General features: G+C 59.9%; 43 protein-coding genes (2 of these 43 running past the window's edge). 19 read left to right on the top strand and 24 right to left on the bottom strand.

All coding sequences use genetic code 11. From position 1 onward, the window contains the following. The 3 genes from AC193Q_RS14585 to AC193Q_RS14575 form a co-directional block, all read right to left on the bottom strand. On the bottom strand, positions 1-356 hold the beginning of the coding sequence (locus AC193Q_RS14585; RefSeq protein WP_121187051.1) for a peptidoglycan DD-metalloendopeptidase family protein. It extends 469 nt beyond the left edge of the window; the window shows 356 of its 825 coding nt (coding positions 1-356); it begins with the start codon at positions 354-356; its stop codon lies beyond the left edge, outside the window. 3 nt (positions 357-359) lie between these two features. Beyond that, the gene (xseA, locus tag AC193Q_RS14580; RefSeq protein ID WP_121187049.1) at positions 360-1739 is read right to left on the bottom strand and encodes an exodeoxyribonuclease VII large subunit; all 1380 of its coding nucleotides are present in this window, start codon (positions 1737-1739) and stop codon (positions 360-362) included. Between the two features lie 130 nt (positions 1740-1869). Next, the gene (locus AC193Q_RS14575; protein ID WP_121187047.1) at positions 1870-2757 is read right to left on the bottom strand and encodes a LysR substrate-binding domain-containing protein; all 888 of its coding nucleotides are present in this window, start codon (positions 2755-2757) and stop codon (positions 1870-1872) included. 100 nt (positions 2758-2857) lie between these two features. Here AC193Q_RS14575 and AC193Q_RS14570 point away from each other — a divergent pair, with 100 nt between their 5' ends. From AC193Q_RS14570 to guaA, 4 genes are all read left to right on the top strand, one after another. Then, a complete protein-coding gene (locus tag AC193Q_RS14570) occupies positions 2858-3625 on the top strand; it encodes a sulfite exporter TauE/SafE family protein (RefSeq protein ID WP_121187045.1) in 768 nt (255 codons plus the stop codon). Positions 3626-3788: 163 nt separating this feature from the next. Further along, positions 3789-4337 (top strand): hypothetical protein, encoded by a 549-nt coding sequence (locus AC193Q_RS14565; protein WP_041071848.1) that lies wholly within the window; start codon positions 3789-3791, stop codon positions 4335-4337. Positions 4338-4532: 195 nt separating this feature from the next. Further along, complete coding sequence (gene guaB / locus AC193Q_RS14560) at positions 4533-6002, top strand: IMP dehydrogenase (protein ID WP_041071849.1); 1470 nt, start codon at positions 4533-4535, stop codon at positions 6000-6002. Positions 6003-6102: 100 nt separating this feature from the next. Next, positions 6103-7680, top strand: a complete 1578-nt coding sequence (gene guaA / locus AC193Q_RS14555) for a glutamine-hydrolyzing GMP synthase (RefSeq protein WP_047296326.1) — start codon at positions 6103-6105, stop codon at positions 7678-7680. Positions 7681-7753: 73 nt separating this feature from the next. On the opposite strand, the gene AC193Q_RS14550 is transcribed toward guaA, so the two are convergent. Continuing rightward, a complete protein-coding gene (locus AC193Q_RS14550; protein WP_121187043.1) occupies positions 7754-9142 on the bottom strand; it encodes a hypothetical protein in 1389 nt (462 codons plus the stop codon). 288 nt (positions 9143-9430) lie between these two features. Here AC193Q_RS14550 and AC193Q_RS14545 point away from each other — a divergent pair, with 288 nt between their 5' ends. Further along, positions 9431-10807 carry a multicopper oxidase family protein gene (locus AC193Q_RS14545; RefSeq protein WP_121187041.1) on the top strand — a complete coding sequence of 459 codons (1377 nt, stop codon included), beginning with the start codon at positions 9431-9433 and terminating at the stop codon, positions 10805-10807. Next, a complete protein-coding gene (tadA, locus tag AC193Q_RS14540; protein WP_047296319.1) occupies positions 10807-11304 on the top strand; it encodes a tRNA adenosine(34) deaminase TadA in 498 nt (165 codons plus the stop codon). Before AC193Q_RS14545 ends, tadA begins: the two co-directional genes overlap by 1 nt. Positions 11305-11438: 134 nt before the next feature. On the opposite strand, the gene cmoB is transcribed toward tadA, so the two are convergent. The 9 genes from cmoB to AC193Q_RS14495 form a co-directional block, all read right to left on the bottom strand. After that, positions 11439-12395: a tRNA 5-methoxyuridine(34)/uridine 5-oxyacetic acid(34) synthase CmoB gene (cmoB, locus tag AC193Q_RS14535; RefSeq protein WP_121187039.1), complete on the bottom strand. Its 957-nt coding sequence runs from the start codon at positions 12393-12395 to the stop codon at positions 11439-11441. Further along, entirely contained in the window at positions 12392-13099 is a 708-nt protein-coding gene (gene cmoA, locus AC193Q_RS14530; protein WP_219737930.1) for a carboxy-S-adenosyl-L-methionine synthase CmoA, read from the bottom strand. Before cmoA ends, cmoB begins: the two co-directional genes overlap by 4 nt. Positions 13100-13343: 244 nt before the next feature. Continuing rightward, complete coding sequence (locus AC193Q_RS14525; RefSeq protein ID WP_183082864.1) at positions 13344-13979, bottom strand: lysoplasmalogenase; 636 nt, start codon at positions 13977-13979, stop codon at positions 13344-13346. Between the two features lie 2 nt (positions 13980-13981). After that, entirely contained in the window at positions 13982-14374 is a 393-nt protein-coding gene (locus AC193Q_RS14520) for a protease inhibitor I42 family protein (protein ID WP_047296311.1), read from the bottom strand. 215 nt (positions 14375-14589) lie between these two features. Continuing rightward, positions 14590-17007, bottom strand: a complete 2418-nt coding sequence (gene lon, locus AC193Q_RS14515) for an endopeptidase La (protein WP_121187035.1) — start codon at positions 17005-17007, stop codon at positions 14590-14592. Between the two features lie 753 nt (positions 17008-17760). Continuing rightward, a complete protein-coding gene (locus AC193Q_RS14510) occupies positions 17761-18132 on the bottom strand; it encodes a DUF6124 family protein (protein WP_121187031.1) in 372 nt (123 codons plus the stop codon). A 668-nt stretch (positions 18133-18800) separates the two neighbouring features. Then, on the bottom strand, positions 18801-19685 hold the full coding sequence (locus AC193Q_RS14505) for a hypothetical protein (RefSeq protein ID WP_121187029.1): 885 nt from the start codon (positions 19683-19685) through the stop codon (positions 18801-18803). A gap of 362 nt (positions 19686-20047) precedes the next feature. Further along, positions 20048-22459 carry a glucose/quinate/shikimate family membrane-bound PQQ-dependent dehydrogenase gene (locus tag AC193Q_RS14500; protein ID WP_121187027.1) on the bottom strand — a complete coding sequence of 804 codons (2412 nt, stop codon included), beginning with the start codon at positions 22457-22459 and terminating at the stop codon, positions 20048-20050. Between the two features lie 222 nt (positions 22460-22681). Further along, positions 22682-24043, bottom strand: a complete 1362-nt coding sequence (locus AC193Q_RS14495; RefSeq protein ID WP_095668387.1) for a carbohydrate porin — start codon at positions 24041-24043, stop codon at positions 22682-22684. Positions 24044-24342: 299 nt separating this feature from the next. On the opposite strand from AC193Q_RS14495, the gene AC193Q_RS14490 reads away from it, so the two are divergent. Both AC193Q_RS14490 and AC193Q_RS14485 read left to right on the top strand, forming a co-directional pair. Continuing rightward, positions 24343-24573 (top strand): VF530 family protein, encoded by a 231-nt coding sequence (locus AC193Q_RS14490; protein ID WP_041068262.1) that lies wholly within the window; start codon positions 24343-24345, stop codon positions 24571-24573. A gap of 1 nt (position 24574) precedes the next feature. Continuing rightward, positions 24575-25213, top strand: coding sequence for a Pr6Pr family membrane protein (locus tag AC193Q_RS14485; RefSeq protein WP_121187025.1), 639 nt, complete (start codon positions 24575-24577; stop codon positions 25211-25213). Positions 25214-25312: 99 nt separating this feature from the next. Here the strand turns inward: AC193Q_RS14485 and AC193Q_RS14480 are convergent, their stop codons facing one another. Continuing rightward, positions 25313-26098: a siderophore-interacting protein gene (locus AC193Q_RS14480; protein ID WP_047296282.1), complete on the bottom strand. Its 786-nt coding sequence runs from the start codon at positions 26096-26098 to the stop codon at positions 25313-25315. Beyond that, positions 26095-26676 carry a PadR family transcriptional regulator gene (locus tag AC193Q_RS14475; protein WP_047296280.1) on the bottom strand — a complete coding sequence of 194 codons (582 nt, stop codon included), beginning with the start codon at positions 26674-26676 and terminating at the stop codon, positions 26095-26097. Before AC193Q_RS14475 ends, AC193Q_RS14480 begins: the two co-directional genes overlap by 4 nt. 516 nt (positions 26677-27192) lie before the next feature. Between AC193Q_RS14475 and AC193Q_RS14470 the strand changes: the two genes are divergently transcribed. The 5 genes from AC193Q_RS14470 (at position 27193) to AC193Q_RS14450 (ending at position 32936) form a co-directional block, all read left to right on the top strand. After that, on the top strand, positions 27193-27669 hold the full coding sequence (locus AC193Q_RS14470; protein ID WP_174376817.1) for a CS1 type fimbrial major subunit: 477 nt from the start codon (positions 27193-27195) through the stop codon (positions 27667-27669). A gap of 120 nt (positions 27670-27789) precedes the next feature. After that, entirely contained in the window at positions 27790-30312 is a 2523-nt protein-coding gene (locus AC193Q_RS14465) for a CS1-pili formation C-terminal domain-containing protein (RefSeq protein ID WP_121187023.1), read from the top strand. Continuing rightward, positions 30313-31578 (top strand): hypothetical protein, encoded by a 1266-nt coding sequence (locus tag AC193Q_RS14460; protein ID WP_095668390.1) that lies wholly within the window; start codon positions 30313-30315, stop codon positions 31576-31578. 59 nt (positions 31579-31637) lie between these two features. After that, positions 31638-32381, top strand: coding sequence for a pilus assembly protein (locus AC193Q_RS14455; protein ID WP_047296274.1), 744 nt, complete (start codon positions 31638-31640; stop codon positions 32379-32381). Between the two features lie 60 nt (positions 32382-32441). Beyond that, a complete protein-coding gene (locus AC193Q_RS14450; protein ID WP_047296272.1) occupies positions 32442-32936 on the top strand; it encodes a CS1 type fimbrial major subunit in 495 nt (164 codons plus the stop codon). A gap of 117 nt (positions 32937-33053) precedes the next feature. Here AC193Q_RS14450 and AC193Q_RS14445 read toward each other — a convergent pair whose 3' ends face one another. The 3 genes from AC193Q_RS14445 to AC193Q_RS14435 all read right to left on the bottom strand — a co-directional run bounded on the left by AC193Q_RS14445 (position 33054) and on the right by AC193Q_RS14435 (position 41707). Then, a complete protein-coding gene (locus AC193Q_RS14445) occupies positions 33054-37742 on the bottom strand; it encodes a dermonecrotic toxin domain-containing protein (RefSeq protein WP_121187018.1) in 4689 nt (1562 codons plus the stop codon). A gap of 156 nt (positions 37743-37898) precedes the next feature. Next, positions 37899-41012, bottom strand: a complete 3114-nt coding sequence (locus tag AC193Q_RS14440) for a transglycosylase domain-containing protein (RefSeq protein WP_121187016.1) — start codon at positions 41010-41012, stop codon at positions 37899-37901. Positions 41013-41254: 242 nt separating this feature from the next. Continuing rightward, positions 41255-41707 (bottom strand): REP-associated tyrosine transposase, encoded by a 453-nt coding sequence (locus AC193Q_RS14435; RefSeq protein ID WP_121187014.1) that lies wholly within the window; start codon positions 41705-41707, stop codon positions 41255-41257. Between the two features lie 548 nt (positions 41708-42255). Between AC193Q_RS14435 and AC193Q_RS14430 the strand changes: the two genes are divergently transcribed. The 4 genes from AC193Q_RS14430 (at position 42256) to AC193Q_RS14415 (ending at position 47470) form a co-directional block, all read left to right on the top strand. Then, the gene (locus tag AC193Q_RS14430) at positions 42256-43674 is read left to right on the top strand and encodes an amino acid permease (protein WP_095668395.1); all 1419 of its coding nucleotides are present in this window, start codon (positions 42256-42258) and stop codon (positions 43672-43674) included. A gap of 197 nt (positions 43675-43871) precedes the next feature. Then, positions 43872-45359 (top strand): glucosyltransferase domain-containing protein, encoded by a 1488-nt coding sequence (locus tag AC193Q_RS14425; protein ID WP_483878564.1) that lies wholly within the window; start codon positions 43872-43874, stop codon positions 45357-45359. Positions 45360-45473: 114 nt separating this feature from the next. Then, positions 45474-45836 (top strand): GtrA family protein, encoded by a 363-nt coding sequence (locus tag AC193Q_RS14420; RefSeq protein ID WP_095668397.1) that lies wholly within the window; start codon positions 45474-45476, stop codon positions 45834-45836. Then, positions 45833-47470, top strand: coding sequence for a glycosyltransferase family 39 protein (locus AC193Q_RS14415; RefSeq protein ID WP_121187010.1), 1638 nt, complete (start codon positions 45833-45835; stop codon positions 47468-47470). Before AC193Q_RS14420 ends, AC193Q_RS14415 begins: the two co-directional genes overlap by 4 nt. Here AC193Q_RS14415 and AC193Q_RS14410 read toward each other — a convergent pair. Beyond that, positions 47391-49010, bottom strand: coding sequence for an FMN-binding glutamate synthase family protein (locus AC193Q_RS14410; protein WP_047296256.1), 1620 nt, complete (start codon positions 49008-49010; stop codon positions 47391-47393). The genes AC193Q_RS14415 and AC193Q_RS14410 overlap by 80 nt on opposite strands. Before the next feature lie 241 nt (positions 49011-49251). Beyond that, positions 49252-50052: a helix-turn-helix transcriptional regulator gene (locus AC193Q_RS14405; protein WP_047296254.1), complete on the bottom strand. Its 801-nt coding sequence runs from the start codon at positions 50050-50052 to the stop codon at positions 49252-49254. A gap of 124 nt (positions 50053-50176) precedes the next feature. On the opposite strand from AC193Q_RS14405, the gene AC193Q_RS14400 reads away from it, so the two are divergent. Together AC193Q_RS14400 and AC193Q_RS14395 are read left to right on the top strand one after the other, a co-directional pair. Further along, positions 50177-50998: a carbon-nitrogen hydrolase family protein gene (locus AC193Q_RS14400; RefSeq protein WP_121187008.1), complete on the top strand. Its 822-nt coding sequence runs from the start codon at positions 50177-50179 to the stop codon at positions 50996-50998. A gap of 207 nt (positions 50999-51205) precedes the next feature. Beyond that, a complete protein-coding gene (locus tag AC193Q_RS14395) occupies positions 51206-52531 on the top strand; it encodes an APC family permease (protein WP_483878563.1) in 1326 nt (441 codons plus the stop codon). A 6-nt stretch (positions 52532-52537) separates the two neighbouring features. Here the strand turns inward: AC193Q_RS14395 and AC193Q_RS14390 are convergent, their stop codons facing one another. The 4 genes in view from AC193Q_RS14390 to AC193Q_RS14375 are tightly spaced (at most 43 nt apart) and all read right to left on the bottom strand, a layout consistent with a single transcriptional unit that may run on beyond the window. Continuing rightward, complete coding sequence (locus tag AC193Q_RS14390) at positions 52538-53941, bottom strand: ATP-binding protein (protein ID WP_121187005.1); 1404 nt, start codon at positions 53939-53941, stop codon at positions 52538-52540. Beyond that, positions 53938-55752 carry a DAHL domain-containing protein gene (locus AC193Q_RS14385; protein WP_121187003.1) on the bottom strand — a complete coding sequence of 605 codons (1815 nt, stop codon included), beginning with the start codon at positions 55750-55752 and terminating at the stop codon, positions 53938-53940. The genes AC193Q_RS14390 and AC193Q_RS14385 overlap by 4 nt, the downstream gene beginning before the upstream one ends. Continuing rightward, positions 55749-56702, bottom strand: a complete 954-nt coding sequence (locus AC193Q_RS14380; protein ID WP_121187001.1) for a cytochrome c peroxidase — start codon at positions 56700-56702, stop codon at positions 55749-55751. Before AC193Q_RS14380 ends, AC193Q_RS14385 begins: the two co-directional genes overlap by 4 nt. Positions 56703-56745: 43 nt before the next feature. Next, positions 56746-57671, bottom strand: partial view of a GGDEF and EAL domain-containing protein gene (locus tag AC193Q_RS14375; protein WP_121186999.1) — the end only. The gene runs 946 nt beyond the window's last position; only the last 926 of its 1872 coding nucleotides appear in the window; the start codon falls outside the window, past its right edge; it ends in the stop codon at positions 56746-56748.

Here is a 57671-nt window from a genome sequence, read left to right as displayed (position 1 = left end):
AGGTTGGCCGGATTCGGATTGACCTGCTGAGTGTTCTTCAGGGTGATGTGCTGTTCCGGGTATTTCTTGTTGCCGACCGTAAACGGCAGATTGCGCCCGCCACTGCTGATCTGCTGGCTGCCGGGTTTGACCGTCAGCGGCACGCCGACAATCGCCAGCCAGTTGTTCTGTTCTTTCACCACCAGCACCGGTTTGCCTTGATAGGTGGCTTTCGGCGCCTGCGCGGCGCTGCCCAGATCAACCACCGCCACGCCGCCCGGCACCGGTTTGTTCAGCAGGCGGGTGATGTAGCTGTCAGCGTGGGCGTTGAAGGCGGTCAGGCACAGCAGCAATAACGGAGCGAAAAAACGCGGCATGGATCAGTCCAGTAAAGAGAGGGTGACAGGCGTCAGGTGATTGTCCTCGACGCGCACTTGCAGTTCGCCTTCGCCCAGTCTGGCTTTCAGACGCTGGCCGGTGTGGGTTTGCGCGGCGTTGCGAATCGCGTGGCCGCGTTCATCCAGCAGAATGCTGTAGCCACGGCCCAGAGTCGCCAGCGGACTGACCACGTGCAGCGTCTGCATCTGACTGTGCAGTTGCAGGCGACGGTTTTTCAGACCTTCGCGCATGGCTCGCGGCAGGCGTTCGGCGAGGCTGTCGAGGCGCTGGCGCAGCATTGCCAGTTGGCGTCCCGGGTGTTGCCCGGCGAGGCGGGTTTCCAGACGGATCAGGCGTTCGCGGCGAGTATTGAGCTGGCGCTCGAAGGCGCGGCGCATGCGCATGTCCAGGTCATCCAGGCGTTGCGCTTGCTGACGCAGACGTTCGCCGGGATGACGCAAGCGACGGGCCATGCCTTCAAGGCGCAGACGATCGCGCATCAAACGGTCGCGCATGCGCATCACCAGGCGTCGGTGCAGGCTTTCCACCTGACGGATCAGGTGACTCGAATCCGGGGCCAGCAGCTCGGCGGCAGCGGAGGGCGTTGGAGCGCGCACGTCGGCCACGAAGTCACTGATCGACACGTCGGTTTCATGCCCGACGGCGCTGACAATCGGCGTCACGCAGGCATCGACCGCGCGGGCCACGGCTTCTTCGTTGAAGCACCAGAGGTCTTCCAGCGAACCGCCGCCACGGGCGAGGATCAGCGCGTCGAAACCACGGGCATCGGCCAGTTTCAGCGCGCGGACGATTTGCGCGGTGGCTTCGCGGCCCTGCACGGCAGTCGGGATCAACGTCAGTTGCACCTGCGGCGCCCGGCGGCGGAATACGCTGATGATGTCGCGAATCACCGCGCCGGTCGGCGAACTGATGATGCCGATGCGTTGCGGATGAGCCGGCAGCGGCACTTTGCGTTCAGCACTGAACAGGCCTTCGGCGCTGAGCTTTTCCTTCAGCGCATCGAAGGCCAGGCGCAGCGCGCCGTCACCGGCCGGCTCCACGGTGTCGAGAATCAGCTGATAGTCGCCACGGCCTTCGAACAGCGAGACCTTGCCGCGCACCTTCACGGCCAAACCGTCCTTCAGTGCCTGACGCACCCGCGCCGCGTTATTGCGAAACAGCGCGCAACGCACCTGCGCACCGCTGTCCTTGAGGGTGAAGTACACGTGGCCGGACGCCGGGCGGGCAAGGTTGGAGATTTCGCCTTCGACCCAAATGTTGCTGAACACGTCTTCGAGCAACACCCGCGCGCGGCCGTTGAGCTGGCTGACGGTCAGGACTTCACGGTCCAGGCCAAGTCTTGCAAAGGGATCTTTAATCATGGGCCGCAGTTTAAAGCTAATTTCCGACGCAATACACGAATCCCTGTAGGAGCTGCCGAAGGCTGCGATCTTTTGATCTTTTTTGGAGGGCAAGATCGAAAGATCGCAGCCTCGTTTCACTCGTCAGCTCCTACAGGGGATTTGTGAAGGTCTGGATGAAGCGTTGGACCAGCGGCGCAGGGTTCTGGCGATAGGCGAGGGCGACGGTGCTTTGGCAATCGGGATCGCTCAGCGGCAGAAATCGTACGCCGCCGGGGGCGATGTCCTGCATTGATTCGGGTAGCAGGGCGATGCCGAATCCAGCCTGGATCAACTGCAACTGCGTCGTCTTGCGTGACATCACCCGCGCCGCTTTGGGAAAAAAGCCCTGACGCATGCACAGGTCGGCACATAGATAACTGAGTCCGCCACGTTGCGGATGCGGGATCGAGATAAACGGCTCGTCTTTCAGTTGCGCCAGTTCGACAGCGGGTGAGTCAGCCAATCGATGTTCATTCGGTACCGCCAATAGCAGGCGTTCGGTGAATAAAGACAGCATGTGAATGCCCTCACGCTGACGCAACACCGGCAAGCGCAACAAACCAATGTCCAGACGTCCTTCAGCGAGTTCCTCAAGTTGCGCCTCGGATGACAGCTTGCCGATGTCCAGCGACACGCCATTCTGCTGATCGAGATAAGTGCTGATCCGACGTAATAAATGTCCGCTGATCGACACGGTGCTGGAATGACTCAAACGCAGCGTGCCCAATTGTCCGTTACCGACTTCGGTTGCCATTGCGCTGGCTTTGCTCAGCTCATTGAGCAGGTTTCTCGCCCGTGGCAGAAACGCCTCGCCCGCCGCGGTGAGTCTTGGCTGACGCGCGGTGCGTTCGAACAGCGGCGTTTGCAGGCGGCTTTCCATGTCCTTGATTTGCCGGCTCAGCGCCGATTGCGCAACGAACAAGCGTTCAGCCGCTGCACTGAAGCTGCCACAGTCGGCGATTTCCACGAAGTAGCGCAGTTGACGGGTTGAAAGCACCAGGTATGCCTTTTCGAGATGGGTGAGCGACTTTGATCATATTAGTCGCAAGGCTCGGCGCTGGCTAAAGTCATCTCAGGCTTATAAAGGAAGTGGATAGATGAGTGTGGTTGGGTTGTTGAGCGAATGGACATGGGGCACAGGCGGCTGGGTGGTGATCGGTTTGGGGATCGCGCTGGCCTATATCGTGTTCGGGATTGCCGGGTTCGGTACGGCGCTGGTCGCGGGGCCGATTCTGATTCTGTTCATGCCGTTGTCGAAAATCGTGCCGCTGCTGGTGCTGCTGGATTTTGTCGCGGCGTTCGGCAATCTGCTGCCCTCGCGCCGGGACGTGGCCAAGCCCGAATTGTTGCGGCTGCTGCCGTGCATGGCGGTGGGGTGCACGTTGGGGGTGATTTTCCTGCTCAACCTCAAATCCGATCTGTTGTTGCTGTTGATGGGGTTGTTCATCAGCACTTATGCGGTTTACAGCCTGTGGGTGAAAACCCGGCCGACGCAGTTGTCTGCCGCATGGGCGTTGCCGATGGGCACGGTAGGCGGCCTGTTTGGTGCGCTGTTTGGCAGTGGCGGCTTTCTATATGCGATCTATCTCAACAGCCGCCTGCCCAAGGACGCAGCGCGGGCCACGCAAAGTGCGCTGATCAGTTGCAGCACTGTGGTGCGTTTGAGCCTGTTTGCCCTCGCCGGGGTGTATGCCGAACTACCCTTGTTGATGTTGGCGGTCTGTCTGTTGCCGGCCATGGCGCTGGGCCTGTGGATCGGGCGGCGCTTGACCATGCGCTTGTCGCGTGAAGCGTTTGTACGATTGGTGACCTGGCTGGTGCTGGCCAGCGGGATTGCGTTGATCGGGCGCTATTTCAGTACTTGACCGGATTTCGTCAGGGATTAAGCTGCCGGCCTTTAGGGCCCCTTCGCAGGCAAGCCCGCTCCCACAGGTTTCTCGAGCGCACAGAGGATTTGTGATCGACAGAGAACCCTGTGGGAGCGGGCTTGCCCGCGAAGGCGTCAGAAGCCATACCGCAGGACTTTCCATGAATTCGCAAAGCATCATCGTCCCGAAAATCTCCACCCTGCCGGTTCACGAACCCCGGGCCCGGGCGATTCTGCGCTGGCTGGTACGCAAGAATATTGTCAAGGAAGAGCTGAGCACCTGCGGACGCACCGGCAATCGCATGGCGTACGCGATTGCCGACGGCGCACGTGCGGTGGTGCTGCACCCCGAGGCATTGCCTTTTGGCGAGCCGATCAATGGTCTGGAGATCATCGTCAAACGCTGCATCTACACGCCGGCCAAAGGCTTTCTCGAGGAGGCCGGTTGCGCCGAATGCCGCCGCGAAGTCGGCGAAGCGCTGTTCGAAAGCCTCGAAGACTGGTTTCCAGGCCGCACCGACAACTTCACCTGCCCGGAATGCGGGCATGAAGACGACATCAACGGCTTTCTGTACTTGCAGGAATGCGCGTTTTCCAACCTGGGGTTCATCTTCAATAACTGGCTGGAAGCGGGGTTCAAGCAGAGCTTTATCGATGAGTTCGCCGATTGGCTCGATCAACCTGTCAGTTGGGTAAAAGTCGAACTTTGAACGTGCAGGAGCTGCCGCAGGCTGCGATCTTTTGACGTTGTTTTTTACAGCCAAGATCAAAAGATCGCAGCCTGCGGCAGCTCCTACAGAAAACAGCAGGCCCCGTACATCAATTAAGCTGAGTTTTACATTGAACAGCAGGGGGTGTCTGACTATAATGGCGCGCTTCCATTTTCCCGCTCGGGAGCCCCCGCGATGCTGCGTATCAGCCAAGAAGCTCTGACATTCGACGACATTCTCCTAGTGCCCGGTTATTCCGAGGTGCTTCCTAACGAAGTCAGTCTCAAGACCCGCCTTACCCGTGGCATCGAGCTGAATATTCCTCTGGTTTCTGCCGCCATGGACACCGTCACTGAAGCCCGTCTGGCAATCGCCATGGCTCAGGAAGGTGGTATCGGTATCATCCACAAGAACATGACCATCGAGCAGCAAGCTGCCGAAGTGCGCAAGGTCAAGAAGTTCGAAGCCGGCGTCGTGAAAGATCCGATCACCATCGAGGCTGATGCCACGGTGCGTGACCTGTTCGAACTGACCCGTCTGCACAACATTTCCGGCGTTCCGGTGCTGCACGATGGCGACCTGGTCGGCATCGTCACTTCCCGTGACGTACGCTTCGAAACCCGTCTGGAAGCCACCGTCCGCGAAGTGATGACGCCTAAAGAGCGTCTGGTCACCGTGCGTGAAGGCGCCGACAAGAACGAAGTCCGCGAGCTGCTGCACAAGCACCGCCTGGAAAAAGTCCTGATCGTCGATGACAAGTTTGCCCTCAAAGGCATGATGACCGTCAAAGACATCGAAAAAGCCAAGGCTTACCCGCTGGCCAGCAAGGACGATCAAGGTCGTCTGCGCGTGGGCGCTGCCGTCGGTACCGGTAAAGACACCGGTGACCGCGTTGCTGCGCTGGTCAACGCCGGTGTGGACGTGGTGGTAGTCGACACCGCGCACGGTCACTCCAAGGGCGTGATCGACCGCGTTCGCTGGGTCAAAGAGAATTTCCCCGAAGTGCAGGTGATCGGCGGCAACATCGCCACCGGCGCAGCCGCCAAGGCCCTGGCCGAAGCGGGCGCCGATGCGGTCAAGGTCGGTATCGGCCCTGGCTCGATCTGCACCACCCGTATCGTCGCCGGTGTCGGCGTACCGCAAATCAGTGCCATCGCCAACGTCGCCGCTGCCCTTGAAGGCACAGGCGTGCCGTTGATCGCCGACGGCGGCATCCGCTTCTCTGGTGACCTGTCCAAGGCCATCGTCGCTGGTGCGTCCTGCGTGATGATGGGTTCGATGTTTGCCGGTACTGAAGAAGCGCCGGGCGAGATCGAACTGTTCCAGGGCCGTTCGTACAAGGCGTATCGCGGCATGGGTTCGCTGGGCGCCATGTCCCAGGCGCAAGGTTCTTCCGACCGTTACTTCCAGGACTCCTCGGCAGGCGCCGAGAAGCTCGTTCCGGAAGGGATCGAAGGCCGCGTGCCGTACAAAGGTACCCTGACGGCGATCATCCACCAGTTGATGGGCGGTCTGCGTTCCTCGATGGGTTACACCGGCAGCGCCAACATCGAAGAAATGCGCACCAAGCCTGAGTTTGTGCGGATCACCGGTGCCGGCATGGCCGAATCCCACGTTCACGACGTGCAGATCACCAAAGAAGCGCCAAACTACCGCGTAGGTTGAGGCTTCAAGCAAATCATCAAGCAACCGGGGCTGTTTTATTCAGCCCCGAGTTGTTTCTGAATCACGACTGTTTCTGAATTACTTAAGACGAGACTGAATCATGGCCCTCGACATTCACGCTCACCGCATCCTGATCCTCGACTTCGGTTCGCAATACACCCAACTGATCGCCCGCCGCGTGCGCGAGATCGGCGTGTACTGCGAGCTGCACCCGTTCGACATGGACGAAGATGCGATCCGCGAATTCGCGCCTAAAGGCGTCATCCTCGCCGGCGGCCCCGAGTCCGTACACGAAGCCAACAGCCCGCGCTGCCCACAGGCGGTGTTTGACCTGGGCGTGCCGGTCTTCGGTATCTGCTACGGCATGCAGACCATGGCCGAGCAACTGGGCGGCAAGGTTGAAGGTTCCGAACTGCGTGAGTTCGGTTACGCCCGCGTTGACGTGGTCGGCAAGAGCCGCCTGCTCGACGGCATCGAAGACCACATCGACGCCGACGGCCTGTTCGGCCTTGACGTGTGGATGAGCCACGGTGACAAGGTCACCAAGATGCCGGAAGACTTCCACATCCTGGCCAGCACCCCGAGCTGCCCGATCGCTGGCATGTTCAACGACGAGCGCGCTTACTACGGCGTGCAGTTCCACCCGGAAGTGACCCACACCAAGCAGGGCGGCCGTATCCTGTCGCGCTTCGTGCTCGATATCTGCGGCTGTGAAGCCCTGTGGACGCCGTCGAAGATCGCTGAAGACGCCATCGCCAACATCCGCGCACAAGTCGGCACCGACAACGTGCTGCTGGGCCTGTCCGGCGGTGTTGACTCCTCGGTAGTTGCGGCGCTGCTGCACAAAGCCATCGGCGACCAGTTGACCTGCGTGTTCGTCGACAACGGCCTGCTGCGTCTGCACGAAGGCGAGCAAGTGATGGCCATGTTCGCCGAGAACATGGGCGTCAAGGTGATCCGCGCCAACGCTGAAGAGCAGTTCCTCAGCAACCTGGCCGGCGAATCCGATCCAGAGAAGAAGCGCAAGATCATCGGCCGTACCTTCATCGACGTGTTCGATGCCGAATCCTGCAAGCTGGACAACATCAAGTACCTGGCGCAGGGCACCATCTACCCGGACGTGATCGAGTCGGCTGGCGCGAAAAGCGGCAAGGCGCACGTGATCAAGTCGCACCACAACGTGGGCGGCCTGCCGGAAGAGATGAACCTGAAACTGGTCGAGCCACTGCGCGAACTGTTCAAGGACGAAGTCCGTCGTCTGGGCCTGGAACTGGGCCTGCCGTACGACATGGTCTACCGTCACCCGTTCCCGGGCCCGGGGCTGGGCGTACGCATCCTCGGTGAAGTGAAGAAGGAATACGCCGATCTGCTGCGTCGTGCCGACCACATCTTCATCGAAGAACTGCGCAAGGCCGACTGGTACCACAAGGTCAGCCAGGCCTTCGTGGTGTTCCAGCCAGTGAAATCGGTTGGCGTGGTCGGCGATGGCCGTCGTTACGCCTGGGTCGTGGCCCTGCGTGCCGTGGAAACCATCGACTTCATGACCGCACGTTGGGCACACCTGCCTTACGAACTGCTGGAAACCGTCTCCGGCCGCATCATCAATGAAATCGAAGGCATTTCGCGCGTTACCTACGACGTGTCGAGCAAGCCGCCGGCGACGATTGAGTGGGAATGATCCTGCGGGTCGTTTCGTGGTGAACAAAAAAGGCGCTTAGGCGCCTTTTTTGTTGGGTGAGTGACTAGCGCGTTTATTGGAAATCCAAATTTTCGTCGTATTGATGCACGCTGCAAATTTTTAGGATGTTTTTCCGTGCGTCTGTCAGGTCTTTAAACGCATTTGCTCGCCTTTTATAACTCGAGTTGTTAGAGCGCATAGAAAGTGTGATATCTAACTTTCTTAATGTTTGGTTCAGGTGCTCATAGTTGTCTTTATCTGCGCGCACAAAAAATGTTGCAGTTTGTATTGTTGTGGCGTTTTTCGAAGTTCCGCTCGATTCCAGAAACTTTCGTGCGTAATTGATTGAGTTTAGTAGCGAGTTGAGGCGAAGCTCCATTGGACCAGGCCAATTGTTCGTGGCTGCTACCATCTTCGATATTTCTGTTTCCAATTTGTAGAGGTCGTCGAGAGGAAGGTCGCGATTGAATGGTCGGCGGGTGAACAGTGATCTGCCTATTATCATGTGATAGCAAGCTATAATTAAGTATGCTGTTAAAACTGTAAAAAATAAAAAATATAAGACCAGCCACTCGGTTTTTATCATGTTGTTTTCTTTGTTTTCAAAAAGGCTTGCGGGATTCCTTGCTTGTGCTGGCGCGCTTTGATCGTGTGGTTCAACCAACTCTTGTCCAGGAGCGCTTGTATTGGCGTTGGGCTGTTGTATTGGTTCAGATTGGAGGGCGGATATTGCTGAATGCACTTTATCGGTAGTCGTGCCTTCTTTTTGCGACTCAGGTTGCTTTAGCATCCAAATCGCTAAACAAGAAGCGACTAGGAGGAGGAATACACCGACCGCAAACCAAGAGCTTTTGTAGGTCGTCGAGCGTTTAGCAGCAACGTAAATAAAATACGCTCCTCCTGCGGCTGTCAATATCGATACCAACATGAATATGGCCAGCAGTACAGGATGATGAGTGGTTAATTTTGTTTTGAATAAGTCTTTGAAACTTAAACTAAAACTTTCAGGTGCGTTTGCTGAAGTTGTCTCGGGAAGCGGTGCCTCTGTAGAAAGGGACTGAGGAGACACTGTCGGAGATGATCCCGGATGGAAACTTTGTGAGGTATGAACGTAGGTACCTTGAGGCATATTAATGGTGATAACCGGGGAACACACATGCGTAATGATTTGCATCTCAGGCTCGGCGGCAGATTCTCGTTTTGGCGCGGGCTTGGAGGTTGGCTTCTTTTTCTGAGGTGGAACAGGGCATGTGTTTTTTTTATCGGGCGACCCGATCATGTCGGAATTGACGAATGTGCCATCGCCGCCAAACGAGTCAGTATTTGAATAGTCTTGAGGCGTCACCGGTGCACTTGTGCTCAGTTCGAAACTAAACTCATCAGCCGTCGCAGCGGCGTCGAACAGCAATGGGCTACCAAGGATCGCCAGTGTGGCGATCACTATCAATTGACTGACTTTCAAGACGTCCCTCTCTTTTCATTCGTCAGAACGCGCGATTCACGCGATCAATATCCATTAACCCACGGTGACTGGCACGGTTAAGCATCTTGGCACGCAGGTCGCGCAGTCTAACCTTGTTGCATACGATTTTCATGAAGGAAGTGGCACCATAGTGGCACCTTGAGCGCGCTTTGGTGCAATGCCGGCCGTGCGACAACACTTCACTTAATCTTTCTCAATTGCAGGTGTATCGTATTCGCCCTTTACGGGTCTGCGGGCCCGCCGCAGATACGTGAGGTAGTTGAGTTCATGTCCTTTACCCGTCGCCAAATCCTCGGTGGCCTGGCCGGTCTTGTTGTCGTTGGTGTCGGAGCGGGAGGCGCGTCGCGTTACTGGCTGGGCAAGATGGCCGACGCCGAGGCGGGGCATGACTATGAGCTGATCGCGGCGCCGCTGGACGTTGAGCTGGTGCCGGGGCACAAGACTGAGGCGTGGGCGTTCGGCCCGTCGGCGCCGGGCACCGAGTTGCGCGTGCGTCAGGGCGAGTGGCTGCGGGTGCGTTTCATCAACCACCTGCCGGTGGCGACCACCATTCACTGGCACGGCATCCGTTTGCCGCTGGAGATGGACGGTGTGCCGTACGTCTCGCAATTGCCGGTGCTGCCCGGTGAATACTTCGATTACAAATTCCGCGTGCCGGATGCCGGCAGCTACTGGTATCACCCGCATGTCAGCAGCAGCGAAGAGCTGGGGCGCGGGCTGGTCGGGCCGTTGATCGTCGAAGAGCGCGAGCCGACCGGTTTCAAGTACGAAAAAACCCTGAGCCTGAAGAACTGGCACATCGACGAGCAAGGCAATTTCGTCGAATTCAGCATCCCCCGGGAAGCGGCGCGTGGCGGTACGGCGGGACGCTTGTCGACCATCAACGGCGTGCCAACGCCGGTGATCGAGTTGCCGGCCGGGCAGATCACCCGGGTGCGCTTGCTCAACCTCGACAACACCCTGACGTATCGCATCAACATTCCCGGCGTCGAAGCGCAGATCTATGCGCTGGATGGCAACCCGATCGAGCCGCGGCCGCTGGGCAAGGAATACTGGCTGGGGCCGGGCATGCGTATCTGCCTGGCGATCAAGGCGCCGCCGGCCGGTGAAGAATTGTCGCTGCGCAACGGCCCGGTTCGCCTCGGAACTTTACGTTCGGTGGCCAACAATGACGCGCCGACCGACTGGCCGAAGACACTTCCGGCCAACCCGGTGGCCGAGCCGGATCTGGCGAATGCCGAGAAACTCAACTTCAATTTCGAATGGGTCGGTTCGGTGTCGGTGAATGTCGACAACGGCAAGCCGCCGAGCCTGTGGCAGATCAACGGCAAGGCCTGGGACATCACGGACAAGACCTGCGCCGAACGGCCGATTGCCAGCCTGAAGCTGGGCCAGAGTTACATCTTCGAACTGAAGAACATGACCCAGTATCAGCACCCGATTCACCTGCACGGCATGAGCTTCAAGGTGATTGCGTCGAACCGGCACAAAATCACTCCGTACTTCACCGACACTTATCTGCTGGGCAAGAACGAGCGTGCGCAAGTGGCGCTGGTGGCGGATAACCCGGGGGTGTGGATGTTCCATTGCCACGTGATCGACCACATGGAAACCGGCCTGATGGCCGCCATCGAGGTGAAGTGATGCGTCAGATTCGCCCCGCCGCGATCATCGACCGCAGCCGTGACCGCGATTTCATGCGCGAAGCCCTGGAACTCGCCGCCCAAGGCGCCGCCCTCGGCGAAGTGCCGGTGGGTGCGGTGCTGGTGCAGGACGGTGAAATCATCGGTCGTGGCTACAACTGCCCGATCACCACCAGCGACCCGAGTGCCCACGCGGAAATGGTCGCGATCCGCGCCGCCGCCCAGGCCGTCAGCAACTATCGCCTGCCGGGCAGCACGCTGTACGTGACGCTGGAACCGTGCAGCATGTGCGCCGGGTTGATCGTGCATTCGCGGGTTGCTCGTGTGGTGTATGGCGCACTGGAGCCCAAGGCCGGGATTGTGCAGAGTCAGGGGCAGTTCTTCACCCAGGGCTTTTTGAATCACCGGGTGCTGTATGAAGGCGGGGTGCTGGCGGAGGAGTGTGGGGCGGTGTTGACCGAATTCTTCAGGGCGCGGCGGGCAAAACCCGCTGACTGAAGAACAACATCAAACCCTGTGGGAGCTGGCTTGCCAGCGATGGCGTCGGCACATCAAGCATTGATGTCGACTGATCCACCGTTATCGCTGGCAAGCCAGCTCCCACAATTTTTTGCAGTGTCTGGAAGGGATCGTTACTTCTTCGCGACAATCACCGCCCGCATCGGTGCCGGCAAGCCTTCGATGGTCTTGCTGTGATCCTCGGGATCGAGGAAGTCGCTCAGCGACTGGTACTTCATCCACTCTGTGCCGCGCTGTTCTTCAACCGTCGTGGTGCTGACGTCCACGCAGCGAATGTCGGTGAAGCCTGCCCGGCGCAGCCACAACTCCAGCGCCGGCACCGACGGCAGGAACCACACGTTGCGCATCTGTGCGTAGCGATCTTCCGGCACCAGCACCTGATGCTTGTCGCCTTCAACCACCAGCGTTTCCAGCACCAGTTCACCGCCCTTGACCAGGCAATCCTTCAGCGCCAGCAAATGCTCGATCGGCGAACGACGGTGGTAGAACACGCCCATGGAAAACACCGTGTCGAAGCCTTCCAGGTTCGGCGGCAGGTCTTCGAACGGAAACGGCAGGTGCCAGGCATTCGGTTCCGACAAGTAGCGTTGCACGGCCTGGAACTGGCAGAAGAACAACCAGTTCGGGTCGACGCCGATCACGCTGTCGGCGCCGGCGCCAAGCATGCGCCACATGTAATAGCCGTTGCCGCAACCGACGTCGAGGATGCGTTTGCCTTTCAGGTCCAGATGCGGGGCGACCCGCGACCACTTCCAGTCCGAGCGCCATTCGGTGTCGACGTGCACGCCGAACAGATCGAACGGCCCCTTGCGCCACGGCGACAGGCCCATCAGCGCGGTGCGCATCTGCGCGCGGGTTTCGTCGTCGCAGTCAGTGTCGAGTTTCAGGCCGTTGAGCAGATCGACTTCAGTCGGCTCAAGTTTCGGCAACGCGTCCAGCGCACTCTGCCAGCGCTCCAGATCGCCGTGACCTTTCTCCATTTTCTTGTCGAGTTGCACTTGCAGGGTGTTGGCCCAATCGGCCAGAGGTGTGCCGGCCAAACGGCGGGCGAGAGGGGACAGATCAATCATGGCAAGGCAATCAACGAGGCAAAGTTAAGACACTGGAACCACGGCACGACTTTCGAGAACCCGGCGGCCAGCAGGCGTTCGCGGTGTTCTTCGAGGCTGTCGGGCTTCATGACGTTTTCGATGGCGCTGCGCTTCTGGGCAATTTCCAGTTCGCTGTAGCCGTTGGCACGTTTGAACGCGACATGCAGGTCGGTCAGCAGCGCGTGTTCTTCGGCATCGTTGAAGCGCAGTTTTTCCGACAGAATCAACGCGCCGCCGGGCAGCAGCGATTGACGGATGCGCGACAGCAACGCGGTACGCTGCTCGGGCGCAATGAATTGAAGGGTGAAGTTCAGCGCCACCACCGAAGCCGGTTTGAATTCGAGGGCGAGAATGTCGCCTTCGATCACCTCGACCGGCAGCAATTCCTGGAACATCGAATCCTGACCATTGAGGTATTCGCGGCAACGCTCGACCATCGCTGCCGAGTTATCCACCGCGATCACCCGGCAACCGTCGGTGCGCACGTGACGGCGCAGCGCTTGAGTGACGGCGCCGAGCGAAGCGCCGAGGTCGTAAAGCACGCTGTTCGGTTGGGCGAATTGCGCCGCGAGCACGCCGAGGTTTTCGACGATGGTCGGGTAACCCGGCACCGAGCGCTTGATCATGTCCGGGAACACCCGCACCACGTCCTCGTTGAAGGCGAAGTCAGGCACCTGGGCCATCGGCTGGGCGAAAATGCGATCGGGTTCTTTGCTCACGGCGGTTCCGGCGGTGTCGATGAAAAGGCCGGCATTTTAGCCAAAGTGGCGCTGGGATGCTTGGGTTGTCCGACGTGGCGAGGGGATTTATCCCCGATGGGCTGCGAAGCAGCCCCAAAACCTGTGGCTGCGGTCTGTCTGACATAACTCAATGACACTTTCGGGGCCGCTGCGCAGCCCATCGGGGATAAATCCCCTCACTACAAAATTAGCGGTGTTTCACGGAAAACGCCGAAGCGGCGATCCCCCACTGCCCCAGCCAGTAACTGAGGATGATCACGTACGGCGCCGCGTGGAATGGCGATACGAAACGATCAATACCAATCACACTGTCCGAAAACACGAACGCCAGCGCACCCGCCGCCGCCAGCAGTGCCGAGCGCTTGGGCACGTCGGTGCCGAGGCGGGCGAGGGCGCGCCAGAGCATGGCGCTGATCGCGGTGCCATAGACGACCACCGGCACCAGCAATGGCCCAAGACCGCTGGAAATCAGCATCCCCAGCAGCACTGCGCCCACGCCGAGCGCCAGCACCAGTGGCAGCAGCGCCAGCCGTTTGCAATCGCTGAGGTAAGCCTTGAGGTACGCCAGATGCGCCACCAGAAACGCACCCAGGCCAAACACAAACAGATCCCCCGGCCACGCCAGCAACACGTCACCGAGCACAGAAAGAATCAGCCCGAGACTGATCCAGCGCCGATAGTCGCTGGGTGGCGCATCGTGCAGCCAGCCGAGCAGCGCCAGCACCGGCAACGGTTTGACCAACAGGCACAGCAGCGCCGCATGGGTGCTGACGCCGTAGAGAAATGTCGCCGCGCCCATCAGCGCCAGAATCAGCCAGCCCACGATCAGTTCACCGAAATCGCGCAGTCGAAGGTTTCTGCCGGTTCAACTTCTGGTTCCCAAGGTTGCTGCGAGGTCAGGCGCAGGCGTCCGGTGCCGGTGGCGAAGGCCTGAAAGCGCCAGGTGGAGAATCCGCCCGCGCCGACCATCCCCGAGTCTTTCGGACTGCTGTAGACCTCGGGGCTGAGCGCGCGCAGCACACCACCGGCCGAGTCCTGAATCGCCCAACGGTAACCGGTGGTGGGATTGCTCGGCAGCATCACAGTCAGGTGTTGTCCGTTGGTGAGACGCACGGGGCATTCGCTCTGTTTTTCCACGGTCACGTTCTGTTTCGGTTGCGTGGCGCAGGCCGCCAGCAGAGAAAGGGCGAGGGGGATAAACAGGCGAGTGGGGGACATAGGCTCAGTGGCTCCGGCGTTGACGACGAACGGCGAGCATAACTGAAGATGAGACAAAGTGTGACAGTCGGGCAGTCCAGTGTTATCAGAACTGACGCCATCGCTGGCAAGCCAGCTCCCACAGGGATTGTGGTGAACACAGGATTTGTGAACACCTCGAACACTGTGGGAGCTGGCTTGCCAGCGATAGCGTCAGTTCAGGCGCTAAAGCTCTGTCAGAACAGCACTTTCGCCACATCTGCAAAGCGCTTGGCGAAGTGCACGGTAAGCCCTTCCTTCAGATAATCCGGCAATTCCTCGAAGTTGCCCCGGTTCGGCTCCGGCAGGATCAGTTCGAAGATCTTCTGCCGCCGCGCCGCGATGACCTTTTCACGCACCCCGCCAATCGGCAGCACATGCCCGGTGAGCGTCAGTTCACCGGTCATCGCCACGCCTTTTTTCGGCGGCTGATTGCGGGCAAGCGAGAGCAGGGCGCTGGCCATGGTCACGCCAGCGCTCGGGCCGTCCTTTGGTGTGGCGCCTTCCGGCACATGCAGGTGGACGAAGGCTTCGTCGAAGAATTTCGGATCGCCGCCGAACGACTTCAGGTGCGAGCTGACGTAGCTGTAGGCGATTTCCGCCGACTCTTTCATTACATCGCCCAATTGCCCGGTGAGTTTGAAACCGCGATTGAGCGTGTGAATGCGTGTGGCTTCGATCGGCAGGGTGGCGCCGCCCATGCTGGTCCAGGCCAGACCGGTGATCACACCGGTGCCGGACAGCACTTGTTCGTTGCGGAACACGGGATGACCCAGCGAGGCTTCGAGGTCTTTCGGCCCGAGCTTGATCACCGCTTTCGGGTCCTCAATCAGCTTCATCACCGCTTTGCGTACCAGTTTGCCCATCTGTTTTTCCAGTTGGCGCACCCCGGCCTCCCGGGCGTAACCGTCGATCAAGGCTTTGAGCGCGCTGTCGCTGATGCTCAGGCTGCCTTTGGACACGCCGGCCTTTTCCAGCAGCTTCGGCCACAGGTGGCGCTTGGCGATGGCGACTTTTTCTTCGGTGATGTAGCCCGACAGGCGAATCACTTCCATGCGGTCCAGCAACGGCCCGGGGATCGAATCCAGGGTGTTGGCGGTGCACACGAACAGGACTTTCGACAGGTCCATGCGCAGGTCAAGGTAGTGGTCGAGGAATTCGACGTTCTGTTCCGGGTCGAGGGTTTCCAGCAGCGCCGAGGCCGGGTCGCCCTGGTAGCTCTGGCCCATCTTGTCGATCTCGTCGAGCATGATCACCGGGTTCATCACTTCGACGTCTTTCAGCGCCTGCACCAGTTTGCCCGGCTGCGCGCCGATGTAGGTGCGGCGGTGGCCCTTGATCTCGGCTTCGTCACGCATGCCGCCGAGGCTGAAGCGGTAGAACGGTCGGCCGAGGGATTCGGCGATGGATTTGCCGACGCTGGTTTTACCCACGCCCGGCGGGCCGACCAGCAGCACGATCGAGCCACTGATTTCGCCCTTGTACGCACCGACGGCGAGGAATTCGAGGATGCGGTCCTTGATGTCGTCGAGGCCGGCGTGGTGTTTATCGAGCACCTTGCGCGCGTGTTTGAGGTCGAGTTTGTCCTCGCCGTACGCGCCCCACGGCACCGACGTTGCCCAGTCGAGGTAGTTGCGGGTGACCGCGTATTCCGGCGATCCGGTTTCGAGGATCGACAGTTTGTTCATTTCTTCTTCAAGGCGCTTTTGCACCTGCGCCGGCAGGACTTTGCCTTCCAGGCGTTGTTCGAACTGTTCAAGGTCGGCGCTGCGGTCGTCCTTGGTCAGGCCGAGTTCCTGCTGGATCACCTTGAGTTGTTCTTTGAGGAAAAACTCGCGCTGGTGCTCGCCGATCTTGCGGTTAACTTCCGCCGAGATCTCTTTCTGCAGGCGCGCGACTTCGACTTCCTTGCGCAGCATCGGCAGGACTTTTTCCATGCGCTTGAGCATCGGCACGCAGTCGAGCACTTCCTGCAACTCATTGCCTGTCGCCGACGTGAGGGCGGCGGCGAAGTCGGTCAGCGGCGACGGATCGTTGGGGCTGAAGCGATTGAGGTAGTTCTTCAGCTCTTCGCTGTACAGCGGGTTGAGCGGCAGCAGCTCCTTGATCGCGTTGATCAGCGCCATGCCGTAGGCCTTGACCTCGTCGGTCGGCTCGGTGGGCTGGTGCGGGTATTCGACTTCAACGAGATACGGCGGGCGGTGGTGCTTGAGCCAGGTCTTGATGCGCACGCGGCTCAGGCCCTGGGCGACGAATTGCAGCTTGCCGTTTTCACGGCTGGCGTGATGGACCTTGACCAGCGTGCCGTATTCGGGGAGTGCGCCGGTGTTGAAGTGGCGCGGGTCTTCCTGGGGCGTGTCCATGAAAAACAGGGCCAGGGAATGGTGTTCGGATTTGCTGACCAGGTCGAGGGTTTCGGCCCAAGGTTCTTCGTTGACGATGACCGGCAGCACTTGGGCCGGGAAGAACGGGCGATTGTGGATCGGGATGACGTAGACCTTGTCCGGCAGGTTCTGGCCGGGCAGGGCCAGGCCTTTGCCGGAGGAGGTGTGTTCGATGTGTTCGGCTTCGGTGTAGTCGTCGGGGTTGTCCGGGAATTCTTGCTGGTCGCTCATTGGGGCACCTGCGCAATGGGGTATGGGTCTTAGATGGGGCAGGCTTTGGGTGGTTTCAATGGGGGGCGGTGTTTCTGCTTGTGTGTTCAGGGTTTTGACAGGCGTCACGCTTTGGGCTTGGCGGCCTTTGGGCCGACCAGGTTCTTGGGGTTTTGGGGGTATATCCGTTTTTGGGGTGTGGCGGCTGGCGGTTTCGCCCTTACGGCGAGTCACCTTTTCCAAACGCCGAAAAGGTAACCGAAAAGGCTTGCTCCTGCGTTCGGCCCGCTCGCTGGGGCTCGGGGTCCCTTCGCTCCGGGATTGATCCGGGCGCAGCGCCTACGGTTTGCTTCGCTGCACCTCCTCTCGCTGTGTTTGGCTGCGCCAAACGGTCGCTGCGCTCCCACCCCCGGATCAATCCCTCCGCTCAGCCTTCCGATGTCGCCCGTGGATCAAGATCAAGAGCTGCAGCCGAGCTAACGCTCATCCTGTTGAGTGGTGAGAAGCGGATGCGGTCTGCTGTTGATTTCTGTGTGGCTTGCCAGCGATTGCGGCCTGACAGCCGACCAATCTCCAACTGAATACACCCAATCCAACTGTGGGAGCTGGCTTGCCAGCGATGGCGGCCTGACAGCCGACCAATCTCCGACAGACCACACCCAATCCAATTGTGGGAGCTGGCTTGCCAGCGATGGCGGCCTGACAGCCGCCCAGTCTCCAGCTGAATACACCCAATCCAATTGTGGGAGCGAGCATGCTCGCTCCCACTAGGGTTCAGCTGTGTGCCGGGGTTTGTGCGATTTCGACGTTATCCAGCACGCGATTCACCGCCAGCTCAGCCAGCATGATGACTTGCTGGATCGCGAGGAGGGTGTGCCGCTGCGGCGGGTCGACATAGGCCGCAATGTCGCTGGTCATGATGTTCGCCGAGGCTAGTGATTCGCAGGCGTGGACCAGCAGGCTCTCGTTGTCCATGCCCGGGGCAACCTGGAACATGGTGCTCGGTTTGTGCAATTTGAGGGCGGCGGACGGTTTCAGGTAGTGGTCGAGGGCGCGTTCGGCGGCGTCGTGAAGTTTTTTCGAGTCGATTGATTCGTAGGGCGAGGTTTCGTCGGTTTCGGGCGGGTTTGGTGTTGGCTTTTTCATTATGGAACTCCAAGTGGCAATTTGAGCTACCACGAATCGCTGCGACGCGACGGAGGGTGGTAGCTGTGCGCGGGGTCGCAGACCGGTCCACCTGAAAACCCGGCATACCCGAAGGTATCCCGCGCACAGCCACCATAAGCAAACGAGAAATACCGAAGCACTCCAGTTTGGGGTGGCGATTATGCACCAAGTGAACTGCACGGACTGCGACGCCCGTTCGCTGAATGTTTCAGCGACCCCAAAAGCCTATCCACCCCATTTCCGAGCCACAACCGACGCGACATGTCAGAAACATCCCCTGCAAACACCCCGTCTGTAGGACATAAACACCAGGTTTAAAAAAGCGCAGCCCACAAAAAAAGGCGATACCCCTCATAGGGCATCGCCTTTCTCTTTACCGCCGCTAAAGCTTATTCCGGCAGTTTGTACGCAATCACATAGTCACCCATCTTGGTGCCCAGCGAGCCGTGACCACCCACCACGAGCAGCTTGCCGTCCATGTCTGGTGCGATCTGGAACATCTGGCTCGGTCGGCGGCCAAGGCATTTTTCGGAATGGGATTGAAATGGTGGTCGAGGGCGCGCTCGGCGACTTTGTGTAGTTTCTTTGATAAATATTGGAGCGTTATCCTTCGCAAAAATATCTAGTAAAACGCCAGGTTTTCAGAACTAAGGGCCTACTATGCTGTTATCGGTTTCGGAGTGCATCTGATCCACATTGCCCAAGGACTTATTAAGCTCCTCAAGAATTGATTTGGATTCCTCTACCATATGTTGGCTTACTGATGGGTCTGCTCCATGGATTATAGCGTTTCTCAAGGTGATCAAGTTTTTTAGGCGAGAAAATAATTCGTTATTTATTTTTTCCCTGCGTAACAGAATCTCAGCAAGTCGGGTATTTGAAGTGTGTTTGTTGTATTTTTTGTTAGAAAAGTCCGGCGTCAGAACGGTGATGTTGGTATTTGTGTTTAAAATAGATTCTATGTTGTTATACAGTTTGAGAAACTCTGACAAGTCTCCTTGCATTGTTTTTACGTTGTGTTCGGGATCGATTTTGTCTTGGAGGGCTTGGCTCGCAGCTTGGATATTGCCGGGTCCAACAATATCTACAACAAAGAAAGCAATGGCCACAAAAGAAATAGCAAAGAATGACTGGCTGAAATTCATAAGGTACGTGAGGGGTTCAGTGTTTTTTGAGTTTTCCTGTGCAATAACCAGATTTGTTAGAAGGATCGTAAACATCACGAGAGCGGTAATTACTGCCAGTTGCCAGAAGTATCTACCCTCTAGTTTTTCAATGGATTTGGCTCGAGTTTCGTCGCTTCTTGCTTCGCGGTTCAAGTCACCACGCAAAAAGATATACCCCGTGAGGGTTAAACCGTAGACAGCGGCTAGTACCTGAGCAGATGTTGAGTATAGGTACATAATTTGATTCTCGGTGAGCTCAAATAATGCATGGTTCAGGCCGAAATAGGTCGAAGCCCAACAAGAAATAAACAATAAGAGAATTATTGTAAGTAGCACGACTACGTTCGGGATTGAGTGCAAGCGCATGTGACGTCCTTGATTGGGGGATATCCGTAGTTAGGGAGAGATGAAAGATTACGAAAATTTACAGTTTCTAATGCGCTATTCCTTGGAACTATATAGGGGCATTATGCCATTGCTTGTGAGCCTAGGCGACTTGCCAGTAGACATGAGTCATGAGCATTCAGGCATTCAGGCATTCACGGAGCATGGGAGTGTTACCAGCACGGTCCCAAGCGACACACCATCAGCATGGTTGTATCAAGCGAAAATGAGCGAAAGATTTTGTCGCTCGGGTCCCACAGATTTGTAGCGTTGTCATAGACCCGGACGGAAAAAAAGGCGACACCCCTCACGGAGCATCGCCTTTCTATTACCGCCGCTAAAACTTATTCCGGCAGTTTGTATGCAATCACGTAGTCACCCATCTTGGTGCCCAGCGAGCCGTGACCGCCCACAACGAGCAGCACGTATTGCTTGCCGTCCTTGCCGGTATAGGTCATCGGAGTCGCTTGGCCGCCAGCCGGCAGACGCGATTTCCACAGTTCTTTACCGGTGTTCACGTCGTAGGCGCGCAGGTACTGGTCGAGGGTGCCGCTGAGGAAGCCGACGCCGCCGGCAGTCACCATCGAGCCGCCCATGCTTGGCACGCCCAGGGTGAAGCCGATCGGGATTGGCGAGCTGTCGCGGCTGGTGCCGTTCTTGCGTTTCCACACGACTTTGCCGGTGGTCAGGTCGATGCCGGCAACGTAGCCCCAGGCCGGGGCCTGGCACGGTACGCCGAATGGCGACATGAACGGGTGCATGATCACCGCGTAGGGCGCGCCGGTGTTTGGCTGCACGCCAGCGGTTTCGCTTTCGCGTTTGCTGCCGGCGGCGACTTTCTCGCGTGGCACCATTTTCGAGACGAAGGCCATGTAGTTCGGGCTGGTGAACAGCATCTGGCGAACCGGGTCGACCGAGACGCCGCCCCAGTTGAACACGCCGACGTTACCCGGATAGATCAGGCTGCCCTGTTCCGACGGAGGCGTGTATTGGCCTTCGTAGCGCAGTTCCTTGAACTGGATGCGGCACAGCATCTGGTCGAACGGGCTGGCGCCCCACATGGCTTTTTCGGTCAGTTCCGGGGCCAGCAGGTTGAGGTCCGAACGGGCCTGGGTCGGTGCGGTGTGGTCGCCTTTCACGGCGCCTTGCGGTACCGGGATTTCCTTGATCGGGATGATCGGCGTGCCGTCACGACGGTCGAGGACGTACAGGCTGCCCTGTTTGGTCGGAGCGATCAGTGCCGGTTTCACACCGTCGGCGGTTTTCATGTCGAGCAGGGTTGGCTGGCTGCCAACGTCCATGTCCCACAGGTCGTGGTGAGTGAACTGGTAGTTCCAGCGCACTTTACCGGTGGCCAGGTCGAGGGCGACGATGCCGGCGCTGAATTTCTCGGCGCCTGGGGTGCGGTCTGCGCCCCACTGGTCTGGAGTCTGGTTGCCCAGTGGCAGGTAAACCATGCCGAGTTTTTCGTCGACGCTGGCCAGCGACCACATGTTGGCCGAGTTGCGGCTGTAGGTTTCGCCCGGGGCCAATGGCTCGGTGGCGTCCGGCTTGTCGCTGTCCCAGTTCCACACCAGGTGACCGTCGCGCACATCGAAGGCACGGATCACGCCCGATGGCTCGTTGGTCGATTCGTTGTCGGTAACGTGACCGCCCATGATCACCAGATCACGGGTAATCGCCGCTGGCGAGGTGGAGTAGTAGCCACCGGCGGTGAACGGGCCGATGCCTTGGGTCAGGTCGACCACGCCGTTGTTGCCGAAGCCTTCGCAGATCTTGCCGGTGTCGGCGTTCAGCGCGATCAGGCGGGCATCGGCGGTTGGCAGGTACAGGCGACGCGGGCAGGCCTGAGCAACGGCTTTGCCGGCTTCGGAGATGACGGCGGACGCGGCGTTTTCAGACTTGGCGTAAGCCGCTTCGTCGTAGTACGACACGCCACGGCAGGTCATGTGGGCGAAGCCCTTGAAGCCCACCGGGCTCTTGATCTGCGGATCGAAGCGCCAGATTTCCTTGCCGGTGTCCGGGTCCAGCGCCAGCACTTTGCTGTGCGCGGTGCACGCATAGAGCATGCCGTTGGCTTTGAGCGGGGTGTTTTCGTTGGTCAGCTCGACCGGGTCATCTGCGGTTGGCAGGTCGCCGGTCTGGATGCGCCAGGCTTCTTGCAGCTTGCCGACGTTGGCCGGAGTGATCTGCTTCAGCGGCGAGTAACGGTCGCCGAATTCGGTACGGCCGTAAGCCTGCCAGTCGCCGTCAGGCATTTGCGGTGCGGTGCTGGTCATGTCCGCGGTGTCGCGGCCCAGTTCGCCAAAGGTTTCGCCCGGGTGGGTGAACAGGCTGGCCAGGGCAGTGACGCCGGCCAGAACCACGGCCACGCTCAGACCACCGGTGCCCAGCGGCGCCGGGCCATTGAGTAGCAGCGGACGACGGAACCACGGCAGCAACATCACGATGCCGAGGACGAACCACAGGGCCAGGCGCGGCACCAGTTGCCACCAGTCCAGACCGACTTCCCACAGGGCCCAGACCGTGCTGGCGAACAGCACGATGGCGTACAGGCCCAGCGCTGCACGACGGCGCAGCAGCAACAGAATGCCGCTCAGCGCAATGCCGATACCGGCCAGCAGGTAGTACAGCGAGCCGCCGAGCATGCTCAGCTTGACCCCTCCGGCCAGCATGGCCAGGCCCATCAGTAGAAGCAGAATGCCGAGCAGGCTCGGTAGCAGACGGCCCCGACTCGAAGCACTTTCGGTGCTCATAGTGTGATTCTCCGTGACGTTTATGTAGTCCCGCGCTGTAGTCACTTTAGATGACGATTGGGCGCAGGTATGGTTCAGATAAAAACTTGTCTAGCTAACGAATTTTTCCCGATCCCTGTGGGAGCTGGCTTGCCAGCGATGGCGGAGTGTCAGCCGACGATAATGTCGAATGTGAAATCGCATCGCTGGCAAGCCAGCTCCCACAGGTTTCTTCAGTGTTTTTTAGAACGACGACTGGATCTTGATCCCCGCGATCAGCGCGTCATCCACGTCGTTCACGCCACCGGGATGGCGGATGTACTGCAGGTTAGGGCGCACGGTCAGCCAGTTGGCGAGGTGCACGCCGTAATACAGTTCGGCGCTGTATTCGGTGTCCTGCGGTGGCAGGAAGGACGGGTCGTCGTAGTCGTAGACCGCCTGCGCCTGATTGCTCGCTTCGGCGTTTTTGCGGAAGGCCGGGTTGACGTGCACGCGGGCCAGGGCGAAACCGATGTCGTCCTTGGCGCGGGCATCGAACGGGCCTTTGTAGACGACGCCGGCCTGCACGTAGTTGTCGATCGCGTTGGTTTTCTTGTCGTGCATCGTCGCGTTGGCGAACACGCTCAAGCCGCGCGAATGATCGCTGGCAATGCTGGTGACTTGCTGCTGCGCGCCGAACCACACGCCGTGTTTGCTCGACGCGCTGCGGTAGGCTTCGCCGCTCAGCGCGGCAGGCTGGCCGTTCTGGTCTTTATAGACGTCAGAGGCCTTGGCGCTGCTGTAGTAGTAACCGGCGCGGTATTCGCCCGGCAGGCCATTGAGCTTTGGCGTCCACACCAGCTCCACCGGCAGCACGGCGCCCTGAGTGCCGCTGCCGCTGAGTTTGAAACCGTTGCCGCGATCGAGGTTCGACGGGTTCTGCTCGTAAGCGCCGACCTGCGCGTACAACTCTGGGGTCAGGTGATATTTGACCCGCAGCGCCCACTGGCTGACTGGCCAGTTGTACCAGATGCCGCCGACCCAGTTGCCGACCTGCGAACCGCAGAACGCCAGGTTCTGGAAGTCGCACGGGAAGCTGTTGAAGTCTTCGCCTTCTCCGAAACGGCCAACCTTGATGTCGAGCTTCTGGTCGAAGAATTTCTGCTGGTACCACATCTGCGTCAGGCGCGTGGTCTGGCCACGGCCCCAGACTTCCTGGGCCGAAGTGAAGCCGCCCACGCGTGGATCGTTGATCCGGTCGTTGCTGATGTTGTTGCCGCTGCGCTTGGTGAGGGTCAGCTGAAATTCGGCATCGTCCCAGCCGAGGATTTTTTGCAGGTCCAGGTGCGTGCCCAGACCGAACTGATCGCTGTAGCGCGCGGTGCGATCGTGGTCGTAGCCGCCGTGCAGGTTGCTGCCCATTTCGCCGGTGTAATCGAGTTTGAAGTCGTAGCCTTTTTCCGCGAGTTCGCTACGGGTGCCGTTCCAGTCACCGAGCATCCACGGTGAGTCGCTGTCGAAGGCGGGGGTCGCCTGGGCACAGGTGACGAAGCCGAGCGCGGTGCAGCCACCGAGCAGGCGCAGGGCTGAGATAGCGCTGTCTCGGGAGAAGGAAAAATCAGGCATGGATCAGTCTTTTTTGATGTTTTCTGGGGGTGAACTGAGCGCTTCAATTTGACGCAGGCAGTGAAGCGATTCAGCTGAAGGGCGGCAGGATAATGATCTGCAACAAAAAGACAAAGGGCTTTTGCAGACATGCAGCGTTTCGGATTCGGTAACAGTGCGTCAAACGGGCGCATTGTGGCGCGGATCACAGGCTGCGATCTTCTCCGGTTGGCCTACATTTGATGCTAGGCCTTCCACCTGACCGGCCCCTCGGCTAAGGTGCGCGGCTTGTGCATTTTCACTCCGTCCAAAGGCTTGGCATGAACGACCACTCTCCTGATCCGCTGCATGGCGTCACCCTCGAACAGATCCTCAATGCGCTGGTGGCGCATTACGAGTGGTCGGGGTTGGCCGAGCGTATCGATATCCGCTGCTTCAAGAGCGATCCGAGCATCAAGTCGAGCCTGACGTTCCTGCGCAAAACGCCTTGGGCACGGGAGAAGGTCGAGCGCTTGTACGTGAAACTGATGCGCACCAAGCGACCGCTCTGAGATGGACGCCGTTATGCGGCGACGCCTGATCACCGTCATCGCCAGCCTCGGTTGGGCCGGGCTGAGCATTCAGCTGTACCTGATTTTCCTCGCACGGCTGAGTGTCGACGCCAGCCTGCTGGGCGGGCTGGTGAGTTTTTTCAGCTACTTCACCGTATTGACCAACACCCTGGTGGCGAGCGTGCTGACCTGCGCGGTTACCCGGCGTGAATCCGCCGCGCAACGCTGGTTTCTGCGGCCGTGGGTCAGCAGCGGGATTGCCGTGAGCATCGCCGTGGTCGGTCTCGCTTACAGCATTCTGCTGCGGCATTTGTGGCATCCGCAGGGCTGGCAGTTTATCGCTGACGAACTGCTGCACGACGTGATGCCGCTGCTGTTTCTCGGCTACTGGTGGTTTTGCGTACCCAAAGGCACGTTGCGCCTGTGGCACTTGCCGCTGTGGCTGATTTACCCGCTGGTGTATTTCGTTTACGCGTTGCTGCGCGGGCATCAGCTCGGCGCGTACGCGTATCCGTTCATTGATGTGGCACTGCTCGGTTATGCACAGGTGTTCATCAATGCCGGAGGGTTAATGGTGGGGTTTGTGCTGATTGGCTTGCTGGTGATCGGCTTGGATCGCTGGAGATTTGCACGAAGTTAAAGCACCTGTAGGAGCTGCCGCAGGCTGCGATCTTTTGACGTTGATTGTTCAAAAACAAGATCAAAAGATCGCAGCCTGCGGCAGCTCCTACAGGGCAAATCACTCTTCTGCGGAACCCTCGGCCCGCCAGTAGCCCACGGCTTTGACGAACTGTTCATTGAGCCCATGCTCATCCAGCAGCACCCGGCGGATCTGCCGCGAGACTTTGGTCTCGGTCGCCACCCACGCATACAGATTGCCCTTGGGCACCTGCAGCTGTCTGACGGTGGTCAGCAGGTTGTCCTTGCCACCTTCGCGCAGCACCCAGATCACGTTGACCTGCGCCGCGCTCTCCAGCACCTGTTGCTCGGCACCGTTCTCCACCTCGATCACCACCAGTGCCTTGCGATTGGCCGCCAGACTTTCGAGGCGTCGGGCGATGGCGGGCAGGGCGGTTTCGTCGCCGATCAGCAGGTAGCTGTCGAAGATGTCCGGCACGATCATCGAGCCGCGCGGGCCGCCGATGTGCAGGAATTGCCCTGGCCTGGCCTGTTCGGCCCAAGTCGAGGCAGGGCCGTCGCCGTGCAGGACGAAGTCGATGTCCAGCTCGAGTTTTTCCAGGTCATAGCGACGCGGGGTGTAGTCGCGCATCTCGGGCATCGGGCCATTGTCCTTGCCCGCGCCGAGCACCATGGTCTCCAGCGCTGCTGCCTGTTCGGCGTTCTGCGGGAACAGCAGTTTGACGTGATCGTCGGTGCCCAGGCTGATGAACCCGGCCAGCTCCGGGCCGCCGAGGGTGATGCGGCGCATGCGCGGGGTCAGGTCGACCACGCGCAGCACTTCGAGCTTGCGGCGTTTGATGTCGTGCATCACGCGGTGAATGGTTTGGGTATCGACTGCAGTCATTCGGCTTTCTCCGGGGCAGATTGAACGGCGGGGCCGTCGACGATGGCTTTGGCGGTGTCGTTGAGCAGGTCACGCACACGCAGGATTTCTTCGGCGCTCCAGCGGCCGTGGTGCATTTGCAGGGCATGGCGCAGGTTGTGCACGGCCTCGTGTATTTCCGGCGGCCGGTCGTGGCCGCGCAACGAACGTTTGCTGACGTCAATGCGCATGCGCACACCGTCCAGTGCGACGGCTTGCTCACTTAAAGACAGACGACCGGCGTCAGTGACGCTGTAGCGCTTTTTGCCGGCTTCGGCGTCGCCACTGATCAGGTCGCTTTCTTCGAGGAAAGTCAGGGTCGGGTAGATCACCCCGGGACTTGGGCTGTACGCGCCGTCGAACATGCCTTCGATCTGGCGGATCAGGTCGTAGCCGTGGCACGGCTGCTCGGCGATCAGCGCCAGCAGCAACAATTTCAGGTCGCCCGGGGCGAACACCCGTGGGCCGCGTCCGCCGCGTTCACGGCCGGGGCGTTTTTCGAAGCCGTCACGGCCGTCGCCGTGTTCGCGGTGGTGATGGGGGGCATGATGGTCTCTCATTTTCCTTCTCTCTCGTCGTGTTTAGATACAACTTAAGATATATCTTACCCGTCATGCAAGGGGGCCTGACCAACGGTGCTCACCTGATCGATCGAATCTGCGGCCCAAAAAAACCGGAAAATGATCAAGAAAACGCAGTATTAAATCCCCCGGCAAAGGCGCAGATTAGTGCTGAGTCTCTAATGTTCTGTTTCGCCCTTTATTTCCGGAAAAGTGTCGTACATGTCTGACGGAAGTTGCTGCAAAGTTGTGGCGCGTCCAGTCACTCGGGTGGCGCGCTGTAGCCGGTATCTTACAGTCGGACAAGAACTTTCCTGAGTTTTGTAGTTTTTTCTTTCTCATCTGATGGCGTCCAGGCTACAAGGTCGCAGGACGTTGCCTGCTTACTTTGAAGATAAATTGGTTGAACATGCTTCGGCGTTGAAAGTTAGTGGTGAACAGGAACTGCTCGTGACTGTTCTGTTTGCCTTGACTGGTTGACGACTCAACTAATTTATATAAGACAGGTACTCAATGATGTTCAAGAAACTCGCCTTTGCCGCCCCTCTGACTGTATTGGCCATGAGCGCCTCGATGGCGTTTGCCGCGACCGAAGCCAAGCACTCGATCAGCATCGTGGCGCACGTACCGGCCGATGACTTCTATGCGGTGCCGGTGGATGCCGATCTGGTCAACAAGGATCAGGACATGAGCTACAACCCGGCGACCGCTTCGATGCGCGAAGTCAATGGCCACTTCGATGTGCTGCATACCGCAGGCAAGGTCCATGCGCGTCTGGAAGGCGTGCCGAAGCTGATCGCCGGCAACCAGACCATCGATCTGAAGGTTGAACTCAACGGCAAGACGCTGACCACCACTTCGCAGGAAGTGGTGGGTGATACCGAGTCCAATACGCGTTATCGCGCACCGTTCAAGATCAGCGCCACCGGTGCCAAACCGGCCGCTGGCGATTACACCGGTGTGGTCATGCTGGTCGTCGAACCTTCGGTGTAAGTAATAACGGCAATACCTGACGTTACTTGTTCAAGTGGCGTAACCGGTCGGCGATTTGCAACTTGCAACTTGCAAGTTGCCCGGCCGGGCTTTTACTTCCGGTAATCAGAGTATTAATTCATGTATCCGATGACGCCCATCGCGACTGCGCTTGCGTTGCTTTTTAGCAGCAGCGTACTGGCGGCGCCGCCTCCAGTCGATAATACCCCGCGAAGTTTGCTGGCTCAGGCGAAAGGTCTGCCGGCGGACTTCGAAGAGCATTTCTTTGATGTGCCTTTGGCGGTTCGTGTCGAACTTGATCAACAACCGCTGGGCGAGGCAATGATTGTGTTGTCACGCGATGATCGCATTACCTTGCTTGAGTTCACTGACACCAGCGACAGCCGTTACAGCGCAATCGAACAGCAAACGTGGGCCAGCATTCTCAAACCCGGTGTGGCCCTCGGCAAATGCAGCGGACAGTGTCCCGAGCAATTGCTGGAGTTGCATTACAACCTGCAAAACTCGCTGCTGTCGATCGCCACTGCCAACGCCGAGCGCGATCTGCAGGTCCAGCGTTTTCATGATCAGCCGGAAGGTGGCAGCCACGGCTTGATGTTGCGCAATCAGCTGAACCTCAACGGCGGCCAGGATCAGGATCTGGGCGGACGTTTCGGTCTGGAAGCCAGTGCCAGTCTCGGCAACTGGAGCCAGTCCCTCAATATGCAGCTGGCGCGCCTTGGCGGGCCGGACACCAAGACCTATCACGCGGTGCACGAGCTCTACACCCAGCGCGAACTGCAGGGCAGTTTTTTCCGTCTGGGCTATTTCACCCCCAATTCCGAAGGCCTGACCCGCCAGCCCCGTTCGTTCGGCACCAGTCCGGACACGGCGGTCGGCGTGATGTATGGCAGCTCCGACAGTCTGGCGGTCGACAGCCCGCGGCCCAGCGTCTACCCGATTTTCGTCACGGCCAATCGCCAGGCGTCGGTGGAAATCTATCGCGATGGGCTGTTGATCAACACCCAGTCAGTCACTGCCGGTCTGCAGACCCTCGACACCCGACCGCTGCCCGGTGGCATTTATGAGGTGGAAGTGCGCCTGATCGAAGACGGCCAGACCACCTCGACGACTCAGGAGCTGGTCTATAAACCGCTCAACTGGCAAAACCTCGATGAGCGCTGGCGCTACAACGTGTTCGCCGGGCAGGAAAGCAAACTGCTGAGCAATTGGGAGCAACAGCAAAGCGGCGATCTCACCGTCGGTGCCGCGCTCAACTATTTGTTGCACCCGCGAGTGATCCTCGGCCTGTCGGCGCGCCAGGTAAGCGACACGTTGCAGTACGGCAGCTCGATCGACTGGAGCCTGGCGGACAGCATCAGCCTCTACGCCAACCTTTACCAGACCGAAGATCACGGCACCGGCGCCGATGTGCAGGGCTTGTACAACTACGGCGCCGGCAGCCTGGTGGTCAGCCACAACCGCAGCTGGCTCGACACCCGCAACACCTACGACACGCTGCCCGATGGCACCCGCGTACGCCAGCGCAACGTGTTCATCGGCGAAACCAGCAATTCGTCGCTGGCGCTCAACCACCGCATCAGTCGCAAGAACTCTCTGAGTGCGCGGGTCTCGCACAGCGAAGGCAACGTCGAAGGCGTGGGCATGGACCTGAGCTGGACACAACGCACCGAGCTGTTTGGCAGTGACGCCAACTGGCGCCTGTCGCTGTTCGATCGGCCGGGCAGTTACAGCAGTGGCGATGCACGCAATCGCGGGATCGACCTGAGTATCAACATGGCGCTGGGCGGGCCTGGCCAGCAACTGTCCGCCAGTATCGGCAGTCGTACCGCCCGTGATGGCAGCCGCGACAACAATGGCTCGTTCGGCTATCGCAAAGACCTGCAGGACCATGTCCTGCAAAGCGTGTCGGTCACTGCGCTGACCGACACATACGGGGTCGGCCTGGCGAGTCTGGCCAGCTTTCGTACCGATCAGGTCAATGGCGACGGCTTTCTTCAGCGCTCGTCCTATAACGGCAACTTCACTGGCGGCCTCAACCTCGACAGCACGGTGGTCATGGGAGGCCAGCAACTGGTCATGACCAGCCAGCATCCGGGACGTGGCGCCGGGATGATCGTCGATGTCGAGTCAGACATCGACGACATTGCCTTGCGTGCCGACGATCTCGGCGCAGGCAGCGCGGCGTTGCGGGCGGGGCGCAATTTCATCCCGCTGACCGCCTACAGGAACAGCTCGGTGAGCTTCGACTTCCAGGGCAACCACGCCCCCGCCGCGAACATCGAACCGGCGCGCACTCGCTACCACCTGAACAAGGGGGGCGTGGAGTACCGCAAGGTGCGCGTGATGAAAACCGTGACCGTGCTCGGACGTCTGCTCGATCCGCAAGGGCGGCCGCTCAAGGGCCACCACGTGATCAACCACGCCAGCCGTGGGGTGAGCGAGGTCGACGGGTTCTTCTCGATGGAGATGCATGTCGGCTCACCGACCCTGGAAGTGCGCTACGCCGATCAGTTGTTGTGCCAGTTCCGGCTCGATACCGACAAACACCGCAGTGAAAGCAACGTGCTGATGATCGGCGATCTGCGCTGCTCACCCGACACATTGGCCGACGTCTCGTTCACACGACAGGAGGCCAGTTGAATGGTCAGCTTCAAAAAATGCGCGTCGCGCTGGCTGCGCCGTGGGCAGTGGCTATGTCTGTTGGGGTTGTTGGCGGCACCGCCCGTTGAGGCGGCGTCGCTGCAAATCCGAGCGCTGTTCAAACCCGATCCCGCCAACCCGCAGAAAAACGAGTTCATCAATCAGACACCTTCCACCGGGTACTGCGAGTATTACCCGCAAATCTGCCGCGACAGCAATACCTTCAGCCTGCGGCTGATGACTCAGGTGCAGTCCAGTCAGCCCATTCAGGCCAATGCCAGCCAGCGCAACAGTGCGATGTTCAAAGTGCCGGGGGCATGGCGCACCTTGACCGTCAGCCATACCGAAACCGGTGAAACCCGCAATCTGGAAGTGCGTATCTCAGGGGTGGGGTCCAACTATGTGCTGAGTCATTCAGCGGCCAGTCTGACGGGCTCCTCGACCGCAAGTGAGGGTCACAACCGCCTGTGGCACGGCTACGGCTGGGTCAATCCGGCACCTCCCTGTGGCACCACCGGAGTGGGCTTTCTCGGGGCGTCAACCTACGCTTTTTTCTGGAAGGTTCCCGACGAACGTTCCTGCACCAAAATTGCTCAGTTCAACATCCCCGGAATGACTTACGGCTACCTCGATTTTGCCTACGAATTACGGACACCCGACCCGCTGAAAATGTCGTCCGGCAATTACACCGGTACGTTGAGATACAGCATGGGACCAAGAGGCGATTTCGATTTCGGTGACGTGATGATTCCTGACGACACCGAGCTGACGCTGGATTTCAACCTGGAAGTTCAGCACACCTTGAAAGTCGACATTCCGCCGGGCGGCGAAAAAATTCGCCTGGTGCCTGCCGGTGGCTGGCAAAGCTGGTTGCAGGCCGGACGCAAACCGGTGCGACTGTTTCGCGATCAGCCTTTTCATATTTCGGCCTCATCGCGTTTCAAGATGCACCTGGAATGCGACTCCCGCGGGCTGCTCGAATGTGTGATTCAAAACCCGGCTTCGGCAGACAACTACATCGAAGTACGGGTCAGCGTCACGTTGCCCAATGGGTTGACTGACCTTTCCGGCCAACCGGTCAACCGCCGTCGTCTGCGTGTCGGCCAAGCCAGCGCGCAACAGTTCCAGCCCGGTTTTTATGTGGATAGAGGAGCCGGCGTCCTGCACTTTGAAATCCCGGAATATGTTCTGCCGATCATATTGATACCCGGGGTGGGTGGCACCTACGTCGGCAATATCACGGTGATCTGGGATTCGGACATTTGATGGGCCGTAGATCGATGAGGCGTGCCAGCGCCATGTTCAACTTCACGAGGTTCAAAGGTATGAAAGGTCTATGGGTTTTACTGGGGTTGAGCCTGTGTTGCGCAGGTGTTCAGGCCGGGCCGCAAATCAATGTCGGAACGGTCTACGACTACCTCGACAGCGACAAGAGCACCTATCTCAAGCGGGTATTCAACAGCGGCGACGGCACCGCATTCGTCAAGGTCAACATTCTGGAGATCATTTACGACGCTGACGGCAGTCACCGCGAAGTCCCGGTCAGGCAGCAAGCCGATGGCAGCAGCCGTGATGGACTGATGGCCAGTCCGGCGCGGTTGATTGTTCCGGCCAACGGCATGCAGGCCACCCGTCTTGTGCTGATGGGCAAGCGCGATACCGAGCGCTATTTCCGGGTGCGCTTTGTGCCGGTGGTCCCGGAAAAGGAAGATCAGTTCGCCGTTTCCAGCGAAGAGCGCGAGGCTTACAAGGAAAACCTCTCGGCCGGCGTCAATGTCATGACCGGGTTTGGCACGGTGTTCTTTGTCCGGCCGAAAGACGCTCGGTTCGACACGGTCATCGATGACCGTGCCGGGGTTTATCGGCTGCGTAACAACGGCAATACGGTGGTGGTGATCGATGAGTTTCGCAACTGCTCGCAAAAGAACGAGACCGACTGCGAACCGACCACCAAGCACCACCTCCTGGCTGGCAAGTCGTTCGAATTCGAGAAGAAACCGGGCCGGGAATACCGTTTCAACCTGGTCGAAGGTGCAGCCAGGAAAGCGCTGCGTGTCGCCAGCCAGTAACCCGCGGCGGCAAAAGGGGGATTCGCCCTGCCGCTTTTTTCGATGCAACAGGTAGCAGACATGATCAAGCAATCGACCATTGCTTTGTGCAGCGTGATGGCGCTGGCAAGTGCGCAAGCGTTCGCGGCCAGGGAAGCGCGCACGTTCGAGGTGTCGGTGGATATACCGACTCTGGACTTCTATGTGCTTCCCGCCGAAGCCAACTGGATTCATCTGCAGCAGACGCTGCCGTGGAATATCCATACCTCGACCTTGCAGGGGCTGCGCAAGAATTTCGATGTCAAACACAGCACCAGCGCGATCGAAGCGCGGCTGGATGCCGAGCCTTATCTGTTCAACGGGCGGGACGCTATCTTTTTGCAGGTCAGTTTCAATGGGCAACCGTTGAGCCATGACCCGACCCCCCGGGAAGTGGTTTCGGCGGCTCAGGCCAGTAAAGGCGGGCGCTTTGCACTGGAGATCCAGCCGAAGGTACCCGCCGATGGCTATAAACCCGGGACGTACCATGGCACCGTACAACTGATCTTCAGTGCCACGCCTCCCTCGGGTGTCTAAGACCGCCATTGCGCTTTTTCCGGTGGCAGACTGGCTGACAGCCGTTCTGCCACCGGGGACTGCGCTGGCCCGGTGGGCCGGCGGCGCACGCCTGCGATAGGGCCTGCGCGTGTACCGTTACAGACCGGCGCGTCTCATGGCATCACGAGTCAAACGTCTGGCCAGAGCCTTTTCCTCGTCCACCAAATCGATCAGCACGCGGTTATAGGCCGCTTCGCTGATCGGTGTATCAGCGAACAGCACGGTGTCGGGGATCGGCAGACCGGCAGCGAGTTCGCGCAGTCGGTTGCGCCGCTCGGTGCGCTGTTGATCCGTGGTCGAATCCAGCCATTGCTGCTGCACTTCGCGCACGGTTTCCAGTTGTTCGAACAGCTTCAGGTAGCGATGCTTGTTCGATGCCAGGCGCGCGGGAAACTGCTCTTGCAGGTAGTTCTGCCAGAAGTCCTGTTCGAGCATCTTGTCCACCAGACCATCGCCTTCACCCAGTGCCAGCACCGTGTCATACGCTGTATCAATCATCGCGTCAGTCACGCCCGACACCGGTCGGAACAACATGGACTCGGTCTGCCAGGGCAGGCCCAGGCGTCTGGCCAGGCCGGTCTGGTAGGCCAGGTAGACTTCGACATCGTCCGGGGTGCCACCGCGGCTCTCGACATCTGCCCGGGCAATGTCGTTCACCTGTTCCAGGCGCGCCGCGCCCTGGGCCAGGCTGACCAGTCTGTTTTCCAGTTCCCGGGGGCCGATCGCGTAGGCGTAGGCCTCGGACGCCAGCACGTTGATGCCCATGTGGTTGAACAACTGAGCGCCGGCGTCCGCGCAGTCCACCGGAGCGACCACCATGGTGAAGAGTTTTTCCCGCAACCGAGTGTCGTGGTGCACGGCGTCGAGCATGCGCCACACTCGCTGCATCAGTTGCTGGCGCAGTTCACCGCCGGCGCGATAGTCGGCGAATTCGCGTACGCCGAGCAGCGTCGCCATGAACGGTTGCGCAGCCGGTTCTTCCACCAGCTCCGACCAAGGCGTTTCGCGGTTGATGCCCCAACCGGGCACGTCGCTCCAATAATCGGCGCCAAACGCGGAAATGATCGAGAAATTGCGTACCGGGTCGGCCGGCAGAAGCGTTTCCTCGGGCAGACCCACCGCGCGTCGATGGGCCTGGTAGATCACCTGATTGACCTCCGAGAGCCTGATCACGTCCAGGCGCGTACGGGCCACCAGCCACTGTGCCTCGGAGCCGCTGACCACCTCCGGAATTGTCGCCAGCGGATTGCCGCGCAGGTCGAGTAACAGGCCACGCGGACGAGGCCTGGCCAGAATGCCTTCAGGCCAGGCGGTCAGCCCGGTGTTCTTCAGGCCCACCACCTTGAGCCTGGGCATGCGTGACAGGTTAGGCGACAGCCCCAGCGGGTTGTCATCGAGTTTGAGCACCTCCAGATACGTCAGGGTACGTAAACGCTCGACGGCAGCGGCATCCAGCACAATCTTGTTATCGCTCAGGCGCAAACGTTCGAGCCGGCGCAAGGACGTGCCGATGCGCTCTGGCAAACGGGTCAGATCACAGCCTTTGGCGCTCAGTTCGATCAGGTGCGGGAAGTCCTTGAGCAAACCGCTGGAGTCAGTGGCAAATCGGGTGTTATCGAGTTTGAGTACGGTGACCTTGTCGAGAAATTTTTTCATCGCCGGACGTTTGGCCCACCAGGTTTCCAGATCCAGCGCAAGCATCTCGCGCGACAGGTCCAGCGCGTAGGAGGATGGATCGGTGCGTTGCCCCAAGTTTTCGGTCTTGCGTTCCAGACATTCGAGCAGACGGTTGTGGATATGTAATCCGCCGCCATCGCGAAACTGATGACTGCCCGGTCCCCAGGTGTCCGGTTGCTGATAGCGCCAGCGATTGATCGTTTCACGCAGTTCTTCCAGATCGTTCTCCATTGCCTCGATGGCTTTGAGCGGTTCGCCCTGTTCGGTCAAGGCCTGGGCAAAGGCATCGACCTCGCGCGCCGTGAAGTGCGGATACAGATCCTCGATACGTTCATGCAGGCTCTCGCCGTCTCGGCTCAAACCACCTCCGCGCACCAACAGTTGAGTGTCGAATTGAACAACGGGGCGGATCGGCGGTTCGGCCAGCACCGTGCGCCGTTCGCTCGGCGCGGTGGTTTTGGCAATGATCCATTGTTTGAGCTGCGCGGCGTCGCGGGTGCTGTAACCCAGTACGCTGCGGCCCTGATGTTCGCCCGCATGGAGAATCGCTTCATACAGACCGCAAGCCCGGTGCAGCAGTTGATTCGAGCCATCGCGCACCTGATAAAGGTTCTCGCCGGTGCGCACCAGCACCCGGTTCCGCTCGGCCGACTCGACGCCGGCACTGCTGCGCAGGGAGCCGTCGAATGTTCCGTCACGGATGTCGATCCGCAGCGCGCCAAAGGCATCGCTGTGATGACGCAACGCGCCCAAGGCCAGGCGTTCGCTCTCGACCGTGATCAGCGCTTCGCGCTGCAGCCCTTGCGCCGCTCGAACCGACTGCACCTCAAACTCCAGCTCGCGGGCCAGGGTTTTCAGACGCAGCGGCACCTGCCGTCGCAGAGTGATCCGCTGCATCTCCAGTGGACGGGCCAGGCCAATCACGCGTTCGGCCAGCACCGGCGTCAGTTGCGGGCAGTCGCGCAGTACCCGGGCGGCCGGGGCAGAAAGAGCTTGCGCCACGTCCTTTGGTGCCGGGTGGCTTGCCAGGCGCAGGAGGGTATCGGCGAGCAGAGGCGGGGGCGGGGTGTTTTCCACATGCATGCGCCGCAGGATGTTCTCGTCGGTGCCGGTCAACTGGCGAATCTGTTCCAGTTGCGCATCGCTGAATCCATCGGTGGCATGGCCGATTCGGCGCATCAACTGCGGGCCTTGCCACTGACGCGGGTTTTCCGACTCACCGACCCATGCGCCATGGCTGTTGTGCCTGAGTGTCGGCGCATAGGCGTCGGGGCGGCGTGGATGACGAATCCGGTGTTCACCGCTCAGCGGATCCCGGGTCACCTCGAACACCTGCTGATCCAGTTTCACCACGTGCTTGTTGCCCAGTACGCGCAAGCCTTGCGCATCAGGACGGATGGAGGCAGGCAGTATCTGGTCGGTGACGCGATACGGAGTGAGGTCAGGGTTCCAGAGGCGTGTCTGGCCGTCGCCCAGTTTTACCGGTTTCAGGTTTTCAAAAAACGGCGAGAGCTTGACCAGTGCCGCGTTGCCCAATTCGGCACCTGCAGCGAAAATCCCCAGTTGCACGATACTTTCCAGCACACCGATGGCTTGAGCGCCGGCTTGGGCCAAGTGACCTTCGGCCAGGTCGACGATTCCCTCAACAATCTGATCGGTGACCTGGTACGCGGTATAGGCCAGCATCAATACGCCCAGCTCGGGAGCGAAGGGCACGGCCACCAGCATCGCCAGATTGAGCATGTCCGTGAGGATTTTTTCCAGGTTGTCCCACCATGCCCAGCGGGCCATACGATCGGCGTATTCGGTGGCTATCGCAATCTCCCGGGCATCGTTGAGCATCTTGTTGAGTTTCTGCTGGTAGAGGTACTGCCACAGGTCACCGGTAAAGCGTGTTTCGCGATCCTGTTGAACCGGCGCCACGCGAAATTGCAGGTTGGGATGATCCACAGGCGTATCGCGCCAGTTGGGCAAATTCGACCCGGAGGGCGTCGGCTGCCATGTCACATGACTGAGGCGCTCGTTCAATCGGGCGAAGAAATAGCCTCGCTGACGCTGCGGGACAAACTGACTGAAAAACCGCTGGTAGGACGAGGACGCTGAGGTGTCCCGCAACTGGCGGGTCAGCTCGGCCATGAACGCCAGTGAATCGGGATATTGCTTGAGCGGGTGTTCCGGGTCGTTGGGCACATAGGCCAGAACCGGCACGGGCCGCGTGGCGGCAAGCGGGTCGGCGCAGATCAGGACAATGCCTGTCAGTGCTGTGTCCATCATCGTCAGCGTGTGATAGCGCACAGCCTTGCCGTGCCACAGTACCTGGGCACGGTCTTCGAGCATGCCTTGCACCACTTCAAATGCCAGACGGTCGATGTCGCCTTTAAGCAGGGCCATGCGCGCGGCGACCCGCAATGTCTGTTTCTGGCTGCGTGTCACCTTGATCTGCAGGTATTGACGGGCCACCGGGTTTTTCGAAAGCACGAACTCGTGCAAGTGGGTCTGGTAGCGCGCGCCGATATCCAGCTCGCGACACAATGCCTTGAACTGCTCGACGCTGATCCTGTGCGTGAGCGCCTTGACCGAAAACTGCCCGAGCGCATCGGGACGGGTGATAAAGCAGGAGTCGGCAGCGAACGTTTCGTCGCTGGAAAAGTTGTGCAATGCCGCGTCCAGCAGCGACACCGTGCGACTTTGCGTGCCGTTGGCAAAGTCATGCGCCCACCAGGAGGTCTTGGCCGGCATGTACAGCCGTACCCAGGTGTCTTCGACGTCGTCCTCGACACCGAAGCGCGTCTTCAGGGCCTGTTGCAGCAAAGGTCTGGCAAAGGTGCGCGGATCCTGCAGATTGCTCAGCGCGCGATCGATGCTGTTCTGCGCGATCCATGCCTGGCGTATTTCATCCTTGAGCTGTTGATGCTCGCTGGCCGCAGCGCTGCGATGCCATGCAGGCATGGTCAGGGTGACGTTTTTCAATGATTCGATCCGTGCTGCCGAAGCCTTGTACAGCCAGTCGGGAAGGGCGTCTTTAACCAGATCGTAATGGACACTTTTATGACCTTGGGCAGAAGGCGTCTGCTGCGATCGATACAGTGTCAGGGAAGGGTTGGGCATGGCCTGATCGTCCGTTGATCAAAATGGAGCGATCAGACTAAGAAATGACCCGGCGCGAAAAAAGCGCAAAAACAGGTGGAAAGCACGGCAGGTTTACGCCGCGACACAGCGGAAATTCAATGGCAAAAAATACTCCGATACCGCCCCGCAGCGAACCTAACGTGCTGCGGTCAGCGGGTCGGGCTGGCACAGGGTATGCGTACCCGGCTGCAGGTACGGTGAAAGGATCGGCGCCATGCCCTTGAGCACCTGCACCGGCAGCGCCGAGGTGAACTTGAAGTTCTCCGCCGAACGCCCGGGGACGAACGCGGTGAGTGTGCCGAAGTGGTTGTTGCCGATGTAGAACACGAAGGTCGCGGTGCGGTTGATCGACTTGGAACTGAGGATCCGCCCGCCGGAGCCGATGGCTTCGATGCGGTTGTCGCCGGTGCCGGTCTTGCCACCCATCACCAACGGTGTGCCGTCGGCGGTCTTGAAACTGCCGGACACCCGTTTCGCCGTGCCCGAGTCCACCACTTGCGAAAGGGCTTCGCGCATCGCCGTTGCGACCTCCGACGGCATCACCCGTTTACCGACATGCGGGTCGTTGGTCAGGCGCGTTTCATAAGGCGTGCCGGCGGCAAAATGCAGGCTGTCGATGCGCAGGGTCGGCATGCGCACGCCGTCGTTGAGGATGGTGCCGATCAGCTCGGCGAGTGCTGCCGGGCGATCGCCGGAGCTGCCAATGGCGGTGGCCAGCGACGGCACCAGATGGTCGAACGGATAGCCGACTTTCTGCCAGCGCTGGTGAATCTCGAGGAACGCCTCGATTTCGAGCATGGTACGGATGCGGCTGTCACGGGCGCCTTTGTGCTTGCTCTTGAACAGCCAGCTGTAGACCTCCTGGCGCTCGAACTGGCTGGCCTTGACGACCTGGCTGAAGGTGGCATCCGGGTTGTGCAGCAGGTAGCCCATCAACCACAGGTCCAGCGGGTGCACCTTGGCGATGAAGCCCTGATCCGGCAGATCGTAGGTGCCGGGGCCGTAGGCGTCGTACAGCCGGATCAGACGATCGTCGGTGAGTTTTTCGGTGAGCTTGGCGCCTTTGAGGTGCGCGCGCACGAAGCTGTTGAAGTCTTCCTGACTGGCATTGGGCAGCAAGTAACGATGCACGGCGGCCATGCGGATCGGCGTCGGACGCATGCTGTCGAGAAAGGTGTCGAGGCGCGCCTGGGTGTCCTTGTTCTTGTACTTCTTCCAGAACTTGAGCAGGAACGAGGTGCCTTCGCGGTCAGCGAAACTGGCCAGGTACTCCTGCCGTCGCGGGTCGCGGTCGTCCTTGAGCAATTCGGCGCTGCTGTTGGGGCCGGAGTAGGTGACGTAGCGCACCACATCGCGCATCAGGCGAATGAACGGCAGGTTGATCGATTCGCGCAGGGCGTCGCGCAAGGTCGGCATGCGGCCGTTGTCTTCCTTGCGAAAGTTATGGAACACATGCAGGCCGCCACCGGTGAAAAACGCCTCGCCGGGGCTGGCGGAATATTTGCGGTCGAGCGCGGCACCGAGCATTTTCGACAGGTCGTGATCCTTGTTCTGGATCAGGTAATCGATCACCCACTGGCTGAGACGATCCTGATCCGGCACTTCGACTTTCTTCAGTTCCGGCACGCTCATGGCGCCGTACTTGTCGTGCAGTTCGGAGATGATTTGCAGGTAGGTCGTCAGCACGCGCATTTTCGCCGTCGAGCCGAGCTCCAGCTTGCTGCCCTCGTTAATGTCGAACGGCTGATCGGTGCTGTCAGTCTGCACGCGTACCCGCGAGCCGTCCGGGGTCAGTTCGAACAGGGTGAAGCTGTAGCGCACCTGGGTGGTGCTGGTGGGGGTGAGCAGGCGTTCGCCAATCAGACCGATCTGCCCGGCGAACGCGGGATCGGCGAGTTTTTTCAGGTAGTCGGTGGCCTGGGTTTGCAGATCGCCCTGCAAGGTACTGGTGGCTGACAGGTCAAGCCGATCGAGGTCGTACAGCGGGCGATTGAGCATTGTCGCCAGACGGCTGCGGGCAACGCTGATGCCCTTGTTGGTTTCGATCGGCTGGAGGGTCGGCTGGGTCTGCCAGTCGCGGTAAGTGACCTTGCTCGCCAGCGCGGCATCGGCCAGTGCGCTGTCGATCACGCCGTTCTGCTTGAGCAGGCGCAAGTGGCTGTCGGTGAGGTCGGCGAGTTCTTCACGGCCCTTGGTCAGGTAGTGCGAAGGACGGCGCTGGGCGATCATCAGCGAGAGCATTTCGCGCAGGGCCAGGCCTTTGTCGGCCATGGTTTTCGGGTCGGTGGCCGAGCTGTTCAGCTGTGCATTGGCCTGGTTGAAATCGCTGCCGTACCAGACCCGCAAACCTTCGGCCATGCCATGGACCTCACCATGCCCCGGTACGGCAGAGAGCGGCACGCTGTTGAGGTAGTCGCGGATGATGTTCTGCCGCGCGCCGAGGGTTTGCGGCCCGGGCTGATAGGCGCGCACGCTGGCGGAAATCATCTGGCGGATCTTCTCCGCACCGGACACCGTCAGGCCATCGGGCGAGTGCCGGTACTTCTCCAGTTGCGTCGCCAAAGTGCTGCCGCCCGCCGATTGCCCCGGCAGGTGCAGCAACTTCGCCACCTGTGACCAGGCGGCCATGCCGAAGCGCGGCCAGTCCACCGCCGGGTTGGCCAGCGGTTGTTTGGGATCGAGCAGAAAGCGGTTTTCGATGAACAGCAAACTGCTGACCACCACCGGCGGAATGGCCGCAAAACTCGAATACAGCTGCTGCGGATACTTGTACTGATACAACGGCGCGGCGCGGCAATCGGTGATCGACAGCCCGGCCTGGATCTTTTCCGCATAGGGTACGAACAGGCCTTTGTCGGTGTAGCTCAGCAGCGCCGGAGAAAACCGCGTCTGCTCGGTGATCACGTAGTCGCGCTTGAGCAGGCGCGGCAAGAATTCATCGAGGGAGCTGTAGCCCAGACGCAGATCGAACGGCCCGTTGCCCGGATAGCGGATCGCTTCGCTGGGGCCGGGTTCCAGCTGATATTTGAGCGACGCCGCGTACTGGCTCAGCTCCCGGGACTGGAAACGCGAGGTGCGCATCTCCTTGCTCGCGGCCAGACCCACGACGATGGCAATAATCAGCAGCAATAACCAGAACGCCTTCCAGCCATGCCGGTTGCGGCGTTTTTTGGGGGGGACAGGCGCTTCATCCACACGTTCAGTCGGAACCACGGCTTTACTCGAATCGGTTTGCCACAAAGCGCCCATAGTCGATTGATCCATTCACGCAGATTGATCGGACTTGACTGAAGCTTAGACGGTGGTTGGTGATGGGGAAAAAAATGTGCGGGGAAGTCATCTGAACAAAACTGAAGTCGGTGGCTGTTTTGAGTGGAGGTTATCTGTGGTGAGGGGATAAATCCCCTCACCACAGATAACCTCCAAAACACAGATAAATCCCCTTACCTCGGATAAATCACCATGATTGGGCTTCGGTAACGGACCTAGAGCTAGCAGGCGTCCCAAAGCGGGTAATCGCCAATCCGCTCCACCAATCCTGCTCGTAGCGGATTGGCAATGATGTAACGGGCGAACGGTTTCAAGTCTTCGCCGTCACGAATTGCCCGGTCGTGGAAACCGGTTTGCCACAATCGGCCGCGACGACCGGTTTTTCTGTTAACGGTTTGGGTGCAACGCGCCTTAACCGCGCCAACAACAGCGCCCAGACTGCCGCTGCTCAACTGCATCAGCCAATGAAAGTGATCAGGCATGATCACCCACGCAATGGATTCTATTAAGCCTTGTTCATGGGCATGGCGAAACTCTGCAACCAATAAACGGCCTGTGCGCCAGTCGGAAAATACCGGCTGGCGGTCATACACAACTGAAGTGACGAAATAGGCTCGGCCTGTTTCGGAATGTCGGCCTAAACGAAGACGGTAGGTATTTGGTTTGACTGGCATGTTCGCTCCCTGCGTTCAGTAATCAAGGTCTGAAGGCTAGCGGCGGATTGCTCTTGGGAGATCTGTAAATGCCGTAGGAATTTTCGTTTTTCAGGTGGGGTTGGGAAAATTGAAGTCACCTGTGGCGAGGGGATTTATCCCCGATGGGTCGCGAAGCGGCCCTTACCTGGGGTGATCAGATTTTGAATAGCTTGGGCCTGCTGCGCAGGCCCTCGGGGATGAATCCCCTCACCACAAGGGCATGACGATGCACCAATGCTGTGCAATACTCGCTGGCCTTTTTAGTGGGGAAAAATCCTACGGAGTCCAGGTAATGCCTCTCCGTAAACCGGCGGAATGCCGAGATTTCCCGCTAAATGTTAGGGCTTATAGAGTGAAAAGCCCTGTCACAAGCTTTTTATACTGCACGCCCCCGCTGATCTTGCAGGTCGGGACCTGCGAGACGCGTTTGCCCACGAGGCCGGCGCGGTTTCGGGAAGTTCAGGCCTATCGGTCGACGCTTCGCCGCTCGGCGGTCATATCCAATAACAAGACGAGGTTGTATCCCTATGCCAGTCGGCAATCACCTGCCCCATGGCGAGACCGCTCACGGCGGCCCGCTCAAACGTGAACTCGGTGAACGGCATATCCGCCTGATGGCGCTCGGCGCCTGTATCGGTGTCGGCCTGTTCCTGGGTTCGGCCAAGGCCATTGAAATGGCCGGTCCGGCGATCATGCTCTCCTACATTCTCGGCGGCCTGGCGATCCTGGTGATCATGCGCGCCCTCGGCGAGATGGCCGTGCACAACCCGGTGGCCGGTTCGTTCAGCCGCTATGCCCAGGATTACCTCGGCCCGCTCGCGGGTTTTCTCACCGGCTGGAACTACTGGTTCCTGTGGCTGGTGACCTGCGTCGCGGAAATCACGGCGGTCGCCGTGTACATGGGCATCTGGTTCCCCGATGTGCCGCGCTGGATCTGGGCCCTGGCGGCGCTGGTCAGCATGGGTTCGATCAACCTGATCGCGGTAAAGGCCTTCGGTGAATTCGAGTTCTGGTTCGCCCTGATCAAGATCGTCACCATCATCGCCATGGTCATCGGCGGCGTCGGCATCATTGCCTTCGGGTTTGGCAACGACGGCGTGGCGCTGGGGATTTCCAACCTGTGGGCCCATGGCGGCTTCATGCCTAACGGCGTGACCGGGGTGCTGATGTCCCTGCAAATGGTCATGTTCGCCTACCTCGGTGTCGAGATGATCGGCCTGACCGCCGGTGAAGCGAAGAACCCGCAGAAGACCATTCCCGATGCGATCGGCTCGGTGTTCTGGCGCATTCTGCTGTTCTACGTGGGCGCGTTGTTCGTGATCCTGTCGATTTACCCGTGGAACGAAATTGGCACTCAAGGCAGCCCGTTCGTGATGACCTTCGAACGTCTGGGCATCAAGACCGCCGCCGGGATCATCAACTTCGTGGTGATCACGGCGGCACTGTCGTCGTGCAACGGCGGTATCTTCAGCACCGGGCGCATGCTCTACAGCCTGGCGCAGAACGGCCAGGCCCCGGCCGGATTCGCCAAGACCTCCAACGGCGTGCCACGCCGGGCGTTGCTGCTGTCGATTTTCGCCTTGTTGATCGGTGTGCTGCTCAACTACCTGGTGCCGGAGAAAGTCTTCGTCTGGGTGACGTCGATCGCCACCTTCGGCGCGATCTGGACCTGGGTCATGATCCTGCTGGCGCAACTGAAATTCCGCAAAGGTTTGAGCGCCAGCGAACGTGCCGGATTGAAATACAAGATGTGGCTGTACCCGGTCAGCTCTTATTTCGCGCTGGCGTTTCTGGTGCTGGTGGTCGGCCTGATGGCGTACTTCCCGGACACCCGCGTGGCACTGTACGTGGGGCCGGCGTTCCTGGTGCTGCTGACGGTGTTGTTCTACGTGTTCAAGTTGCAACCGAGCGGTGAAACGCAGGGCGCGGTGCGTTCGGCGACTTGATGTAGGCGATAGCAAAAGCAAAAGATCGCAACCTGCGGCAGCTCCTACAGGGTTGATACATTTCCCGTGCAGGAGCTGCCGCAGGCTGCGATCTTTTGCCGTTTTACCGCCGGTCTGAAAGAGCGATACAAACCCAGAAGCAAGGCTCAAATCTGTATCACTCAGCAATCCCGCGCGGCAGTAACCGAGGCGCAGACATGAGGGCGAGCGCATTTCTCGAGCGAGAGCTCAGTCAGCGGCAAGTCGTGCTGTTCTTCCTGCTTGCCACCGCGCTGTACGTCCTGCCGCTGATCCTCGCTGACTTTCCTTACATCGACGACAACTGGCGTACGCTGGCTGCCGCCAATGCCTGGGCCGGGCAGGGCCGATTGTTTGCCGACTGGTTTTATCAGGCGCTGACGTTCACCGGGGCTGCGTCGAACATCTACCCGTTACCCCTGTTGCTCGCCGTCGTGGCGATGAGTCTGGCGCTGACTCGGCTGACCATTCACTACTTTGTCGAACCGACCCTGGCCTGTTGCCTGGTCGCGTTGCCGCTCTGGTACAACCCGTTTCTGCTGCAGAACCTGTCCTATCAATACGACGGCCCGATCATGGTCTTGAGCATGGTCGCGGTGATCTACGCCATCACGTTCGAAGGTTCATCGCGGGTACAGCGCTGGCTGGTACCGGCGGCGTTGCTGGCGCTGGCGATCGGGCTGTATCAGATCAGCCTCAATGTGTTTTTCGGTCTGTGTGGTGTCGAGTTGACCAGGGCTGTTCAGCGGCAAATGCAGTGGCCGCAAATCCTGCGGATGCTGGGCTGGAAGCTCGCACAAGCGGGCCTCGGCATCCTGATCTATAGCGTCACGGCTTATCCGTTCATGGAGACGTTACGAAGAACGGATCTGTTGAACCTGGACACCCACCCGCTGTTGCAGATCGGCATCAATTTCTCTCGGGTGCTGCAGAACGTTGCACTGTTGTTTCACGGCGGCTACGTCTGGGTTTTCGTGGCACTGGTGTTGTGTGCATTCGTGGGCTGTCTGCATCTGGTTCGGGGCCGCCAACGCCGTTGGCCAAGCCTGCTGCTGTGTTTGCTCACGCTGCCCGTTCTGGTCTGGCTGGTGCCCGGAATCACTCTGCTGTTTCGGGATTTCAACGAAGGCGCGCGGACCCTGATGGGGTTCGGCGTGTTACTGCTGGGGCTGTTCTATCTGGCGCACCTTGCGCTGGCGTCCGGGCACCGCCGCTTGCCCTTGCTGCTGATCATTCCGCTGCTGGCGACACTCTCGCTGTCCTTCGCCTATGGCCGGGTGCTGAGCCTGCAGAAAACCTTTGCCAACAGCGCGCTGTACAGCCTGAGCCACGACATCGCCGCCCATCGTGAACTACGTGAAGCGAAACGGATTTACCTCTCAGTCAGCTACTCCGATCGCTGGCTGGCCAGTGCGGCCGGTTCATTCAAACAGCTGCCGGTGTTGCACTATTTGCTCAACGTCGACTACTTCATGCTCGCGGAAAATCTGCCGTCGGCGGGCATCACCAACGTGGTCGCCGAACGCGAGCGGCGCAACGCCACCCACGTCGGTTATCAGGGTTTTCCAGCGCTGGTGGACAGCCTGTATTACCGGATTTACCTGATTGGCGATTACGGTTTCATCGTCATGAAGGAACCGCCTCACGGCAGGGTGCTGCAGTGGTAACCCTGACCGTCCGTCGCAATCCATCCCGCACCTGTAATTTCTGACAGTAGACCACTCAAGCGCCTTGCCCTAGCTTCGAAAGTCAGCCGGACCAAGCCATGGCAAGGAACCGTAATGAAAGGATTTCCTGCGCTGACAGTGATTGGCATCGCTGATGCACTTATCCACTGGCAGATTTTTTTCGTCCTGTGCAGCGCCATCGGGTTGACCCAGGCAGCCAGTAACTTCGCCGCATTCTGCGTGGCGGCGGCGTTCTCGTTTTACGTGAACCTGCTTTACACCTTCGACAGCAAGACATGGGTGCTCGGCTACGTGCTGTTTATCGCACTGATGGGGGGCACAAGCTTCGGTATCGGCGCGATTGCCGATACGCGCGACTGGGGCGGGCTGCTGACGGTGACAGTGTTTACCGCGCTGAACCTGATGTTGGGGTACTGCTTTTTCCGGTTCGTGCTGTTTCGAGGACAACGGACATGAAACTCTGGGTAGCCGCACCTTTTTTCAAAGACGCGAATGTTTCAGTGCGGGCCGATCAGCTGGCTCTGGCGACAGTTCTGATTATCGCGCTGTGTGTGCGGTTCTACTCCATTACTGTCCCCGTGATCTGGTATGACGAGGCCTACAGTGTGCTGCTGGCTCGAGAAACGCCGGCGCGCATCTGGGCGTTGACCGCACTGGATGTGCATCCGCCGCTGTATTACGTGCTGCTGCATTACTGGGGCATGGCCTGGGGCGATTCTGCCGGGGCGGCACGGGGCTTGAGCGTGTTGGCGGACGTTGGCAGCGTGTTGCTCGGCATCCAGTTGATGCGTCTGGTGGCCACGCGGCGGGCGACCTGGATGGCGGCACTGTTGCTGGCGCTGCTGCCCGTTTCGGTGCGCTACAGCCAGGAAGTGCGGATGTACACCCTGCTCGGATTCTGGCTGATGGCCGCGACCGTGGCGCTGGTCTGCTGGGCGCGGACACCCGGGCAAAAACGCTGGCCGTGCCTGTACGTGTTGCTGATGAGCGCGGCGTTTTACACGCATTATTTCGCCGCGGGCTGCGTACTGGTGCACTGGCTGTTCTGGTGGCGGGCGCGAGCGGATCACGCCGCGAGCCTTTCACCCCGCGCGTGGTGCCTGGCCAACGCGGCGATTGTGCTGTTGTTTGTGCCGTGGCTGCCGAATCTGCTTGAACAGTTGTCCGCCGGTGTCGCGGCGTGGATCGAGCCTGTGACCGTGCAGGCTGCACTGGGGCTGCCCTGGCAATTCATGTTGATGGAGCCGCGCGTGGCACCCGCGTCGTGGTGGCGGCTGGCGCCTTTGCTGCTGATCGTGCTCTGCGCAACGCTGATCGTGGCGCAAGGCATCGGCGAACGGCGTTACCGGCCGTTGCTGCTCGGCTATTTTTTTATTCCGACGATCTCGCTGTTTGTCCTGGCGCTGTTCATGCCGCTGTTTCTTGCGCGCTATCTGGTGTTCGCGGCCCCCGGCATCCCCCTGCTTATCGCCGTGGCACTGGACTCGGTGGCACGCCGATACCCGCGCCCGGCCATGGCGCTGTTCGTGCTGGTGGTCGTCGGACAATGCTACGGTCTGGCGATGGTCTATCGCCAGGCCGATGGCATGGATGGCACCGAGATGCGCCGGGACTACCGGTTGGATGGGCTGGCCAGCCAGATCGAACGCGAGGCCCAGCCCGGCGATGACATCGTCCTCGACTCGCTGATTTCGTACTTGCCGTTTCTCTACTACAACAACAGCGCCATTGAGCCGCGGTTTCATGTGCGCACGGCGTTCCCGGCGTTCCTCGCCTCCTCGGTTCGCGGTGGCTACGCGCTGATCCCGCTCGCCAGGCGCTGGATCTATTTCCATGACCCGGCGCTGGTGCAATGCCGCCGGCACCGAGTCTGGTGGATACCGCTGGAATCGCCCGATCACTTCCGCACCCTGTTCAGCGGCGATTGGCAAACGCGGCAGACGCTGTGGAGCGGCTCGGCGGCGGCCTACCTGTTCAGCGTCAACACCGCGTCATTCGCGACCGGTGGCCTTAAGCCGCGGCCACCTCCTGCGGCTCGAAACTGTCAGCCCGGGCCATCTGCCACATCCGCGAGTAGAACTCGCCATTGACCTCGCCCGTGAGCAACTCACCTGGCTTGAGAAACACATGCAGCTGCGAGAACAGCTTGATCTCGGTCGCCGACATGCGCCGCACCAGGTGCTTGGCCGACAGTTGTGATGGATGCTCAAGACCGGCCGCCGCCAACATTTCTGCCAGTGCCTTGAGCGTGTTGCGGTGGAAGTTGTAGACGCGCTGGGCCTTGTCCGGGACCACGAGGGCGCGTTGACGCAGGGCGTCCTGGGTGGCGACGCCGGTCGGGCATTTGTTGGTGTGGCAGCTTTGCGACTGGATGCAGCCGATGGCGAACATGAAGCCGCGCGCGGAGTTGGCCCAGTCGGCGCCGATGGCCAGCACGCTGGCGATGTCGAACGCGCTGACGATCTTGCCGCTGGCGCCGAGCTTGATCTTGTCGCGCAGGTTCAGGCCGACCAGCGTGTTATGCACGAACAGCAGGCCTTCGCGCATCGGCACGCCGATGTGGTCGGTGAACTCCACCGGTGCGGCGCCGGTGCCGCCTTCCTTGCCGTCGACCACGATGAAGTCCGGCAGGATGCCGGTTTCCAGCATGGCTTTGGCGATGCCCATGAACTCCCACGGATGCCCGAGGCAGAACTTGAAACCCACCGGTTTGCCGCCGGACAGCTCACGCAGTTGCTGGATGAACTGCATCATTTCGATCGGCGTGGAAAACGCGCTGTGGCGAGATGGCGAGATGCAGTCTTCGCCCATCTGGATGCCGCGGGTGTCGGCGATTTCCTGAGTGACCTTGTGCTTGGGCAGGATCCCGCCGTGGCCGGGTTTGGCGCCCTGGCTCATCTTGATTTCGATCATCCGCACCTGCGGATTCTGCGCCTGGGCGGCGAAGCGTTCCGGGTCGAAACGGCCATCGCTGGTACGGCAGCCGAAATAACCGCTGCCCAGTTCCCAGGTCAGGTCGCCGCCGTGTTCGCGGTGATACGGGCTGATGCTGCCTTCGCCGGTGTCGTGGGCGAAGTTGCCGAGTTTGGCGCCCTGGTTCAACGCGCGGATGGCGTTGGCGCTGAGCGAGCCGAAGCTCATCGCCGAAATGTTGAACACCGACGCCGAATACGGCTGCGTGCATTGCGGGCCGCCGACGGTGACGCGGAAACTGCTCGGGTCGCTCAATGGCGCCGGGCGCATCGAGTGGCCGATGAATTCGAAGCCCGATTGATAGACGTCGATCAGCGTGCCGAAGGGTTTGTCGGCGGTTTCGTTCTTCGCCCGCGAATAGACCAGCGAGCGCTGGGCGCGGGAGAAGGGCAGGGCGTCGCTGTCGGATTCAAGCAGGTACTGACGGATCTCCGGGCGGATGCCTTCGACCAGATAGCGAATGTTGCCCAGGATCGGGTAGTTGCGGCGCACCGCGTGCGGGCTCTGCAGCAGGTCGAACAGACCGAGCAGGCTCAGCACGCCGGTGACGGCGGTGATCGGCCACAGCCAGTCGTGTTCGAGAAAGGGCAGGCTGGCGAGGGTGAATATCACGCAGACGGCAAAGAAGGCGTAGCGGCTCAGGAGTGACAGGCTCATACGGTTTCCCTGGTTCGGACTCAATGGTTTGCAAACCTGTGGCAGCAGGCGGGCCTGTTGATGAGATTTATTGTGGTGAGGGGATTTATCCCCGATGGGTGGCGAAGCCGCCCCAAAACCATTCACTGCGGTGTAACTGAAAGACCGCATGCATAGACTTGGGGCTGCTGCGCAGCCCATCGGGGATGAATCCCCTCACCACAGCAAATCAACTCCCACAGGAAAGCATTTCCACGCGTTATCAGGCGTTCTGCGCCTGGAGAAAAATCGAAAACAGCTCCGACTGGGATTTGATCCCCAGCTTGCTGTACATGTGTTTCTTATGGACTTTCACGGTTTCTACGGAGATTTCCAGCTTACGGGCGATTTCTTTACTGGAGCAACCGCTGAGCATCAAACGCCCGACATCCAGTTCCCGGGCAGTCAGTTGCGCGCCCTTGAGTTGCTGCACCGATGCTTCCAGTTGCACCCGCCAGTCGGCCGGTGCAGGCGCGACAGCGAGGGCCACGGTTTCGTTGATTTCGTACGGCAGGCGCTGGCGCAACAGACCCAGCACCCACGGCTGGATCAATGACAGCAAAGCGATCTGTTCGCCAGTGAAACGTTGTTCACTGCCCAGCGACAGGCACAACGTGCGCTCGCCTTCGAGCTGACAATTGAACTGGATTTCGTCGGCGACCACATTCAGACGAAAGTATCGCTGGTAATACTCGGTCAGCTCGAAATGCTCCGGTGCCACCTCCGACAGGCGATACAGCCCGGTGCGCGACTGCTCGCGGCAGGCGATGTAGAACGGATCGAGCAGATACAACCCGCGCAGATAATCCTGAAACAACGGGTCGGGACTGCCGTCCTCGGCGGGGCATTCGGCGAACACTTGCGGGTGCTGATCGGCGCTGAACAGCAACACCACCCAGCTATCGAACGCCACGTACTGGTCGAGCAGACGCACCAGTTGTGCCCAGAAATTCGGCTTGTCCAGCGCATCGATCAACTGCCCGACGGCGCGGTGCCAAGTGATGTCATCAAACGAAACGGTCATGAATCTACCCCTATCGGGTTACCCCGGCCGCGTGATTCCCTGCCGGTTGCTTGCTGCGCATACTGGCCCACAGACAGCCACCGGGCAATCTTTCAGCGCCCGGCCCTGACCACAAGGACTCGCAATGAAAGTCGAACTCGCCCAACTGGCGGGCCGTGACAATGGCACCGCATACAACCTCGAACGCGCCCTCGCGGCGATTGCCGCGTGCGGTGCCGACACGCAACTGATCGTATTCCCGGAAACCCACCTGATGGGCTTCCCGACGGCCGACACCGTGGCGCAGATCGCCGAGCCGCTGGATGGCCCGACCGTCAGCGCGGTGCTGGCCGCTGCCCGCGAGCGCAACCTCGCCGTGGTGATCGGCATGGCTGAGAACGACAACGGTCGCTTCTACAACACCACGCTGCTGATCACCCCCGAAGGCATCGCCCTCAAATACCGCAAGACCCACCTCTGGGCGTCGGATCGCGGCGTGTTCGAAGCCGGCGACCGCTACGCCACCTGCGAGTGGAACGGTGTGCGCGTCGGCCTGCTGATCTGCTACGACATCGAGTTCCCGGAGTCCGCCCGCGCACTGGCGCAACTGGGCGCCGAGTTGCTGATCGTGACCAACGGCAACATGGACCCGTATGCCCCGACTCACCGCACCGCGATCATGGCCCGTGCTCAGGAAAACCAGGCGTTTGCGCTGATGGTCAATCGTGTCGAGGCCGGGGATGACGGCTTGATGTTTGCCGGCGGCAGTGCGCTGGTCGATCCGCTGGGGACGTTGCTGTTCGAGGCGGGACGCGAAGAAGGGACGTTCAGCGTCGAACTGGATTTCGACCGGTTGCAGGTCGCGCGCCAGGATTACCGCTATCTGGATGATCAGCGGTTGACGCTGCCGGGGGAGGTGGTAGAGCACGCGTGCGGATTGCGTGAGTTGCTGATTCCTGCGTGCTGATCGGGATTCTGTGTCGGTCGGACTGACGCCTTCGCGGGCAAGCCCGCTCCCACATTGACCGCGTCCCCCTGTGGGAGCGAGCTTGCTCGCGAAGAGGCCAGCCCAGACCACACAACTGCTTGATCCAAAAAACAACAAAGCCACACCCGAAACATTCGCCGAACTCGGCTCTGCCATAAATCCAATAACATTCGGAGTAAGTCGCCCATGGCTCGTTTGCAACGCACCCTGTCACTAGGGTCGGTGGTGCTGTTCGGCATCGCCTACATGACGCCGATCATTGTCCTCGGCACCTTTGGCATCCTCGCGCAATCCACCGCCGGCATGGTCCCGGCCGCGTACCTGGCAGCACTGGTGGCGATGTTCTTCACCGCCATGAGTTACGGGCGCATGGCCGCCGCGTTCCCGGTTGCCGGTTCCGCCTACAGCTACGTGCGCAAGGCGATCAGCCCCAGGCTCGGCTTCATCGCCGGTTGGGCGGTGTTGCTCGATTACCTGTTTCTGCCGATGGCGATCTGGCTGATCGGCGCGGCGTACCTCGCTTCGGCATTCCCGTCGATCCCGCAGTGGATCTGGGTACTGGCGTTCATCGGCATCACCAGCGCGATCAACATCGTTGGCCTGAAACTGGCCAACGGCATCAACGCCTTGCTGATGCTGGTGCAATTTCTGGTGCTGATCGCCTTCGTCGCGCTGTGTGTGCACTACGTCGGCGGTGATGCGCGCACGCCGTTGCGGTCGATCAAACCGTTCTTCAACGGTGACATGCAAATGCCGCTGATCATGAGCGGCGCGGCGATTGCCTGTTATTCGTTCCTCGGCTTCGACGCGGTCAGTACGCTGACCGAAGAAACCCGCGACCCACGCCGCACCATTCCACGGGCGATCATGTTGATCACCCTGATCGGCGGGCTGATCTTCGTCGGCGTGTCGTACTTCGTGCAGATCGCCCACCCGTCGTTCCAGTTCGACAGCGTCGACTCGGCGGCCTATGAAATCGCACGCAACATCGGCGGCGACCTGTTCGTCTCGATCTTCCTCATCGGCCTGATCGTCGGCCAGTTCGCCTCGGGGCTGTCGGCCCAGGCCAGCGGTTCGCGCTTGCTGTTTGCCATGGGGCGCGATGGCGTGTTGCCCAAGTCGTTTTTCGGCACCTTGCATGCGCGCTTCGGCACGCCGGTCAACAGCATCCTGCTGTGTGCGGTCGTGGCATTGCTGGCGCTGAAACTCGATGTAACCACCTCAACCTCGTTCATCAACTTCGGTGCGTTCCTGGCGTTCAGCCTGGTCAACCTGTCGGTGATTTTTCATTACTGGATCGGTGGCGAGAAAAAAGGCCCGCGTGAGCTGGTGCTGTTTCTGGTCTTCCCGTTCATCGGGCTGCTGGCGGACCTGTGGCTGATGGTCAGCCTTGATCACCTGGCGGTGTATCTGGGCTTGAGCTGGCTGGCGATTGGCGTGGTGTATCTGGCGGTGCTCACTGGCGGCTTTCGGCGGCAGCCGCCGGAGATGGATTTTCAGGAAGCGACCTGAGGCGCCTCAGGCCGCGGGCCGGCTCTGACGCATCGGCAACTCGACGCGGAAGGTCGTGCCCACCCCCGGTTCGCTGCGGACCGAAATGTCGCCACCGTGCTTTTTGACAATGCCGTAGGACAGCGACAGGCCCAGCCCGGTGCCCTGACCCACCGGTTTGGTGGTGAAAAACGGATCGAAGATTTTCTGCAGGATGTCCGGCGCAATTCCGGCGCCGGTGTCCGCGACTTCCACCCAGGCCGTGTCTTGCTGCTGCCCGGTGCGCAAGGTGATGGTGCCGCGCTCGGGGCCCATGGCCTGAGCCGCGTTGACCACCAGGTTCATGATCACCTGATTGATTTGTGACGGCAGGCATTCAATGTCCGGCAGCGGCTGATATTCCTTGATCAGGTCAGCCTTGTACTTGAGTTCGCTGGCGACAATGTTCAGGGTCGACTCGATGCCTTGCTGCAGATTCGCCCACTGCCATTGCTGATGGGTATCGACCCGGGAGAAATCTTTCAGATCCTTGACGATCTGTCCGACCCGGCCAATGCCTTCCTTGGACTCGCGGATCAGTACCGGGATGTCTTCGAGCAGAAAATCCAGATCGGCGTCTTTGCGCAGCTGCTCAAGCCGGGCCAAGGATTCGCGGTCTGGCGTGGCGCCCAGCGTTTGCCAGGCATCGAGTACGCTGAGCAACTGATTGAAGTAGCCGTCAAGGGTGCCGAGGTTGGAGGAGATGAAACCGATCGGGTTGTTGATTTCATGGGCCACGCCAGCCGCCATTTGCCCCAGTGAAGCGAGCTTTTCCGACTGCACCAGCTGACTTTCCAGTTGCTTGCGTTCATCGATTTCGCGCTGCAGAGCTTCGCTGGCCTGCTTGAACTGGGCGGTGCGCTGATCGACCAGATGTTCCAGGTGATGCATCTGCAAGGAGGCGCGTTCGGTCATCTGCCATTTGGTCAGCAGGGTGTTGGCCATTTGTTGCACTTCAATGTTGTCGAACGGCTTTTTCAGAATCAGTAATCGGTCATGCGCCTGCAGCCGTTCGAGCAGTTCATCCCAGGAGTAATCCGAGTAGGCCGTACAGACCACCACCTGCAACAGCGGATCCTGTTGCCAAAGGTGTTCGATGGTTTTCGCACCGTCCCAGCCATCGGGCATGCGCATGTCGACGAAGGCCAGTGCGTAGGGACGTTGTTCGTGCAAGGCCTGCATCAGTTTGCCCAGGCCTTCCTCGCCGCCGTAGGCCGAGTCCAGCTCGAACGGCGGACGTTCGGCACGCACCTGTGCACCAAACAACGCCGCCTCCATCTCGTCCAGTTCCACTGACTGCGCCGCCGGTGGCGCGAGAATCTTGCGGAAGTCTTCATGAATCGACGGCATGTCGTCGATCAGCAGAATACGGCGGTTCGACAGCTCGCTCATGCGTTCTCCGTGACGCTGATCAGGGGAATCTGCAAGGTGAACAGCGCCCCCTTGCCCGGTCCGTCGCTGTGCGCGGTGAGGTGCCCGTTCATCTCGATGGCCGCCAGGGCGCAGCTGTGCAGACCGAAGCCGTGGCCTTCCTTGCGGGTGGTGAAACCGTGGGCAAAGATCCGCGTCATGTTTTCCGGCGCAATGCCTTCGCCATCGTCCTTGACGCTGATTTCGAGGAAGCTGTCATCGACGATTTTTACCGCCAGCGTCATGGTGCGAGGGCGGTTGCTGAGGTCGGACATGGCGTATTTGGCGTTGCTGATGAGGTTGATCAGGATCAGCAGCAAACGGTGTTTATCGCCCATCACCTGCGGCACCTCGGCGTACTCCCTGACCACCGTGACGTGGTGTCGGGTCAGCGCTCCGGCGTTCATGCGCAAGGCGTCTTCGAGCAATTCATTGATGAACAGCGGTTCAGTCATGCTGTTGGCGCCGGCGTAGGACTGCTGGGTGGCGACGATGTCCTTGATGTGATCGACGCTTTTGTTCATCTGGTTCAGTTCGTCGACCATTTCCTGCTGTTCCTGGGCAATCGCACCCACCAGCTGATTGAGGTAACCGGGGAGCAATTTGCCCTTGGGGTCTTCGCACAGAAAGGCGCCGAGGTCATGCGGGTGTTCGTTGATCAACTGCATGGCCTTGCCCAGGCCCTGGGTCTTGCTGTTGCGCAGTTTGCGCGTGATCAGGTCGCTGGAGATGTTCACGCTGTTGAGCACGTTGCCGACGTTGTGCAGCACGTTGGTGGCGATTTCCGCCATGCCGGCCTGACGCGCCGCGTCGAGCAGTTCGCTCTGGGCGTCCCTGAGTTCGCGGGTGCGCTCCTCGACCCGTTGCTCCAGGGCATCGTTGGCCGTTTGCAGGGCCGTGTTGACCCGATTGATCTCGGCGAAACTGCCGATCAGGCGGATCGCCAGCCACACCAGCGAGAGCATCAGCAACACCGAAAACAGCAGCAGGTAGAAGTGGTATTGGCGGTCGACCCGGTCGGCGCGCTGTTGATCGCGATCGAGCAGGGTGGTGAGGGTGTCCAGGCGCTCGGCCACGGGAATGTTTTCGATGCTTTCGAGCAACTGATTGACCAGCGGCTGCTCGCGCGCGATCAGGCTGATGTGGTTGCTCATGATTTTGATCGGGGTTTCAAACGCCGGCGGCAGCCGTTGCGCATTGACCTTCAGTTTGTTCAGGCCGACCTCGATGTCGGCGGCCCTGTCGTCGGAGGTGAGCTGGGCGAACTCCAGGGCACTGAGCAGCAGGTCGTAAGTGTCGGTGGTGATGTTTTGCAGCTGTAATTTATCCAGGTCCGACAGGTTGGCGAGTTGCTCCTGAATGTCGTCTTCGGCGGTGGGCAAAAAGGCCAGGGAATTGCGCAACAGGGCGTTGTGCGATTTGAACTGTTCGACCAGGCGGATCTTCTCCTGCATCGCCTGCAGAAAACCCTCGTGGGCGTCGTTCCATTGCGCCGAGTCGTTGCGACCATGCCCGGCCTCGATCGCGTCGAAGCGCGCCCAGAGCCGGTTCATCTCGGTCATGGGTGACACCAGCGGATCGTAATTGTGGGTGAGCGCCACTCGCGCCTTGAGGATCTCGTTTTCCCACAGCGAATTCTGCTGTTTGATCTGCCGGATCAGGTCCCGCGACTCGGTGTAGGTCATGGTCTGGTCGGAGCTGGACTTGAAGTACAGAAACAGCAGAATCGAAGCCAGCACCAGAGCGACCAGCGTGAGCAACAGCAGACTGCGCCGACGGGAGATGTTGATCATGGCTTGCCTTCCCTTTGGCCGGTCAGGGTCTCGAGAAATAGAATGATCAGCCGTTTGTCTTCTTCGGTCGGCGTGCGTCCCAACTGATACTGGAACATCACATCCACCGCCTTTTCGAGGCTGTCCGCCGAGCCGTCGTGAAAGTAGGGCGCGGTCAGCGCGACGTTGCGCAGGCTCGGCACTTTGAAAAATTCACGATCCGCTTCGTCGCGGGTGACGTTGAACCGGCCTTGATCAGCCACGGTCGGGTTGCCGCGATCGGCAATGTAATCGCCGAACACGCCAAACTTCTGGAACATGTTGCCGCCGATGTTCACCCCTTGATGGCAGGCGATGCAGCCGTATTCCTTGAAGCGCTGGTAGCCGTACTTTTCCTCGAGGGTGAGGATGTCGGTGTTGCCCAGCAGGTATTGATCGAAGCGCGAACCGGGCGTCAGCAGGGTACGTTCGAAACTGGCCAGCGCCTGCTGGACATTGGCCTGGGTCACGCCGTCCGGGTAGGTGGCGGCGAAATCGCGACGGTAGTCGGGGTCGTTCGAGATTCGCTCGATAACGGTGTGCCAGTCGCTGCCCATTTCATGGGGGCTGGTGATGACGATGTTGCTTTGTTCCTCCAGCGTTTCGACACGGCCATCCCAGAACTGGCGGAAATTGAGGGCGGCGTTGAACACGGTCGGCGTGTTGACCGCCACCGGTTTACCGTCGAAGCCCAGCGACAGGGCGCGGCTGTCGGCACCGTTCTTGTCCAGTTGGTGGCAGCTGGCGCAGGACAGCGTGTTGTTGATCGATAACCGTGGTTCATGGAACAGGCGCCGACCCAGTTCCACGCGGCGGACGTCCTGCTGCGGCACCGCGGGCAACGGTTTGAGCGGCTCGTCCAGCGGCTCGGCACTGGCCCCGGCGCAGAGCCCGCACAGCAGCAACACGATGGCGTGGTGGAAAAGACTCATCGGCAATCGTCTCCCTGACTCAGGGCCGTTTTCAGCGTGTTGATCAAATCGTCCACGGCATGGCTTCGGTGCCGGCCAGCAAGCGTGCAAACGCGTCTGCCGGCAGGGCCTTGCTGAAAAAGTAGCCCTGACCTTCCTCGCAGTGATGCGCCTTGAGAAAGGCCAGTTGTTCGGCGGTTTCAATACCCTCGGCAATGACGTTCAGCCCCAGACTTTTGCCCAGATGGATGATGGCGCTCACCAGTGCGGCATCGTTGGGGTCGTTGCACAGGTTGCGAATGAACGACTGGTCGATCTTCAGCACATCGATGGGAAACCGCCGCAGGTAACTCAGGCTGGAATAGCCGGTGCCGAAGTCATCGATGGCCAGGCGCGTGCCTAGCGTTGTCAGGCGCTTGAGCGCGGTCATCGTCGCCTCGACGTTTTGCATCAGCACGCCTTCGGTGATTTCCAGCTCCAGGCAGTCTGCGGCCAGGCCTGTCTGCTCAAGCACGCGCTCGATGCCGGCGACGAAGTCACGCTGGCGAAAATCGATCGGCGAAGTGTTGACCGACATGCGGATCGGCGGCAGTCCGGCGACTTGCCAGTCGCGGGTCTGACGACAGGCCTCAGCCAGCACCCATTTGCTCAGCGGCACGATCAGACCGCTGTCCTCGGCCACCGGGATGAAGTCCGAAGGATAGACCCAGCCGTGTCCCGGTTTCTGCCAGCGTATCAGGGCTTCGGCACCGACCACTGTGGCCGTGCGCAGGTCGATTTTCGGTTGGTAGTGCAAGACGAATTCGTGCTCATGCAGCGCGCGGCGGATGCCTGATTCGATGCTGTGCTGTTCCCGGGCGTGCTGGTTCATGGCTTCGATGAAGAAGCCAATGCTGTCAGGGCCGTGCTCCTTGACGTTGCGCATCGCCGTCTCGGCTTTCTTGATCAGCTCGATGGCTTCGAGGCCGTCAGCGGGATAAACGCTGATGC

The sequence above is a fragment of the Pseudomonas sp. F2 genome (assembly GCF_057174385.1).
Note: the sequence above shows the minus strand (reverse complement) of the source record. Positions and strands in the feature narration are given on the sequence as shown.

Bases quoted from the DNA above. Each gene is read 5' to 3' on its own strand.
- guaB (WP_041071849.1), top strand. From the start codon at position 4,533: ATGCTGCGTATCAGCCAAGAAGCTCTGACATTCGACGACATTCTCCTA.
- AC193Q_RS14475 (WP_047296280.1), bottom strand. From the start codon at position 26,676: ATGAGAGACCATCATGCCCCCCATCACCACCGCGAACACGGCGACGGC.
- AC193Q_RS14450 (WP_047296272.1), top strand. From the start codon at position 32,442: ATGATCAAGCAATCGACCATTGCTTTGTGCAGCGTGATGGCGCTGGCA.
- lon (WP_121187035.1), bottom strand. From the start codon at position 17,007: ATGAGCGACCAGCAAGAATTCCCGGACAACCCCGACGACTACACCGAA.
- AC193Q_RS14545 (WP_121187041.1), top strand. From the start codon at position 9,431: ATGTCCTTTACCCGTCGCCAAATCCTCGGTGGCCTGGCCGGTCTTGTT.
- AC193Q_RS14470 (WP_174376817.1), top strand. From the start codon at position 27,193: ATGTTCAAGAAACTCGCCTTTGCCGCCCCTCTGACTGTATTGGCCATG.
- AC193Q_RS14415 (WP_121187010.1), top strand. From the start codon at position 45,833: ATGAAACTCTGGGTAGCCGCACCTTTTTTCAAAGACGCGAATGTTTCA.
- AC193Q_RS14460 (WP_095668390.1), top strand. From the start codon at position 30,313: ATGGTCAGCTTCAAAAAATGCGCGTCGCGCTGGCTGCGCCGTGGGCAG.
- AC193Q_RS14385 (WP_121187003.1), bottom strand. From the start codon at position 55,752: ATGATCAACATCTCCCGTCGGCGCAGTCTGCTGTTGCTCACGCTGGTC.
- AC193Q_RS14465 (WP_121187023.1), top strand. From the start codon at position 27,790: ATGTATCCGATGACGCCCATCGCGACTGCGCTTGCGTTGCTTTTTAGC.
- AC193Q_RS14395 (WP_483878563.1), top strand. From the start codon at position 51,206: ATGGCTCGTTTGCAACGCACCCTGTCACTAGGGTCGGTGGTGCTGTTC.
- AC193Q_RS14440 (WP_121187016.1), bottom strand. From the start codon at position 41,012: ATGGGCGCTTTGTGGCAAACCGATTCGAGTAAAGCCGTGGTTCCGACT.
- AC193Q_RS14570 (WP_121187045.1), top strand. From the start codon at position 2,858: ATGAGTGTGGTTGGGTTGTTGAGCGAATGGACATGGGGCACAGGCGGC.
- AC193Q_RS14520 (WP_047296311.1), bottom strand. From the start codon at position 14,374: ATGTCCCCCACTCGCCTGTTTATCCCCCTCGCCCTTTCTCTGCTGGCG.
- AC193Q_RS14380 (WP_121187001.1), bottom strand. From the start codon at position 56,702: ATGAGTCTTTTCCACCACGCCATCGTGTTGCTGCTGTGCGGGCTCTGC.
- AC193Q_RS14425 (WP_483878564.1), top strand. From the start codon at position 43,872: ATGAGGGCGAGCGCATTTCTCGAGCGAGAGCTCAGTCAGCGGCAAGTC.
- AC193Q_RS14405 (WP_047296254.1), bottom strand. From the start codon at position 50,052: ATGACCGTTTCGTTTGATGACATCACTTGGCACCGCGCCGTCGGGCAG.
- AC193Q_RS14505 (WP_121187029.1), bottom strand. From the start codon at position 19,685: ATGCGCTTGCACTCAATCCCGAACGTAGTCGTGCTACTTACAATAATT.
- AC193Q_RS14430 (WP_095668395.1), top strand. From the start codon at position 42,256: ATGCCAGTCGGCAATCACCTGCCCCATGGCGAGACCGCTCACGGCGGC.
- AC193Q_RS14455 (WP_047296274.1), top strand. From the start codon at position 31,638: ATGAAAGGTCTATGGGTTTTACTGGGGTTGAGCCTGTGTTGCGCAGGT.
- cmoA (WP_219737930.1), bottom strand. From the start codon at position 13,099: ATGGCCCAGGTGCCTGACTTCGCCTTCAACGAGGACGTGGTGCGGGTG.
- AC193Q_RS14390 (WP_121187005.1), bottom strand. From the start codon at position 53,941: ATGAGCGAGCTGTCGAACCGCCGTATTCTGCTGATCGACGACATGCCG.
- AC193Q_RS14510 (WP_121187031.1), bottom strand. From the start codon at position 18,132: ATGAAAAAGCCAACACCAAACCCGCCCGAAACCGACGAAACCTCGCCC.
- AC193Q_RS14485 (WP_121187025.1), top strand. From the start codon at position 24,575: ATGGACGCCGTTATGCGGCGACGCCTGATCACCGTCATCGCCAGCCTC.
- AC193Q_RS14565 (WP_041071848.1), top strand. From the start codon at position 3,789: ATGAATTCGCAAAGCATCATCGTCCCGAAAATCTCCACCCTGCCGGTT.
- AC193Q_RS14435 (WP_121187014.1), bottom strand. From the start codon at position 41,707: ATGCCAGTCAAACCAAATACCTACCGTCTTCGTTTAGGCCGACATTCC.
- AC193Q_RS14480 (WP_047296282.1), bottom strand. From the start codon at position 26,098: ATGACTGCAGTCGATACCCAAACCATTCACCGCGTGATGCACGACATC.
- AC193Q_RS14445 (WP_121187018.1), bottom strand. From the start codon at position 37,742: ATGCCCAACCCTTCCCTGACACTGTATCGATCGCAGCAGACGCCTTCT.
- tadA (WP_047296319.1), top strand. From the start codon at position 10,807: ATGCGTCAGATTCGCCCCGCCGCGATCATCGACCGCAGCCGTGACCGC.
- AC193Q_RS14490 (WP_041068262.1), top strand. From the start codon at position 24,343: ATGAACGACCACTCTCCTGATCCGCTGCATGGCGTCACCCTCGAACAG.
- AC193Q_RS14500 (WP_121187027.1), bottom strand. From the start codon at position 22,459: ATGAGCACCGAAAGTGCTTCGAGTCGGGGCCGTCTGCTACCGAGCCTG.
- AC193Q_RS14410 (WP_047296256.1), bottom strand. From the start codon at position 49,010: ATGAGCCTGTCACTCCTGAGCCGCTACGCCTTCTTTGCCGTCTGCGTG.
- AC193Q_RS14495 (WP_095668387.1), bottom strand. From the start codon at position 24,043: ATGCCTGATTTTTCCTTCTCCCGAGACAGCGCTATCTCAGCCCTGCGC.
- guaA (WP_047296326.1), top strand. From the start codon at position 6,103: ATGGCCCTCGACATTCACGCTCACCGCATCCTGATCCTCGACTTCGGT.
- AC193Q_RS14420 (WP_095668397.1), top strand. From the start codon at position 45,474: ATGAAAGGATTTCCTGCGCTGACAGTGATTGGCATCGCTGATGCACTT.
- AC193Q_RS14400 (WP_121187008.1), top strand. From the start codon at position 50,177: ATGAAAGTCGAACTCGCCCAACTGGCGGGCCGTGACAATGGCACCGCA.
- xseA (WP_121187049.1), bottom strand. From the start codon at position 1,739: ATGATTAAAGATCCCTTTGCAAGACTTGGCCTGGACCGTGAAGTCCTG.
- cmoB (WP_121187039.1), bottom strand. From the start codon at position 12,395: ATGATTGATCTGTCCCCTCTCGCCCGCCGTTTGGCCGGCACACCTCTG.